Annotated in this window: 69 protein-coding genes and 1 other annotated feature (1 of these 70 only partly in view); of the genes, 3 read left to right on the top strand and 66 right to left on the bottom strand. The window is 44.0% G+C overall.

Annotation, left to right across the window (positions count from 1 at the left end; translation table 11 throughout):
* Positions 1–200: 200 nt before the first annotated feature.
* The 62 genes from rplQ to ACF3OH_RS01295 all read right to left on the bottom strand — a co-directional run bounded on the left by rplQ (position 201) and on the right by ACF3OH_RS01295 (position 50,670).
* Positions 201–581, bottom strand: a complete 381-nt coding sequence (gene rplQ / locus ACF3OH_RS01600; RefSeq protein WP_392455481.1) for a 50S ribosomal protein L17 — start codon at positions 579–581, stop codon at positions 201–203.
* Between the two features lie 53 nt (positions 582–634).
* The gene (locus tag ACF3OH_RS01595) at positions 635–1,579 is read right to left on the bottom strand and encodes a DNA-directed RNA polymerase subunit alpha (protein ID WP_204591532.1); all 945 of its coding nucleotides are present in this window, start codon (positions 1,577–1,579) and stop codon (positions 635–637) included.
* 103 nt (positions 1,580–1,682) lie between these two features.
* On the bottom strand, positions 1,683–2,072 hold the full coding sequence (gene rpsK, locus ACF3OH_RS01590) for a 30S ribosomal protein S11 (RefSeq protein WP_094942188.1): 390 nt from the start codon (positions 2,070–2,072) through the stop codon (positions 1,683–1,685).
* Between the two features lie 25 nt (positions 2,073–2,097).
* Positions 2,098–2,463: a 30S ribosomal protein S13 gene (gene rpsM / locus ACF3OH_RS01585; RefSeq protein WP_204591530.1), complete on the bottom strand. Its 366-nt coding sequence runs from the start codon at positions 2,461–2,463 to the stop codon at positions 2,098–2,100.
* Between the two features lie 18 nt (positions 2,464–2,481).
* Positions 2,482–2,595 carry a 50S ribosomal protein L36 gene (gene rpmJ, locus ACF3OH_RS01580; RefSeq protein ID WP_204591528.1) on the bottom strand — a complete coding sequence of 38 codons (114 nt, stop codon included), beginning with the start codon at positions 2,593–2,595 and terminating at the stop codon, positions 2,482–2,484.
* Between the two features lie 37 nt (positions 2,596–2,632).
* Positions 2,633–2,851, bottom strand: coding sequence for a translation initiation factor IF-1 (infA, locus tag ACF3OH_RS01575; RefSeq protein WP_016429904.1), 219 nt, complete (start codon positions 2,849–2,851; stop codon positions 2,633–2,635).
* A 306-nt stretch (positions 2,852–3,157) separates the two neighbouring features.
* Entirely contained in the window at positions 3,158–3,811 is a 654-nt protein-coding gene (locus tag ACF3OH_RS01570; RefSeq protein WP_204591526.1) for an adenylate kinase, read from the bottom strand.
* Between the two features lie 63 nt (positions 3,812–3,874).
* Positions 3,875–5,167 (bottom strand): preprotein translocase subunit SecY, encoded by a 1,293-nt coding sequence (gene secY / locus ACF3OH_RS01565; RefSeq protein ID WP_204591524.1) that lies wholly within the window; start codon positions 5,165–5,167, stop codon positions 3,875–3,877.
* Positions 5,167–5,607, bottom strand: coding sequence for a 50S ribosomal protein L15 (gene rplO / locus ACF3OH_RS01560; RefSeq protein WP_100354151.1), 441 nt, complete (start codon positions 5,605–5,607; stop codon positions 5,167–5,169). The genes secY and rplO overlap by 1 nt, the downstream gene beginning before the upstream one ends.
* Before the next feature lie 34 nt (positions 5,608–5,641).
* Positions 5,642–5,824, bottom strand: coding sequence for a 50S ribosomal protein L30 (gene rpmD, locus ACF3OH_RS01555; protein ID WP_204591523.1), 183 nt, complete (start codon positions 5,822–5,824; stop codon positions 5,642–5,644).
* A 14-nt stretch (positions 5,825–5,838) separates the two neighbouring features.
* The gene (gene rpsE / locus ACF3OH_RS01550; RefSeq protein ID WP_204591521.1) at positions 5,839–6,339 is read right to left on the bottom strand and encodes a 30S ribosomal protein S5; all 501 of its coding nucleotides are present in this window, start codon (positions 6,337–6,339) and stop codon (positions 5,839–5,841) included.
* Between the two features lie 21 nt (positions 6,340–6,360).
* On the bottom strand, positions 6,361–6,720 hold the full coding sequence (rplR, locus tag ACF3OH_RS01545) for a 50S ribosomal protein L18 (RefSeq protein ID WP_204591518.1): 360 nt from the start codon (positions 6,718–6,720) through the stop codon (positions 6,361–6,363).
* Positions 6,721–6,751: 31 nt separating this feature from the next.
* Entirely contained in the window at positions 6,752–7,291 is a 540-nt protein-coding gene (gene rplF / locus ACF3OH_RS01540; RefSeq protein WP_204591516.1) for a 50S ribosomal protein L6, read from the bottom strand.
* A 30-nt stretch (positions 7,292–7,321) separates the two neighbouring features.
* Positions 7,322–7,720 (bottom strand): 30S ribosomal protein S8, encoded by a 399-nt coding sequence (gene rpsH / locus ACF3OH_RS01535; protein WP_204591514.1) that lies wholly within the window; start codon positions 7,718–7,720, stop codon positions 7,322–7,324.
* 29 nt (positions 7,721–7,749) lie between these two features.
* A complete protein-coding gene (locus ACF3OH_RS01530; protein ID WP_094942199.1) occupies positions 7,750–7,935 on the bottom strand; it encodes a type Z 30S ribosomal protein S14 in 186 nt (61 codons plus the stop codon).
* Between the two features lie 19 nt (positions 7,936–7,954).
* The gene (gene rplE, locus ACF3OH_RS01525) at positions 7,955–8,494 is read right to left on the bottom strand and encodes a 50S ribosomal protein L5 (RefSeq protein WP_204591512.1); all 540 of its coding nucleotides are present in this window, start codon (positions 8,492–8,494) and stop codon (positions 7,955–7,957) included.
* Positions 8,495–8,520: 26 nt separating this feature from the next.
* Complete coding sequence (gene rplX, locus ACF3OH_RS01520) at positions 8,521–8,829, bottom strand: 50S ribosomal protein L24 (protein ID WP_204591510.1); 309 nt, start codon at positions 8,827–8,829, stop codon at positions 8,521–8,523.
* 35 nt (positions 8,830–8,864) lie between these two features.
* Entirely contained in the window at positions 8,865–9,233 is a 369-nt protein-coding gene (gene rplN, locus ACF3OH_RS01515; RefSeq protein WP_204591508.1) for a 50S ribosomal protein L14, read from the bottom strand.
* Between the two features lie 42 nt (positions 9,234–9,275).
* The gene (gene rpsQ / locus ACF3OH_RS01510; protein WP_204591506.1) at positions 9,276–9,539 is read right to left on the bottom strand and encodes a 30S ribosomal protein S17; all 264 of its coding nucleotides are present in this window, start codon (positions 9,537–9,539) and stop codon (positions 9,276–9,278) included.
* A gap of 18 nt (positions 9,540–9,557) precedes the next feature.
* Positions 9,558–9,758, bottom strand: coding sequence for a 50S ribosomal protein L29 (gene rpmC / locus ACF3OH_RS01505; RefSeq protein ID WP_053591325.1), 201 nt, complete (start codon positions 9,756–9,758; stop codon positions 9,558–9,560).
* Positions 9,748–10,182: a 50S ribosomal protein L16 gene (gene rplP, locus ACF3OH_RS01500; RefSeq protein WP_204591504.1), complete on the bottom strand. Its 435-nt coding sequence runs from the start codon at positions 10,180–10,182 to the stop codon at positions 9,748–9,750. Before rplP ends, rpmC begins: the two co-directional genes overlap by 11 nt.
* 1 nt (position 10,183) lies before the next feature.
* The gene (rpsC, locus tag ACF3OH_RS01495) at positions 10,184–10,840 is read right to left on the bottom strand and encodes a 30S ribosomal protein S3 (RefSeq protein ID WP_204591502.1); all 657 of its coding nucleotides are present in this window, start codon (positions 10,838–10,840) and stop codon (positions 10,184–10,186) included.
* A gap of 3 nt (positions 10,841–10,843) precedes the next feature.
* Positions 10,844–11,188 carry a 50S ribosomal protein L22 gene (gene rplV / locus ACF3OH_RS01490; protein ID WP_204591500.1) on the bottom strand — a complete coding sequence of 115 codons (345 nt, stop codon included), beginning with the start codon at positions 11,186–11,188 and terminating at the stop codon, positions 10,844–10,846.
* Positions 11,189–11,208: 20 nt separating this feature from the next.
* Positions 11,209–11,487, bottom strand: coding sequence for a 30S ribosomal protein S19 (gene rpsS / locus ACF3OH_RS01485; RefSeq protein WP_204591498.1), 279 nt, complete (start codon positions 11,485–11,487; stop codon positions 11,209–11,211).
* Between the two features lie 57 nt (positions 11,488–11,544).
* On the bottom strand, positions 11,545–12,375 hold the full coding sequence (gene rplB, locus ACF3OH_RS01480) for a 50S ribosomal protein L2 (RefSeq protein WP_204591495.1): 831 nt from the start codon (positions 12,373–12,375) through the stop codon (positions 11,545–11,547).
* A 38-nt stretch (positions 12,376–12,413) separates the two neighbouring features.
* On the bottom strand, positions 12,414–12,698 hold the full coding sequence (gene rplW / locus ACF3OH_RS01475; protein ID WP_204591494.1) for a 50S ribosomal protein L23: 285 nt from the start codon (positions 12,696–12,698) through the stop codon (positions 12,414–12,416).
* The gene (rplD, locus tag ACF3OH_RS01470; protein ID WP_204591492.1) at positions 12,698–13,321 is read right to left on the bottom strand and encodes a 50S ribosomal protein L4; all 624 of its coding nucleotides are present in this window, start codon (positions 13,319–13,321) and stop codon (positions 12,698–12,700) included. The genes rplW and rplD overlap by 1 nt, the downstream gene beginning before the upstream one ends.
* A 25-nt stretch (positions 13,322–13,346) precedes the next feature.
* Positions 13,347–13,976, bottom strand: a complete 630-nt coding sequence (gene rplC, locus ACF3OH_RS01465; RefSeq protein ID WP_392455479.1) for a 50S ribosomal protein L3 — start codon at positions 13,974–13,976, stop codon at positions 13,347–13,349.
* Between the two features lie 45 nt (positions 13,977–14,021).
* Positions 14,022–14,330, bottom strand: a complete 309-nt coding sequence (gene rpsJ, locus ACF3OH_RS01460) for a 30S ribosomal protein S10 (protein WP_093274779.1) — start codon at positions 14,328–14,330, stop codon at positions 14,022–14,024.
* A gap of 192 nt (positions 14,331–14,522) precedes the next feature.
* Positions 14,523–15,833, bottom strand: coding sequence for a Na+/H+ antiporter family protein (locus ACF3OH_RS01455; RefSeq protein WP_392455478.1), 1,311 nt, complete (start codon positions 15,831–15,833; stop codon positions 14,523–14,525).
* Between the two features lie 332 nt (positions 15,834–16,165).
* On the bottom strand, positions 16,166–17,026 hold the full coding sequence (locus ACF3OH_RS01450; RefSeq protein WP_204591486.1) for a PPK2 family polyphosphate kinase: 861 nt from the start codon (positions 17,024–17,026) through the stop codon (positions 16,166–16,168).
* A gap of 669 nt (positions 17,027–17,695) precedes the next feature.
* Positions 17,696–18,883, bottom strand: coding sequence for an elongation factor Tu (tuf, locus tag ACF3OH_RS01445; protein WP_204591485.1), 1,188 nt, complete (start codon positions 18,881–18,883; stop codon positions 17,696–17,698).
* A gap of 113 nt (positions 18,884–18,996) precedes the next feature.
* On the bottom strand, positions 18,997–21,075 hold the full coding sequence (fusA, locus tag ACF3OH_RS01440) for an elongation factor G (RefSeq protein WP_392455476.1): 2,079 nt from the start codon (positions 21,073–21,075) through the stop codon (positions 18,997–18,999).
* Between the two features lie 51 nt (positions 21,076–21,126).
* Positions 21,127–21,597 (bottom strand): 30S ribosomal protein S7, encoded by a 471-nt coding sequence (gene rpsG, locus ACF3OH_RS01435; RefSeq protein WP_094942216.1) that lies wholly within the window; start codon positions 21,595–21,597, stop codon positions 21,127–21,129.
* Positions 21,598–21,638: 41 nt separating this feature from the next.
* Positions 21,639–22,058: a 30S ribosomal protein S12 gene (gene rpsL, locus ACF3OH_RS01430; RefSeq protein ID WP_094942217.1), complete on the bottom strand. Its 420-nt coding sequence runs from the start codon at positions 22,056–22,058 to the stop codon at positions 21,639–21,641.
* 88 nt (positions 22,059–22,146) lie between these two features.
* Positions 22,147–22,407 carry a ribosomal L7Ae/L30e/S12e/Gadd45 family protein gene (locus tag ACF3OH_RS01425; RefSeq protein ID WP_392455474.1) on the bottom strand — a complete coding sequence of 87 codons (261 nt, stop codon included), beginning with the start codon at positions 22,405–22,407 and terminating at the stop codon, positions 22,147–22,149.
* 144 nt (positions 22,408–22,551) lie between these two features.
* The gene (gene rpoC / locus ACF3OH_RS01420; protein WP_204591481.1) at positions 22,552–26,154 is read right to left on the bottom strand and encodes a DNA-directed RNA polymerase subunit beta'; all 3,603 of its coding nucleotides are present in this window, start codon (positions 26,152–26,154) and stop codon (positions 22,552–22,554) included.
* 98 nt (positions 26,155–26,252) lie between these two features.
* Entirely contained in the window at positions 26,253–29,804 is a 3,552-nt protein-coding gene (gene rpoB / locus ACF3OH_RS01415) for a DNA-directed RNA polymerase subunit beta (RefSeq protein ID WP_204591479.1), read from the bottom strand.
* A 193-nt stretch (positions 29,805–29,997) separates the two neighbouring features.
* Complete coding sequence (locus tag ACF3OH_RS01410) at positions 29,998–30,597, bottom strand: class I SAM-dependent methyltransferase (protein WP_204591477.1); 600 nt, start codon at positions 30,595–30,597, stop codon at positions 29,998–30,000.
* Between the two features lie 82 nt (positions 30,598–30,679).
* On the bottom strand, positions 30,680–31,039 hold the full coding sequence (gene rplL / locus ACF3OH_RS01405) for a 50S ribosomal protein L7/L12 (protein WP_392455472.1): 360 nt from the start codon (positions 31,037–31,039) through the stop codon (positions 30,680–30,682).
* Positions 31,040–31,089: 50 nt separating this feature from the next.
* The gene (rplJ, locus tag ACF3OH_RS01400) at positions 31,090–31,590 is read right to left on the bottom strand and encodes a 50S ribosomal protein L10 (protein ID WP_204591473.1); all 501 of its coding nucleotides are present in this window, start codon (positions 31,588–31,590) and stop codon (positions 31,090–31,092) included.
* A 31-nt stretch (positions 31,591–31,621) separates the two neighbouring features.
* Positions 31,622–31,768: a sequence feature (ribosomal protein L10 leader region), on the bottom strand.
* A 43-nt stretch (positions 31,769–31,811) separates the two neighbouring features.
* Positions 31,812–32,507 (bottom strand): 50S ribosomal protein L1, encoded by a 696-nt coding sequence (gene rplA, locus ACF3OH_RS01395; RefSeq protein WP_204591471.1) that lies wholly within the window; start codon positions 32,505–32,507, stop codon positions 31,812–31,814.
* Positions 32,508–32,633: 126 nt separating this feature from the next.
* On the bottom strand, positions 32,634–33,059 hold the full coding sequence (gene rplK, locus ACF3OH_RS01390) for a 50S ribosomal protein L11 (RefSeq protein ID WP_165767464.1): 426 nt from the start codon (positions 33,057–33,059) through the stop codon (positions 32,634–32,636).
* Positions 33,060–33,231: 172 nt separating this feature from the next.
* A complete protein-coding gene (nusG, locus tag ACF3OH_RS01385) occupies positions 33,232–33,765 on the bottom strand; it encodes a transcription termination/antitermination protein NusG (protein ID WP_204591469.1) in 534 nt (177 codons plus the stop codon).
* 85 nt (positions 33,766–33,850) lie between these two features.
* A complete protein-coding gene (gene secE / locus ACF3OH_RS01380; RefSeq protein ID WP_204591467.1) occupies positions 33,851–34,036 on the bottom strand; it encodes a preprotein translocase subunit SecE in 186 nt (61 codons plus the stop codon).
* Between the two features lie 41 nt (positions 34,037–34,077).
* Positions 34,078–34,221, bottom strand: a complete 144-nt coding sequence (gene rpmG, locus ACF3OH_RS01375; protein WP_204591465.1) for a 50S ribosomal protein L33 — start codon at positions 34,219–34,221, stop codon at positions 34,078–34,080.
* A 78-nt stretch (positions 34,222–34,299) separates the two neighbouring features.
* Positions 34,300–34,944: an RNA polymerase sporulation sigma factor SigH gene (gene sigH / locus ACF3OH_RS01370; protein WP_204591463.1), complete on the bottom strand. Its 645-nt coding sequence runs from the start codon at positions 34,942–34,944 to the stop codon at positions 34,300–34,302.
* 63 nt (positions 34,945–35,007) lie between these two features.
* Positions 35,008–35,520: an NYN domain-containing protein gene (locus tag ACF3OH_RS01365; RefSeq protein WP_392455469.1), complete on the bottom strand. Its 513-nt coding sequence runs from the start codon at positions 35,518–35,520 to the stop codon at positions 35,008–35,010.
* A 1-nt stretch (position 35,521) separates the two neighbouring features.
* The gene (rlmB, locus tag ACF3OH_RS01360) at positions 35,522–36,283 is read right to left on the bottom strand and encodes a 23S rRNA (guanosine(2251)-2'-O)-methyltransferase RlmB (protein WP_204591460.1); all 762 of its coding nucleotides are present in this window, start codon (positions 36,281–36,283) and stop codon (positions 35,522–35,524) included.
* On the bottom strand, positions 36,280–36,696 hold the full coding sequence (locus ACF3OH_RS01355; RefSeq protein WP_392455467.1) for a Mini-ribonuclease 3: 417 nt from the start codon (positions 36,694–36,696) through the stop codon (positions 36,280–36,282). Before ACF3OH_RS01355 ends, rlmB begins: the two co-directional genes overlap by 4 nt.
* Position 36,697: 1 nt before the next feature.
* Positions 36,698–38,098: a cysteine--tRNA ligase gene (gene cysS / locus ACF3OH_RS01350; RefSeq protein ID WP_204591456.1), complete on the bottom strand. Its 1,401-nt coding sequence runs from the start codon at positions 38,096–38,098 to the stop codon at positions 36,698–36,700.
* Positions 38,095–38,754: a serine O-acetyltransferase gene (cysE, locus tag ACF3OH_RS01345; RefSeq protein ID WP_392455465.1), complete on the bottom strand. Its 660-nt coding sequence runs from the start codon at positions 38,752–38,754 to the stop codon at positions 38,095–38,097. The genes cysS and cysE overlap by 4 nt, the downstream gene beginning before the upstream one ends.
* A gap of 346 nt (positions 38,755–39,100) precedes the next feature.
* Positions 39,101–40,564 carry a glutamate--tRNA ligase gene (gene gltX / locus ACF3OH_RS01340; RefSeq protein WP_392455463.1) on the bottom strand — a complete coding sequence of 488 codons (1,464 nt, stop codon included), beginning with the start codon at positions 40,562–40,564 and terminating at the stop codon, positions 39,101–39,103.
* Between the two features lie 63 nt (positions 40,565–40,627).
* Positions 40,628–41,101: a 2-C-methyl-D-erythritol 2,4-cyclodiphosphate synthase gene (gene ispF, locus ACF3OH_RS01335; protein ID WP_392455461.1), complete on the bottom strand. Its 474-nt coding sequence runs from the start codon at positions 41,099–41,101 to the stop codon at positions 40,628–40,630.
* Entirely contained in the window at positions 41,101–41,790 is a 690-nt protein-coding gene (gene ispD / locus ACF3OH_RS01330) for a 2-C-methyl-D-erythritol 4-phosphate cytidylyltransferase (RefSeq protein WP_392455460.1), read from the bottom strand. The genes ispF and ispD overlap by 1 nt, the downstream gene beginning before the upstream one ends.
* A gap of 61 nt (positions 41,791–41,851) precedes the next feature.
* On the bottom strand, positions 41,852–42,931 hold the full coding sequence (locus ACF3OH_RS01325) for a PIN/TRAM domain-containing protein (protein WP_204591448.1): 1,080 nt from the start codon (positions 42,929–42,931) through the stop codon (positions 41,852–41,854).
* A gap of 304 nt (positions 42,932–43,235) precedes the next feature.
* Positions 43,236–44,606: a DNA repair protein RadA gene (radA, locus tag ACF3OH_RS01320; RefSeq protein WP_392455458.1), complete on the bottom strand. Its 1,371-nt coding sequence runs from the start codon at positions 44,604–44,606 to the stop codon at positions 43,236–43,238.
* 106 nt (positions 44,607–44,712) lie between these two features.
* Complete coding sequence (locus ACF3OH_RS01315; RefSeq protein WP_204591444.1) at positions 44,713–47,175, bottom strand: ATP-dependent Clp protease ATP-binding subunit; 2,463 nt, start codon at positions 47,173–47,175, stop codon at positions 44,713–44,715.
* The gene (locus ACF3OH_RS01310) at positions 47,165–48,250 is read right to left on the bottom strand and encodes a protein arginine kinase (RefSeq protein WP_392455456.1); all 1,086 of its coding nucleotides are present in this window, start codon (positions 48,248–48,250) and stop codon (positions 47,165–47,167) included. Before ACF3OH_RS01310 ends, ACF3OH_RS01315 begins: the two co-directional genes overlap by 11 nt.
* Positions 48,251–48,252: 2 nt before the next feature.
* Positions 48,253–48,774, bottom strand: a complete 522-nt coding sequence (locus ACF3OH_RS01305; RefSeq protein ID WP_204591440.1) for a UvrB/UvrC motif-containing protein — start codon at positions 48,772–48,774, stop codon at positions 48,253–48,255.
* Positions 48,774–49,247: a CtsR family transcriptional regulator gene (locus ACF3OH_RS01300; RefSeq protein ID WP_204591438.1), complete on the bottom strand. Its 474-nt coding sequence runs from the start codon at positions 49,245–49,247 to the stop codon at positions 48,774–48,776. Before ACF3OH_RS01300 ends, ACF3OH_RS01305 begins: the two co-directional genes overlap by 1 nt.
* A gap of 121 nt (positions 49,248–49,368) precedes the next feature.
* Entirely contained in the window at positions 49,369–50,670 is a 1,302-nt protein-coding gene (locus ACF3OH_RS01295) for an NCS2 family permease (protein ID WP_392455454.1), read from the bottom strand.
* A 206-nt stretch (positions 50,671–50,876) separates the two neighbouring features.
* On the opposite strand from ACF3OH_RS01295, the gene corA reads away from it, so the two are divergent.
* The 3 genes from corA to ACF3OH_RS01280 are packed head-to-tail and all read left to right on the top strand — an operon-like array spanning position 50,877 to position 53,302.
* Positions 50,877–51,842: a magnesium/cobalt transporter CorA gene (gene corA, locus ACF3OH_RS01290; RefSeq protein WP_392455452.1), complete on the top strand. Its 966-nt coding sequence runs from the start codon at positions 50,877–50,879 to the stop codon at positions 51,840–51,842.
* Positions 51,843–51,853: 11 nt separating this feature from the next.
* Entirely contained in the window at positions 51,854–52,561 is a 708-nt protein-coding gene (gene rluF, locus ACF3OH_RS01285) for a 23S rRNA pseudouridine(2604) synthase RluF (protein ID WP_392455450.1), read from the top strand.
* A 15-nt stretch (positions 52,562–52,576) separates the two neighbouring features.
* Positions 52,577–53,302 (top strand): DUF6904 family protein, encoded by a 726-nt coding sequence (locus ACF3OH_RS01280; protein ID WP_392455448.1) that lies wholly within the window; start codon positions 52,577–52,579, stop codon positions 53,300–53,302.
* Between the two features lie 35 nt (positions 53,303–53,337).
* Here the strand turns inward: ACF3OH_RS01280 and ACF3OH_RS01275 are convergent, their stop codons facing one another.
* The 4 genes from ACF3OH_RS01275 to adh form a co-directional block, all read right to left on the bottom strand.
* Positions 53,338–54,876: a Mur ligase family protein gene (locus ACF3OH_RS01275; protein ID WP_204591433.1), complete on the bottom strand. Its 1,539-nt coding sequence runs from the start codon at positions 54,874–54,876 to the stop codon at positions 53,338–53,340.
* A 4-nt stretch (positions 54,877–54,880) separates the two neighbouring features.
* A complete protein-coding gene (locus ACF3OH_RS01270; RefSeq protein WP_204591432.1) occupies positions 54,881–55,171 on the bottom strand; it encodes a DUF6509 family protein in 291 nt (96 codons plus the stop codon).
* A gap of 68 nt (positions 55,172–55,239) precedes the next feature.
* On the bottom strand, positions 55,240–55,599 hold the full coding sequence (locus tag ACF3OH_RS01265) for a DUF779 domain-containing protein (protein WP_204591430.1): 360 nt from the start codon (positions 55,597–55,599) through the stop codon (positions 55,240–55,242).
* A gap of 23 nt (positions 55,600–55,622) precedes the next feature.
* Positions 55,623–56,492, bottom strand: partial view of an aldehyde dehydrogenase gene (gene adh / locus ACF3OH_RS01260; protein WP_204591428.1) — the 3' portion only. Its footprint extends 651 nt past the window's final position; 870 of the gene's 1,521 nt are visible here — the last part of the coding sequence; its start codon lies off the right edge, out of view — the gene reads right to left on this strand; its stop codon occupies positions 55,623–55,625.

The following is a 56,492-nucleotide window of genomic DNA, read 5'->3' as shown; positions in this document are numbered from 1 at the left end:
AAAGCGCGCACCTCATCAGTGCGCTCTTCAGGGTTTAACAGGCCGCTTGCTCAAGGCAGTCTGCTCGATGAGGTGCGTAGAGCTAGACGAGACGCCGCCCCGGAGGACCCGCTCATCGTAACGCTCAGCCTTTTTAATTGTCGTATAAATCTTTTGAAAAAGAGAGAGTCTGGGTGAACCCTAAACCCTCTCTCATTGTCTTACACTAATTCGATCACTACTACTGGTGCGCCGTCTCCACGACGTGGACCAACTTTCATGATACGTGTGTAACCACCTTGACGATCTGCGTAGCGTGCTGCTACATCATCAAATAGTTTAGATAAAGCGTATACTGATGTTTCATTGCCTTCTTCATCTGTTTTCACAGCTGTTTCGTTGCGAATGTAAGCAGCAGCTTGACGGCGAGCATGAAGATCGCCACGCTTTCCTAATGTGATCATTTTTTCAACTACAGAACGTAATTCCTTCGCACGTGCTTCAGTTGTCTGAATACGCTCGTTGATGATTAGGTCCGTAGTTAAGTCACGTAACATCGCTTTACGCTGAGAACTTGTACGTCCAAGTTTGCGGTAACCCATGGATGTTTCCCTCCTTTAGTTCAATAATTATCTAGCTGAATCAAATTTAGCGCTTAGTCTTCTTTACGTAATCCTAAGCCAAGCTCATCTAACTTCGCTTTTACTTCTTCAAGTGACTTACGTCCAAGGTTACGTACTTTCATCATGTCGTCTTCTGACTTGTTCGCAAGTTCTAGAACCGTGTTGATTCCAGCGCGCTTCAAGCAGTTGTAAGAACGTACAGAAAGATCAAGCTCTTCAATTGTCATTTCCAAGACTTTTTCTTTTTGATCTTCTTCTTTTTCGACCATGATTTCAGCAGTTTTTGCCTCATCTGTCATGCCAACAAAGATGTTCAAGTGCTCCGTTAAGATTTTAGCTCCAAGCGAAATCGCCTCTTTTGGACCGGTGCTGCCATCTGTCCACACATCAAGCGATAACTTATCGTAGTTCGTCGATTGACCAACACGAGTATTTTCTACTTGAAAATTAACGCGTGAAACTGGAGTGTAAATAGAGTCGATCGGGATTACGCCGATAGGAAGATCCTCACGTTTGTTTTGATCAGCAGGAGTATAGCCACGGCCTCGGTTTGCATAAAGACGCATACGAAGGTGTCCGTTTTTGCCGATTGTTGCGATATAGAGTTCAGGGTTCAAAATTTCAACATCACTGTCATGCGTAATATCCGCAGCAGTTACTGACCCTTCACCTTTGACATCAATTTCGATGACTTTTTCTTCATCGGAATAGATTTTAAGTGCAAGTTTTTTCACGTTCATAATGATAGATGCAACATCTTCTACAACGCCCTCAATAGTTGAGAACTCGTGAAGTACACCATCAATTTGAATAGAAGTCACTGCAGCTCCTGGTAAAGAAGACAGAAGAATGCGGCGTAGTGAATTCCCCAAAGTATTTCCATACCCACGTTCTAGCGGCTCAACAACAAATTTGCCATATTTCGCATCTTCGCTGATTTCTATCGTTTCAATCTTTGGTTTTTCGATTTCCAGCATACTACTTTACCCTCCCTCAAAACATCGAATGTATAGGACTTGCCATCATGAATTCGATCGTTGCTGATTTTCATCAGTCCAATAAATGATGCAGTTTCACCTATTACACGCGACGGCGTTTTGGTGGACGGCAACCGTTATGTGGAACTGGAGTTACGTCTTTAATAGCAGTTACGTCTAGACCAGCAGCTTGAAGTGCACGAATTGCAGCTTCACGACCAGCACCAGGACCTTTTACTGTTACTTCTAACGTTTTCAAACCGTGTTCCATAGAACCCTTTGCAGCTGTTTCAGCAGCCATTTGTGCAGCGAATGGAGTAGATTTACGTGAACCACGGAATCCTAGTGCTCCAGCGCTTGACCATGAAAGGGCATTTCCTTGCATGTCAGTAATCGTAACGATTGTATTGTTAAATGTAGAACGGATGTGAGCAATACCAGACTCGATATTCTTTTTCACACGACGTTTACGAGTTTGTTGTTTACGTGCCATGTTGAGAAGAAACCTCCTTTACCGATTATTTTTTCTTGTTCGCTACAGTTTTACGAGGACCTTTACGCGTACGCGCATTGTTCTTCGTATTTTGTCCACGAACTGGTAGACCACGACGGTGACGGATACCACGGAATGAACCGATTTCCATTAGACGTTTGATGTTTAGAGAGATTTCACGACGAAGATCTCCTTCTACTTTAAACGCACCGACTGATTCACGAATTTTGTTTAGCTCATCTTCAGTTAGATCGCGTACACGAGTATCTTGAGATACGCCAGCAGCTTCTAAAACTTTCTGAGCTGTGTTTTTACCAATACCATAAATGTATGTTAATGAAATTACAACGCGCTTATCGCGAGGAATATCAACACCAGCAATACGTGCCATGAGTGCACCTCCTTCAAATTAACCTTGTCTTTGTTTGTGTTTAGGGTTTTCACAGATTACCATTACTTTACCGCGTCGGCGAATAATCTTACATTTTTCGCAGATCGGTTTTACAGATGGTCTCACTTTCATCTAACCTAACCTCCTTAATAGTCCGGAGTGCAAAAGATTATTTAAAACGGTACGTAATACGACCGCGAGTTAAATCATAAGGAGATAGTTCAATTGTGACTTTGTCTCCAGGAAGAATTCGAATAAAGTGCATCCGGATCTTTCCAGAAACGTGTGCCAAAATTGTGTGGCCATTTTCAAGTTCTACCTTGAACATAGCATTTGGCAAAGTCTCAACTACTGTTCCTTCGACTTCAATTACATCATCTTTCGCCATCAACCCAGTCTCCCTTCTTATACAAATCAAGCCGAAGCCCCATTCGATGTTGTCGTTGCTTCATACAGGTACGATCGTCTGCTGAGAGCATATGTCTGGAAAGCATGAGAGATGATCGAAAGACACTCGTAAGGCTTCGCATAAAGCAATCGATGCTTCCACGAAACCCATTATACCCCTTCCGATGGGCAGTTGTACACTTTCCCACCATCCGTTCGTATACCGGGCGCAATATGCTTTTGCAGCTCTCGAAAAAAACAATTTCTTGTTGCATACCACCCGGGCGTCCGAAGACTAGAACCGGGGTTACTTGCGGTGGTTTGTTAATAGAGCATCGATATCAGCAAACACCTTTGTAATATGCTGCTGACCATCAATATTTGTCAACACGCCTTTGTCGCTATAAAAATCGAGCAATGGCTGTGTTTGCTTCATATTTACTTCCAGACGGTTGGTGACCGTTTCTGGATTATCATCCGCACGTTGATACAATTCGCCACCATCTTTATCACATTTGCCTTCCTCTTGTGGAGGATTAAAGACTAAGTGATAAGCAGTGCCACACTCTTTACAAATGCGACGACCAGTTAAACGTTTAATCAACTCTTCTTGCTCCACTTGAATGTTGATGACATGTTCCACTGATTTGTTCAAATCAGCAAGTGTCGCATCCAAAGCTTCTGCTTGAGGAACTGTGCGTGGGAAACCATCTAACAAGAATCCTTTTTCACAATCCGGTTGGCTTAAGCGTTCACGAACGATACCAATCGTTACTTCATCAGGTACCAAAGCACCTTGATCCATAAACGATTTTGCTTCAAGACCTAATGCCGTTTGGTTTTTAATAGCCGCACGGAACATATCGCCTGTAGAAATATGAGGGATTTCGTACTTCTCAACAATTTTATCTGCTTGCGTACCTTTACCGGCACCTGGCAAACCCATTAAAACGATATTCATACGTTTTTTCCTCCCTCTCATCAATAGGTCGAAAGAGGAACACATTGTCCCCATTTCAACCTCTTACTTCATAAACCCTTTATAGTGACGCTTCACAAGTTGTGACTCTAGCTGTTTCATTGTCTCTAGTGCAACCCCTACAACGATGATCAAGCTTGTTCCACCGATTTGCGCTGCTTGTGGCAGACCTGCAAATTCAATGAATAACAAAGGCATGATTGAAATCACTGCTAAGAAAATTGCCCCAACAAATGTTAAGCGGTAAAGCACACTTGTTAAATAATCTTGCGTTTGGCTTCCTGGACGAATCCCCGGAATGTACGCTCCTTGCTTTTTCAAGTTGTCTGCCACGTTCTCTGGATTCACCTGAATGAATGCATAGAAGTATGTGAAGGCAACAATCAAACCAACGAACAATACCATACCGATCGGCTGTGTGTAATCAAGTACACGTGTCATCGTTTCAGTGAACGAGTTCGTTCCGAAGAACAGTGTAAGTGATTGCGGCGCCATTAAGAAAGCAGATGCGAAGATTACCGGGATAACTCCCGCCGCGTTAACTTTTAATGGTAAGTGTGTTTGCTGACCGCCAGTGGATGACGAGCCGGCTACACGTTTTGCATATTGAATTGGAATCTTACGAAGTGCTTGTTGGATGTAGATAACACCAACAGTTACAGCGATGATTGCCAATAAAATTAATGCGAGAATTGCAAGATTGATGAATAAGGCATCGCCCGCTCCTTCAATTTGCGTAGCGTAGATTTGGTTTACTGCTGTTGGGATGGCAGCTACGATACCCGCGAAGATGATAATAGAAATTCCATTACCCACTCCATGAGCTGTAATTTGCTCACCTAACCATAGCAAGAATGCTGTTCCAGCAGTCAATACGATTGCGATAACAACATATGTCATTACGCCGTCGTCTTGAATCAATTGGCCACTATACATTTGGTTGAACCCGTATGACATAGCGATTGCTTGAATAAACGCAAGTACGATTGTGAAATAACGAGTGAATTGTGCAAGTTTCCGTCTCCCGACTTCTCCTTGTTTTGCCCACTCTGTAAATTTCGGGACAACATCCATCTGTAGCAATTGCACAATGATAGATGCGGTGATGTATGGCATAATTCCCATCGCTAGGATAGAGAAGTTTACCAACGCGCCCCCACCGAAAATGTTTAGGAATCCAATAATCCCTAACTCATCAGAAGCACGCAGCACGTCTGCATCAACGTTTGGTACTGGTACGAACGTTCCCAAACGGAAGATGACGAGCATTGCTAACGTGAAAAGAATTTTATTTCGAATATCTCGCACACGCATAAAGTTAGAGATTGTTTGAAACATTAAATCACCTCGACAGATCCGCCTGCGTTCTCGATTGCTTCTTTAGCGGAAGCAGAGAACTTGTGAGCTTGAACAGAAAGCTTTTTATCAAGAGTTCCGTTACCAAGGATCTTGATTCCAGATCTTTCTTTGCTCACTACACCTGTTTCAATAAGAAGAGCAGGTGTAACTTCTGTGCCCTCTTCGAAACGGTTAAGCGCATCTAGGTTGACTACAGCATATTCTTTACGGTTAATGTTTGTAAATCCACGTTTTGGTAAACGACGGAACAATGGGTTTTGTCCACCCTCGAATCCTGGGCGTACTCCACCGCCAGAACGAGCGTTTTGCCCTTTGTGACCTTTACCTGATGTCTTACCGTTACCAGAACCTGTACCACGACCTACGCGGTTGCGTTCTTTACGTGAACCTTCAGCTGGTTTTAACTCATGTAGTTTCAACTGGTGGCACCTCCTTAATTGTAAAATCAGAGAATTACTTCTCGTTAACTGTGACTAGGTGAGCTACTTTCGTGATCATTCCACGAATTGCAGCATTGTCTTGATGTTCAACTGTTTGGTGCATCTTACGAAGACCAAGTGCCTCAGCAACTTTACGTTGGTTAGGCTTTGAACCAATCAAACTTTTAGTTAGGGTGATTTCTAATTTGTTTGTCATTGTCAATTCCCCCCTTATCCTAATAGTTCTTCCACTGATTTACCACGAAGCTTAGCAACATCTTCAGCACGCTTCAGTTGTGTTAAACCTTCAACAGTAGCGCGAACCATGTTGATTGGTGTGTTAGAACCTAGTGATTTAGAAAGAATGTCAGTGATACCAGCTAGCTCAAGTACAGCACGAACCGGTCCACCAGCGATAACTCCTGTACCAGGTGCAGCAGGTTTGATTAGGATCGAACCAGCGCCAAAGTGGCCAAGCACTTGGTGAGGTGTAGTTCCATCTACCATTGGTACTTCGATTAAGTTTTTCTTCGCGTCTTCAACAGCCTTGCGGATTGCGTCTGGCACTTCTTGTGCTTTACCAGTACCGAATCCAACATGTCCGTTTTTGTCACCAACAACGACTAATGCTGTAAAGCGGAAACGACGTCCACCTTTTACAACTTTAGCAACACGGTTGATTGTTACTACGCGTTCTTCGAATTCAAATTTGTTTGGGTCAATAGCACGCATGATGTATTTCCCTCCTTCTTCTTAAAATTCTAAGCCATTTTCACGTGCAGCATCAGCTAATGCTTTCACGCGTCCATGATATAAGTAACCTCCACGGTCAAATACAACAGAAGTAACGTTCTTTTCTACTGCGCGTTTAGCGATTGCTTCGCCAACTTTCGCTGCAGCTTCTACATTACCTGTAGCACCGTCAAAGTCTTTTTCCATTGTTGAAGCGCTAGCTAGTGTTACACCAGAAGCATCATCAATCAATTGTGCATAAATGTGTTGATTAGAACGGTATACGTTTAAGCGTGGACGCTCAGCAGTTCCCGTGATTTTTGTACGAACACGTGCATGACGTTTCTTACGAACTTGATTCTTATCTTGTTTCGTAATCACAGTGGTCACTCCTTTCTAATGCTTACGAGCATTATTTACCTGTTTTACCTTCTTTACGACGAACGGCTTCGCCTTCATAACGAATTCCTTTACCTTTATACGGCTCTGGAGGACGTACTTGACGGATGTTAGAAGCTAATGCTCCAACGCGTTCTTTGTTGATCCCTTTAACGATTACCTTCGTGTTAGAAGGAACTTCGATTTCAAGACCATCTTCAGGTGTGAATTCAACTGGGTGAGAGTAACCTACGTTAAGTACAAGTTTCTTACCTTGTAATTGTGCACGGTAACCTACCCCAACTAATTCAAGACTGCGTGTAAATCCTTCAGAAACACCAGTGACCATGTTAGCTAGTAACGCACGTGTTGTTCCGTGGACTGTACGATGTTCTTTCGACTCAGACGGACGCACTACTGAAAGTGTGTTGCCTTCTTGTTCGATTTTCATATCTTGGTTGAACGTACGAGTTAACTCACCTTTAGGACCTTTTACAGTGACAGTGTTGTCATCTGCAATTGTCAGGGTAACGTTAGCTGGTACTTCAATAACTTTTTTACCTACGCGAGACATGCTGTTGCACCTCCATTCATTTGTTACGGATTACCAAACGTAAGCGACGACTTCTCCGCCAACTTGTTTAGCACGAGCTTCTTTATCAGTTACAAGACCTTGTGAAGTTGAAATTAATGCGATCCCAAGACCGTTAAGTACTTTAGGAACATCGCTAGTTTTCGCGTAAACGCGAAGACCTGGTTTAGAAATACGTTTTAAGCCAGTGATAACACGTTCGTTATTTTGACCGTATTTCAAGAAGATACGGATGATACCTTGTTTGCTATCTTCTACATACTCTACATCACGGACGAAACCTTCACGCTTTAGGATTTCAGCGATTTCCTTCTTCAAGTTTGAAGCAGGCACTTCTAGTTTCTCGTGACGAACCATATTCGCATTACGAATGCGAGTCAGCATATCTGCAATTGGATCTGACATTGTCATTACATTTACCTCCTTCCCAGTTTAGGGGATTACCAGCTTGCTTTTTTAACGCCTGGAATTTGTCCTTTGTAAGCTAACTCACGGAAACAAATACGGCAAAGCTTGAATTTACGATATACAGAGTGCGGACGTCCACAACGCTCACAGCGTGTGTAGGCTTGCACTGGATGTTTTGGCGTACGTTTTTGTTTAGCGATCATTGATTTTTTAGCCACGATTTCGCCTCCCTATTATTTACTTTTGGAATGGCATACCGAATTGTGTCAATAACTCGCGAGCTTCTTCATCAGAGTTCGCAGTTGTTACAATTACGATGTCCATACCGCGGACTTTAGATACTTTATCATAATCGATTTCAGGGAAGATTAATTGCTCTTTAACACCTAGAGTGTAGTTACCGCGACCGTCGAATGCTTTTTTAGAAACACCGCGGAAGTCACGTACACGTGGAAGTGAGATTGAGATTAATTTATCCAAGAAGTCATACATACGCTCACCGCGTAATGTAACTTTCGCACCGATTGGCATACCTTCACGAAGACGGAAGCCGGCGATAGATTTTTTAGCTTTAGTGATAACTGGCTTTTGACCAGCGATTGTTTGCAACTCTTCAACAGCAGCATCAAGTGATTTAGTGTTTTGGACAGCGTCGCCCACACCCATGTTGATTACGATCTTGTCTACTTTTGGTACTTGCATAACAGATGTATATTCGAACTTGCTCATAAGAGCAGGAGTAACTTCGTTAACAAACTTTTCTTTTAGGCGGTTCATGTGTGTACCTCCCTTCTTCATTTTGCTTATTTAAGAATTTCACCAGATTTTTTGGCAACACGAACTTTTTTACCGTCTTCCACTTTGTACCCTACGCGAGTTGGTTCCCCTGTTTTAGGGTCAATCAACATAACATTCGATACGTGAATGGCAGCTTCTTGTTCTACAATTCCACCTTGTGGATTTGCTTGGTTTGGCTTAGTGTGCTTTTTGACGATGTTTACACCTTCAACTAGCACGCGGTCTTTCTTAGGAAACGCTGAAAGGATCACACCTGTTTTCCCTTTATCTTTCCCTGAGATTACCATGACTTTATCGCCTTTTTTTACATGCATTCTGTCGCACCTCCTTGATTGGCACTATCTCGTAATTAAAGAACTTCTGGAGCTAAAGATACGATTTTCATGAAATTGCTGTCACGTAGTTCACGTGCAACTGGTCCGAAAATACGAGTTCCACGAGGTCCTTTGTCGTCTTTGATGATGACACAAGCGTTCTCATCAAATTTGATGTACGTACCGTCTTTACGGCGAACTCCGCTTTTCGTGCGAACGATTACCGCTCTAACTACGTCACCCTTCTTAACAACGCCACCTGGTGTTGCTTTCTTAACTGTACATACGACGATATCGCCGATGTTAGCAGTCTTACGTCCAGTACCACCAAGAACTTTAATAGTTAAAACTTCACGTGCTCCTGAGTTGTCAGCAACTTTCATACGACTCTCTTGTTGGATCATTTAGGTTACCTCCTTCCGGAAATAAATAGTTCCGAATTATGATTAGATAATAACCGCTTTTTCTACAACTTCCAGTAAACGGAAACGTTTTGTAGCTGACAGCGGGCGAGTTTCCATGATGCGTACGATATCTCCTACTTGAGCTTCGTTCATTTCATCATGTGCTTTAAATTTCTTAGAATATTTTACACGCTTGCCGTATAGTTTGTGTGTCTTGTAAGTTTCAACTAAAACAGTTACAGTTTTGTCCATTTTGTCTGAAACAACACGGCCTGTATATACTTTGCGTTGGTTACGCTCAGTCATGCTTGAAAACCTCCTTTATCAGTTGTTTGCACTGATTTCTCTTTCGCGAATCACAGTTTTCATACGTGCAATCGCTTTGCGGACTTCACGAATGCGAGCTGTGTTTTCTAATTGACCAGTCGCCAATTGGAAGCGAAGGTTGAAAAGCTCTTCTTTCAGTGATTTTACCTTTTGTTCGATCTCAGCTGTAGTAAGTTCACGGATGTCATTAGCTTTCATTAGATTCACCACCAATTTCTTGACGTTTAACTACTTTACATTTTACAGGCAACTTGTGAGATGCAAGACGAAGTGCTTCGCGTGCTACCTCTTCAGATACTCCTGCAATTTCAAACATGATTTTTCCTGGCTTAACGACAGCAACCCAGCCTTCAGGTGCTCCCTTACCAGAACCCATACGTACCTCAAGAGGCTTTTTCGTATATGGTTTGTGCGGGAAAATTTTAATCCAAACTTTACCGCCACGTTTCATGTAACGTGTCATTGCAATACGTGCAGACTCAATCTGACGGCTTGTGATCCAGCTTGCTTCAGTTGACTGAAGGCCAAATTCACCAAATGTTACTTCTGTACCGCCTTTTGCTTGTCCGCGCATTTTTCCACGGTGTTGACGACGGTATTTAACGCGTTTAGGCATTAACATATTAGTTGCCTCCTTCCTCAGAGTTCTTCTTAGTCGGAAGGACTTCTCCACGATAGATCCATACTTTAACGCCTAGCTTCCCGTAAGTTGTGTCAGCTTCAGCGTGTGCGTAGTCGATATCTGCACGAAGTGTATGAAGTGGAACAGTACCTTCGCTGTAATGTTCAGCACGTGCGATGTCAGCTCCACCAAGACGACCAGAAACTTGTGTTTTGATCCCTTTAGCGCCAGAACGCATTGTGCGTTGAATAGCTTGTTTTTGTGCACGACGGAAAGATACACGGCCTTCAAGTTGGCGTGCAATTCCTTCAGCTACTAATTTCGCATCCAGATCCGCGCGTTTGATTTCAACGATGTTGATGTGTACACGCTTGCCAGTTAAGTCGTTTAAAGATTTACGTACAGCTTCAACTTCTGTACCACCTTTACCGATTACCATACCTGGTTTCGCAGTGTGAATTGTAATGTTAACACGTTTTGCAGCACGCTCGATTTCTACTTTAGAAACTGACGCGTCTTTTAGACGTGTGTCGATGAATTGACGAATTTTTAAATCTTCGTGTAAGAGTGTAGCGTAATCCTTCTCTGCGAACCATTTTGATTCCCAGTCACGAATGATACCTACGCGTAACCCTATTGGATGTACTTTTTGACCCACGAATTATCCCTCCTTCTTCTCAGATACCACTAAAGTGATGTGGCTAGTACGTTTGTTAATCGCACTCGCACGACCTTGTGCACGTGGACGGAAACGTTTTAATGTTGGACCTTCATCAACGAAGACCTCAGATACTACTAAGCTGTTAATATCTAAATCATAGTTGTGCTCAGCGTTTGCGATAGCTGATTTCAATAGCTTTTCAACAACCGGTGAAGCAGAACGTGGTGTGTGGTTTAAAATTGCAACAGCTTCGCCAACTTGCTTGCCTCGGATCAAATCAACGACTAATCGTACTTTACGAGGAGCAATGCGCACTGTTCTAGCAATAGCTTTAGCTTGTGCCATGTGGTGTTACCTCCTCTCAATTAGCGTCTTGTTTTCTTATCGTCAGCACCGTGACCTTTATAAGCACGTGTTGGTGCGAACTCGCCTAATTTGTGTCCAACCATATCTTCAGTTACGTATACAGGCACGTGTTTACGACCATCGTAGACTGCAATCGTTTGACCGATAAATGTTGGGAAAATTGTAGAGCGACGAGACCAAGTTTTGATGACAGACTTTTTCTCATTGTCCTTTTGAGCTTCCACTTTTTTCATTAAGTGATCGTCTACAAAAGGTCCTTTTTTCAAGCTACGACCCATTTTGGAACCTCCCTTAGTGATTCCACTACGGCTCCTACGAACCGCAGTTTAACCACTTTATTTTTTACGACGACGAATGATCATTTTGTCGGATTTGTTTTTCTTCTTACGTGTCTTCGCTCCTAGAGTTGGTTTACCCCATGGAGACATTGGAGACTTACGTCCGATTGGTGTACGACCTTCACCACCACCGTGTGGGTGATCGTTCGGGTTCATTACAGATCCACGTACAGTTGGGCGTTTACCTAACCAGCGTGAACGACCTGCTTTACCGATGTTTACTAGTTCGTGTTGTTCGTTTCCTACTTCACCGATTGTTGCACGGCAAACACCTAGGATAAGGCGAACTTCACCAGATTGAAGACGTACGATTACGTACTTACCTTCACGACCTAAAACTTGTGCAGATGTACCAGCAGAACGTACTAGCTGTCCACCTTTACCAGGTTTCATTTCGATGTTGTGGATTGTAGAACCCATTGGGATGTTTTCAAGTGGTAACGCGTTACCTACTTTAATATCCGATTCTGGTCCAGATACGATTTCCATACCTACTACTAATCCTTTTGGTGCTAAGATGTAACGTTTTTCTCCATCAACATAGTTGATTAAAGCGATATTCGCTGAGCGGTTTGGATCATACTCGATTGTAGCAACGCGGCCTGGAATGCCATCTTTGTTGCGTTTGAAATCGATGATACGGTATTGACGCTTGTGACCGCCACCGTGATGACGAACAGTAATTTTACCTTGGTTGTTACGGCCGCCTTTACGCTTCACAGGAGCAAGCAATGATTTCTCAGGCTTGTTAGTTGTGATTTCAGCATAATCAAGACTAGTCATGTTACGACGTCCGTTTGTGGTCGGTTTATACTTTCTAATCGCCATGTTTTTCCCTCCTTCATGGTTTTAACTCTTCTATAAGATTAGATCTCGAATAATTCGATTTCTTTGCTATCGACTGTTAAAGTAACGATTGCTTTACGACGTTTGTTTGTGAATCCGCCGAAACGGCCAACGCGCTTGAATTTACCTTTGTAGTTCATGATGTTTACTTTCGCAACTTCAACACCAAAGATTTCTTCTACTGCGCTTTTCACGTTTGTTTTTGTAGCGCGAGTGTCCACTTCGAAAGTGTACTTTTTCTCGCCCATTAGTTCAGAAGAACGCTCGGTAATGACCGGACGTTTAATAATATCACGTGCTTCCATTATCCAAGCACCTCCTCCACTTTTTCTACAGCTGCTTTTGTCATGATTAACTGATCGTGACCCACTAGGTCAAGAACGTTAATTCCAGAAGCAGAAACAACTGTGATGCCTGCGATGTTACGTGCAGATAATGCAACGTTCTCATCTAGGTCAGCTGTTACAACAAGAGCTTTTTTCGCGATTGAAAGATCTTTCAATACTTGAACGAAGTCTTTTGTTTTTGGTGCATCAAATGATAATGCATCCACTACTAGCAAGCTTTCTTCGCGAACCTTAGAAGATAACGCTGAAAGAAGAGCTAAGCGACGAACTTTCTTCGGTAGTTTGTAGCTGTAGCTACGTGGAACTGGACCGAATACGATACCACCACCACGCCATTGTGGAGAGCGGATAGAACCTTGACGAGCACGGCCTGTACCTTTTTGGCGCCATGGCTTACGTCCACCACCTGCAACCTCAGAGCGACCTTTCACTTTGTGGTTACCTTGGCGTAGAGAAGCACGTTGTGCAATGATAGCTTCAAAAAGTACCGCTTCGTTTGGTTCGATTCCGAACACGCTATCGTTTAATTCGATCTCGCCTACTTCAGAACCTGTTACGTTTAAAACTTTAACTTTTGCCATTCCTGTTTCCTCCTTTCTTCAAAGATTATTTCGATTTAATAGCCGCTTTCACAACTACTAATGATTTACGAGAACCAGGAACATTACCTTTTACTAATAGTAGGTTACGCTCAGCATCAATCTTAACCACTTCTAGGTTTTGGATTGTTACTGTGTGTCCACCCATTTGACCAGGTAATTTCTTTTGTTTGAATACACGGTTCGGAGCAACTGGACCCATTGAACCCGGACGACGGTGGTAACGAGAACCGTGAGACATTGGGCCGCGAGATTGTCCGTGGCGTTTAATTACACCCTGGAAACCTTTACCTTTTGAAACACCTGTTACATCGATTACATCGCCTTCAGCGAAACTTTCTACATTGACTACTTGACCAACCTCGTAATCAGCAGTATTAAGTCCGCGGAACTCGCGGATGAAGCGCTTAGGAGCAGTGTCCGCTTTTGCTACGTGTCCTTTAGCTGGTTTGTTAGAAAGCTTTTCGCGCTTATCTTCAAAACCTAACTGAATTGATTCGTAGCCATCCGTGTCAACAGTTTTCTTTTGAAGCACTACGTTTGGTGTTGCTTCGATAACTGTTACTGGGATAAGATCACCGTTCTCAGCAAATACTTGCGTCATACCGATTTTTCTACCTAAGATTCCTTTGGTCATTCGTCACACCTCCTGTTAATTGTTTGTTAGTTTATTTTTTACCTATTAAAGTTTGATTTCGATATCAACGCCAGATGGTAAATCAAGCTTCATTAACGCGTCAACAGTTTGTGGTGTTGGGTTAACGATATCGATCAGACGTTTATGCGTACGCATTTCGAATTGCTCACGAGAATCTTTGTACTTGTGAACAGCACGCAAGATTGTGTACGTCGACTTCTCAGTTGGAAGTGGGATCGGACCTGATACACTAGCACCTGAACGTTTCGCAGTTTCTACGATTTTCTCAGCAGACTGATCTAGAATTCTGTGATCATACGCTTTTAAACGGATACGAATTTTTTGTTTTGCCATTACTTTCCCTCCTTTTCGCCTATTTACTAGACATTCTCCACGAAAATTTTCCAACGCACGCGCCATGGCAAAGCGGCCGGGTGTGTCGGTAACCTCTCGCTTCATCGCAGTCAAAGACCAACATTCAACATTATAACGAAAAAAAAAAGAATCCGCAAGTGTTTTAGCGAATTCTTTTTTAAATTCTTTTTGTTATAAAATCATTGCTGCAATCCACCCAAAAATTATGAGGGGAATGTTGTAGTGAATGAACGTCGGCACCGTCGTATCCCAGATATGATTGTGCTGACCGTCCGCATTCAATCCTGATGTCGGGCCAAGCGTCGAGTCAGACGCTGGCGAGCCGGCATCTCCAAGTGCGCCCGCTGTTCCGATCAGTGCGATGATTGCCATCGGACTAAATCCTACTTGCATCGCAAACGGAACAAACAATGTGGCGATGATTGGGATCGTTGCAAACGATGAACCAATTCCAAGTGTCACTAACAGACCAACGACAAGCATTAGTAAGGCAGCGAGTCCTTGATTGTTGCCAATGACGTTTGTTGTCCCTTCTACTAATGTTTCCACATCTCCTGTAGCTTTCATAACTTCCGCAAAGCCATTAGCTGCTAACATGACGAATCCGATGAACGCCATCATCTGCATTCCTTCTATTAGAACACGATCTGATTCAGACCAACGAACGGCACGTGTAGCAAACAGTACAGCAATACCTGCGAGCGCTCCGATAATCATGCTTTCTGTGAGTAGCTGACCTGCGAGTGCTGCAGCGAGCGCTAAAATTGTAAACACAATCGTAAGTGGCGTCACATTGGCACGTGCTACTTCAATCTCAGCAGACTGGTGATATGCCCGTTCTTTTCGGTACGTAACGAATACTGCGATGAACAATCCAACGATAAGTCCTGCTGTCGGGATCAACATCGCAGTCGGAATATCTGACTGATCAATTGCCATTCCAGCGAGCTCCATCTGTTCCGCAATGATTCCGTGGAAGATGGCTCCGAATCCGTATGGTAATAAGATATACGGTGCCGTTAAACCAAATGTCAAAATAGCTGCAACTAAACGACGATCCAAATTCATTTTGTTAAAAAGGGGGAGTAATGGTGGAATCAACAATGGAATAAACGCGATATGAATCGGGATGACGTTTTGCGAAGCGATGGACATGAGTAGAATCGCTGCAAGTAAAAACCATTTGATTGAAGCAAAGCTTCCTGACTTTGATTGTTTAGTTGAATCTATCAATTTGTCGACGAGCCAGAGTGGCAACCCCGTGCGCGAGATAGCAACTGCGAATCCTCCCAGTAACGCATAACTCAGTGCAATCGTCGCACCGTTTCCAAGACCCTCCGTAATTGCTGTTAGTGTAGCTTCTATAGAAAGACCTGCAATCAGGCCTCCAGACAATGCGCCTATTAATAAAGCGACGACTACATTCACGCGTAGTAAACTTAGTACTAGCATGATGAGTACCGCTATCAGTACTGCATTCATTCAAATTCCTCATTTCTAATTTCATTGTTTCTGCGTGAATACTTTACTCTGCTAAACAAGTAGAGCGTTAAAGTTAACAAGTGTTATAATAGCATGCGCTTTTTGGAGTGTCAACATGTGTGATCAAGGCCGGAAGGTGTTTCATGATTGCTAGTGGGAGCGATTTAGTTTCCATAATATGAGGAACCGGTGAATCAGTGAAACTAGGCTTTGAAACTCCCGACACAATTGCCAAACAACCGCGAATAACCTTCGAATCTCCCGACACAATTGCCGAACTCAGCTAGCTCCCCCCACTTGAATTGAATAGAAAAACCGCCTGATTCGGCGGCTCATTCATTTTCTAGCTTTTTAATTTCCTTTTTCAAGCGTTTTAAATCTTCACCTGTATATGTTGGGTATTTCGGATCTAACTTTTCCATCAGTTCAATCATGATCTCTGTTACCAGACGGCGACTATGCCACTCGTCATCTGCTGGCAAGACGTACCATGGGCAATAACTCGTCGACGTATGATTTAACATTTCTTCAAACACCTTTTGGTAGTCATCCCAGTATTCTCGTTCTTCAATATCTGAGAACGAAAACTCCCAGTGCTTTTCCCGATTTTTCATGCGCTCAAGCAATCTGTCTTTTTGTTCATCTTTCGACATATGAAAGAAGAACTTCACAATGTGGATCCCATTTTCATAGAGATATTTTTCATAATCATTGATTTGGCGATAGCGCAGTTTCCAAATAGAACGTTTGTCTGCATGATCTGGAATATTCCCGTCTTCCAGCGTGTTATGAATCCGCGGTGCGATTACTTCCTCATAGTGTGAGCGATTTAGGATCCCGATTTGTCCCCGATCCGGCAGTCCCACTTGGATGCGTCTTAAATAATCTTGTTTCATCTCTTCATCTGTTGGTTTACTAAGTGTCGTCGTTTTCAGGCCTTGAGCACTCAAGTTGGAAAAGATATAGCTAATTGCTTCATCTTTCCCTGCTGCATCCATTGCTTGCAAAACAACCAAGATCCCGTGTTTCTCTTCCGCATGAAGTCTGTGATGCAGATCTTTCATTTGTGTTACCAGGTCTGGAATGATGTGCTCACGTATATGATCGTTCTCTTCTTTCTTCCCTTCAGAAGTTGGATAGTCTTTGAGGCGAATGGACTTTGTGCTCGGCACTTTATATGTACTAACTTTCATGGATGTGGCCTCCTCTTTATATATAGGAAACTTTACCCGCGGTTGAAATTGCGCAAACCTAATGAGGGGAAGGGCTTGCTAGGAAGGGCTTTTGATACTTAAGGGCTTACTAGTAAGAACTTGAGTAATTTAGAGGTTTTGATGAGAAGAGAATTGAAGTTAGTTTCCATAATTCGAGGAACGTCAGAATAAACTCCGCTAACATCACAATCAGCCGAGTTAACGTAATAATCAACTTAGTAGTGTGATAAAGTCAGCGGCGATTTTTGAATTTCACTAAAGTTGAGTGGAATGGAGGGGTTGACTCCAGTGGGATTACAGTCTGCCGTGAGATCCCGCAGGAGTATGCGACGAGGAAGCTCACGCAGCGCCCGCGGAAAGCAACCCCGCAGTGGAACTCAACGTCTTAAATGGTTTTTCGACTCCGGGTGAAATCAAGTTGCGCCTTCTAGAAATCCCGCGAAAACTGAAATCTAGTTTCGACTTCGAATCAAATCGGGTTCCATGCGTTAGAAATACATTCGAAAATCAATCGCACCCCTAGAGACAAAGAGAGTCTCTAGGGGCACGATTGATTCCCGAAGCATTTCTGGACGAACGCCTTCCACACCTACAAATAAAACCCTCCCCAGCGTCCCGGGGAGGGTTCAAAATCAGCAAAAGCTGAAATTATTTAGTGATAGTCGCAACTACACCAGCACCAACAGTACGTCCACCCTCACGGATAGAGAACTTAGTACCTTCTTCAAGCGCGATTGGAGCGATTAGAGAAACAGTCATTTCGATGTTGTCTCCAGGCATAACCATTTCAACGCCTTCTGGTAAGTTACATACGCCAGTTACGTCAGTTGTACGGAAGTAGAACTGTGGGCGGTAGTTTGAGAAGAATGGAGTGTGACGTCCACCCTCTTCTTTTGATAATACATAAACTTCAGCTTTGAACTCAGTGTGTGGAGTGATTGAGCCTGGTTTAGCTAATACTTGTCCACGTTGGATATCTTCACGAGAAACCCCACGAAGAAGTGCACCGATGTTGTCTCCAGCTTCTGCATAGTCAAGAAGTTTACGGAACATTTCTACACCAGTTACAGTAGTAGATTTTGGCTCTTCAACGATACCGATGATGTCTACAACGTCACCGACTTTAACTTGTCCACGCTCAACACGGCCAGTAGCAACTGTTCCACGACCAGTGATTGAGAATACGTCCTCAACTGGCATCATGAAAGGCTTGTCAGTTTGGCGCTCAGGTGTTGGGATGTAAGAATCTACAGCGTCCATAAGTTCGATGATTTTTTCTTCCCACTCAGCTTCGCCTTCTAGAGCTTTAAGAGCAGAACCTTTGATTACTGGAATGTCATCGCCTGGGAAGTCGTATTCTGATAATAGATCACGAATTTCCATTTCAACTAATTCTAGTAACTCTTCGTCATCAACCATGTCACATTTGTTCATGAATACAACTAGGTAAGGAACACCTACTTGACGTGAAAGAAGAATGTGCTCACGAGTTTGTGGCATTGGGCCATCAGCAGCAGATACTACTAAGATACCGCCGTCCATTTGTGCAGCACCAGTGATCATGTTTTTAACATAGTCAGCGTGACCTGGGCAGTCAACGTGTGCATAGTGGCGAGCTTCAGTTTCGTACTCAACGTGAGATGTGTTGATTGTGATACCGCGCTCTTTTTCTTCTGGAGCGTTGTCGATTTGATCGTATGAACGAGCCTCACCGCCAAGACGCTTAGAAAGAACTGTAGCGATAGCAGCTGTTAAAGTAGTTTTACCGTGGTCAACGTGACCGATAGTACCGATGTTAGCATGTGTTTTGGAACGATCGAATTTTTCTTTAGCCATTAGAGTAAATCCTCCTCAGTAATTGTTTGTTTTATGATAAAAGCAGAAGGGGCAAGCCCCTTTGCTTTCATACACTACAAGATAGTTATACTTGAAACGAAGGTGAATTTCAATTATTCACCTTTATTTTTTTTGATGATTTCTTCAGCGATTGACTTAGGAACTTCTTCATAGTGATCAAATGTCATTGAGAATGTTCCGCGTCCCTGTGTATTAGAACGTAGTGATGTTGCATATCCAAACATTTCAGCAAGTGGAACCATTGCACGAACTACTTGTGCGTTTCCGCGAGCTTCCATACCTTCAACGCGTCCACGACGTGACGTGATGTCACCCATGATATCGCCTAGGTATTCTTCTGGAATTACAACTTCTACTTTCATAACAGGCTCTAGAAGAGCTGGGTTAACTTTAGATACTGCGTTTTTAAGAGCCATTGAAGCAGCAATTTTGAACGCCATCTCATTCGAGTCAACATCGTGGTATGAACCATCGAATAATTTTGCTTTTAAGTCGATGATTGGGTAACCCGCTAACATACCATTGTCTAGAGAGTCACGTAGACCCGCTTCGATTGCTGGAATGTATTCACGTGGTACAACACCACCAACGATAGCGTTAACGAATTCAAAGCCTTTACCTTCTTCGTTTGGAGAGAACTCGATCCAAACGTGACCGAATTGACCACGACCACCAGATTGACGGACGAATTTACCTTCTACTTCAGCAGTAGCACGGATAGTCTCACGGTAAGATACTTGAGGAGCACCTACGTTAGCTTCAACTTTGAATTCACGTTTCATACGGTCAACTAGGATATCAAGGTGAAGTTCACCCATACCTGAGATGATCGTTTGGCCAGTTTCCTGGTCCGTGTGTGCACGGAACGTTGGATCCTCGTCTTGAAGTTTTTGTAGAGCTTGACCCATTTTATCTTGGTCAGCTTTTGATTTTGGTTCTACAGATAATGAGATAACTGGCTCTGGGAAGTCCATAGACTCAAGGATAACTAGGCTCTTTTCATCACATAGTGTATCTCCAGTTGTTGTATCTTTAAGACCAACAGCCGCAGCGATATCTCCTGCATATACTTTTGAAATCTCTTCACGAGAGTTGGCGTGCATTTGTAGGATACGACCTACGCGCTCACGCTTCCCTTTAGTAGAGTTCTGAACGTATGATCCAGAATCTAATGTACCTGAGTACACACGGAAGAATGTTAATTTACCAACGTAAGGATCCGTCATGACTTTGAATGCAAGTGCTGAGAACGGAGCTTCATCTGAAGGTTCACGTACTAGCTCTTCTTCTGTGTCTGGGTCGATCCCTTTCATTGGAGCTACATCAAGTGGCGATGGCAGGTATGCGATAACCGCATCCAACATCTTTTGAACACCTTTGTTTTTGAACGCAGTACCACAAACTACTGGGTAGAAGTCTACGTTTACAGTACCTTTACGGATACCTTCAACTAGTTCTTCGTTTGTGATTTCTTCGCCGCCAAGGTATTTTTCCATTAGCTCTTCGTCAAGCTCAGCTACTGCTTCGATTAACTTTTCGCGGTACTCTTCAGCTTGCGCTTTGTACTCTTCTGGAATTTCCACTTCTTGAATATCCGTACCAAGGTCGTTTCCGTACATCGTAGCAGTCATTGCCACTAAGTCAATGATTCCACGGAAGTCGTCTTCTGCACCGATTGGTAACTGGATTGGGTGAGCGTTTGCTTCCAAACGATCATGTAATGTTTTAACAGAGTACAAGAAGTCTGCACCTGTTTTATCCATTTTGTTGATGAAAACGATACGTGGTACGCCGTAAGTTGTAGCTTGACGCCATACTGTTTCCGTTTGTGGTTCTACACCTGATTGTGCATCAAGTACAGTTACCGCACCATCAAGTACACGTAGTGAACGTTCAACTTCAACCGTGAAGTCTACGTGTCCTGGTGTATCGATGATGTTTACGCGGTGCTCTTTCCATGCAGCTGTTGTAGCAGCTGATGTGATTGTAATTCCGCGCTCTTGCTCTTGCTCCATCCAGTCCATCTGTGAAGCACCTTCGTGCGTTTCACCAATTTTGTGGATACGGCCAGTGTAATAAAGGATACGCTCAGTCGTTGTTGTTTTACCAGCATCGATGTGCGCCATGATTCCGATATTACGAGTTTTCTGTAATGAAAATTCGCGAGCCATTTAAGTTGTCTCCTTCCACTTCGGATTAGAGTGTATAGATTCGGGTGAATCCTACCAGCGATAGTGAGCGAATGCTTTGTTCGCTTCCGCCATTTTGTGCATATCTTCGCGCTTCTTAACTGAAGCACCAGTGTTGTTAGATGCATCTAGGATTTCATTCGCTAAACGCTCTTCCATAGTTTTCTCTCCACGTAGGCGAGAGTAGTTTACAAGGTAACGAAGACCAAGAGTAGAACGACGGTCTGGGCGAACCTCAACCGGTACTTGGTAGTTCGCTCCACCAACACGGCGTGCGCGTACTTCTAGTACTGGCATTACGTTGTTAAGTGCAGCTTCGAATACTTCTAGTGGATCTTTACCAGAACGCTCTTTTACTAATTCGAACGCTCCATAAAGGATCTTTTGAGAAGTACCTCTTTTACCATCAATCATCATTTTGTTAATTAAGCGTGTTACTAGCTTTGAATTGTAAATTGGATCTGGTAACACGTCACGTTTGGAAACAGGACCTTTACGAGGCATGTGTTTTCCTCCTTTCAAAGATTGGTACGATTTGAATTAAATTATTTTTTTTCTTTTGGACGCTTAGTACCGTAAAGTGAACGGCTTTGCATACGACCATTAACACCAGCAGTATCAAGTGCACCACGAACGATGTGGTAGCGTACCCCTGGTAAATCTTTTACTCGTCCGCCACGGATAAGTACAACACTGTGCTCTTGAAGGTTGTGACCTTCACCTGGAATGTAAGCAGTTACTTCCAGTGTGTTTGTTAAACGCACACGAGCATATTTACGAAGAGCCGAGTTCGGTTTCTTCGGTGTCATCGTACCAACACGCGTACAAACTCCACGCTTTTGAGGCGAGTTTAAGTTTGTCGTTGATTTTTTAAAGCTGTTGTAGCCTTTTCCTAGTGCTGGTGATTTTGACTTAGTGACGTTGGATTTACGAGGCTTACGGACCAATTGGTTAATTGTAGGCATCGATTTGTCCTCCCTTCATTTCTAGTTAATTTAAGACCACACATCCAGGTGGTTCATTTTTAGGTAAAAAACAAAGGCTTTGTGAATTTCACAAAAACCGTGAGTCAGCAATTGCTACGACAGAAGCGTGAACCCGAAGGCCAGCCACTTTACCAAGCTGTTGTTTTGACGGAACATTCGTTACCGGAATGTTGAACTCTCGCGCAACTTCCAGAACGGGTGCAATCACATGGTGATCAACATCCATCGCGACAATAATTTCGGACAAGTGTCCATTTCGCGCAGCTTTTACTGCTTGCTTTGTACCGATGATCGTTTTCTGTGCTTGCTTCACTTTTTCATAAGACATTTGCATATCCTCCAAAGCGGTCAAGTCATGGAACTATCAACCTTAAACATATTATCATCTCTACAGATTCATGTCAACACGAATCCATAAAAATATCACGGACTCTCTCCACTTCGGAGGAGCCCGCGATTTATCGACTAGAACTTATTCAGCGCCAATCGTTTCTAAATCTTCTTCAAGTTCGTCTTTAGCTAAGCGCAATTGACGGTAACGTTGCATACCTGTACCAGCTGGGACAAGCTTCCCGATAATAACGTTCTCTTTAAGACCCAGCAACTCGTCACGTTTCCCTTTGATTGCTGCATCTGTAAGGACACGAGTTGTCTCCTGGAACGATGCTGCAGATAAGAAGGATTCTGTTTCAAGTGATGCTTTTGTGATCCCCAGGATGACTGGACGGCAAGTAGCCGGAAGTTTTCCTTCAAGAACAGCGTCACGGTTTGCTTCAGCGAATTGGTGAACGTCCAGAAGTGATCCTGGAAGTAGTTCCGTTTCACCAGCCTCGATGACACGCACTTTACGAAGCATTTGGCGAACCATTACTTCGATGTGTTTGTCGCCGATTTCTACCCCTTGCATACGGTAAACCTTCTGAACTTCTTTCAGCAAGTAAAGTTGAACTGTGTTGACATCTTTGACGCGAAGAAGTTCTTTCGGATCGATTGAACCTTCTGTCATAACTTGTCCACGCTCAACCGTGTCGCCTTCAGACACTTTCAGACGGGCATTGTATGGTGCCAAGTACTTACGTGTTTCCACGTCGCCTTTGACTGTAATTTCTTTCTGGCCTTCACGAATCTCATCGACCTTCTCGATTGTACCGTTGACTTCTGAGATGACCGCTTGTCCTTTTGGATTACGGGCTTCAAAGATTTCTTGGATACGTGGAAGACCTTGTGTGATATCGTCTCCTGCTACCCCACCTGTGTGGAATGTACGCATTGTTAACTGAGTACCTGGCTCTCCAATTGACTGGGCAGCGATGATACCAACTGCTTCTCCCACTTCAACTGTGTCGCCTGTTGCAAGGTTAAGACCATAACATTTCTTACATACACCATGTTTTGTATTACATGTGAAAGCAGAACGGATTGTTAACTTCTCTAGTCCAGCGTCTAAGATTTCGCGTGCGATATCCGTTGTAATTAATCCGTCTTTTTCTAAGATGACAGCGCCCGTTTCTGGGTGGAATACTGTTTTCTTCGTGTGACGGCCAACGATACGTTCGCTGAAGTCCTCGATAACCTCTGAACCTTCCATTAATGATCCAATTTCAAGACCACGATCTGTTCCACAATCGTCTTCACGAACGATGACGTCTTGTGCTACGTCTACTAGACGACGCGTCAAGTAACCTGAGTCAGCTGTCTTCAGGGCTGTATCGGCAAGACCTTTACGAGCACCGTGAGTAGAGATGAAGTATTCAAGTACCGTTAAACCTTCACGGAAGGAAGATTTGATCGGTAACTCGATGATACGACCAGCCGGGTTGGCCATCAGACCGCGCATACCTGCAAGCTGCGTGAAGTTGGACGCGTTACCACGTGCTCCAGAGTCTTGCATCATGAAGATTGGGTTTAAGTGATCAAGAGACTGCATTAACTTGTCTTGCATAACTTCTTTTGCTTTACTCCACTGGCTGATGACACTTGCATAACGCTCATCTTCCGTAATAAGACCACGACGGAATTGCTTCGTTACTTTGTCCACTTTGCCTTGTGCTTCCTCAAGGATTTCTCCTTTGTCTGGAAGTACCACGATATCTGAAATACCGATTGTGATACCAGCACGCGTTGAGTATTTAAAGCCTAATGCTTTCATGCGATCCAACATTTTTGATGTTTCTGTAATGTGGAATTGCTTGAACACTTCAGCAATAACATTTCCAAGGATTTTCTTCTTGAACGGAGAAACAATTTCCATGTCCTCTAGATGTTTTTTCACATCTGTGTTCGTTGGAACGAAGTATTTTCCTGGTGTTTCAACTTGTAGGTTAAAGTCAGTTGGTTCGTTGATGTATGGGAATTCCTCAGGAAGGATCTCATTGAAAATCACTTTACCGACTGTCGTTAATAACAACATTTTGTTTTGCTCTTCAGTAAACGTTTGGTTGTTTAGAGAAGAAGCTGCAATCGCGATACGAGAGTGCAAATGCACGTGACCGTTCGTGTATGCAAGTAAAACTTCATCTGGTCCGTAGAAGATAGAACCTTCACCTGTTGCACCTTTACGCTCAAGAGTTAAGTAGTAGTTTCCTAGTACCATATCCTGAGATGGTGTAACAACTGGTTTTCCGTCTTTCGGGTTCAAGATGTTTTGAGCGGCAAGCATAAGAAGACGCGCTTCTGCTTGTGCTTCTGCAGAAAGTGGAACGTGAACCGCCATTTGGTCACCATCGAAGTCAGCGTTGTAAGCTGTACATACAAGTGGGTGTAGACGGATGGCACGGCCTTCAACTAGTGTTGGCTCGAATGCCTGGATTCCTAATCGGTGAAGCGTAGGTGCTCGGTTAAGAAGGACCGGATGCTCACGGATAACGTCTTCTAATACATCCCAAACTTCAGAATGTAGACGCTCGATTTTGCGTTTCGCAGATTTAATATTATGGGCAAGACCGCGTTCTACCAATTCTTTCATAACGAACGGTTTGAACAACTCGATCGCCATTTCTTTTGGTAGACCACATTGGTACATTTTTAAGTTAGGACCTACAACGATAACCGAACGACCAGAATAGTCAACACGTTTACCAAGTAAGTTTTGACGGAAACGTCCTTGCTTCCCTTTTAGCATGTGTGATAGTGACTTCAATGGACGGTTACCTGGTCCAGTAACTGGACGGCCACGACGACCATTATCAATCAATGCATCCACTGCTTCTTGGAGCATGCGCTTCTCATTTTGAACGATGATGCTTGGAGCACCAAGGTCAAGAAGACGCTTTAGACGGTTGTTCCGGTTGATGACACGGCGGTACAAATCATTCAAGTCAGACGTCGCAAAACGTCCACCATCTAATTGAACCATCGGACGTAATTCTGGTGGAATGACCGGAAGAACATCAAGAATCATCCAATCTGGTTTGTTTCCAGAGTTACGGAATGACTCAACTACTTCAAGACGTTTAATCGCACGTGTGCGACGTTGTCCTTGTGCAGTTTTCAATTCTTCTTTTAGCGTATCCGTTTCTTTTTCAAGATCGATTTCTTCGAGCAAGCGCTTGATAGCTTCTGCACCCATCGCTGCTAAGAATTTCGTTCCATATTTTTCACGGTATGCGCGGTATTCCTTCTCAGAAAGAAGTTGTTTCTTTTCAAGCGGTGTATCCGCAGGATCTACCACGACATAAGAAGCAAAGTAAATGACTTCTTCTAAAGAGCGTGGAGACATATCAAGAATCAAGCCCATACGACTTGGAATTCCTTTAAAGTACCAAATATGTGAAACAGGAGCAGCTAGCTCGATGTGACCCATACGCTCACGACGTACTTTTGCACGTGTGACTTCTACTCCACAGCGGTCACAGACGACGCCTTTATAACGGACGCGCTTGTATTTTCCACAGTGACACTCCCAATCCTTTGTAGGACCGAAGATACGTTCACAGAATAACCCGTCTTTCTCAGGTTTTAGTGTACGGTAGTTGATTGTTTCTGGTTTTTTAACTTCTCCATAAGACCATGAACGAATCTTGTCTGGTGAAGCTAATCCAATTTTCATATATTCGAAGTTATTAACGTCTATCAAGGAGCCTACCTCCCTCTAGTGTTGTCTTTAAAAGACTTCAAGCAGCTCTGCTTTAAGATAGGCGGGAAGGACGAACCTTCCCGCAGTATAGAAATTACTTATTCAACTGTCTCAGCAGTTTCCTCTGAAACTGGTGGTAAGATGCCTAATGACTCAGCTGATGGCAGGTCTTCGTCTTCTTCAAGATCGCGAAGCTCTACTTCTTCATCATTGATTGTCATCATTTTAACGTCCATACCTAGTGACTGAAGCTCTTTAATTAATACTTTGAATGATTCTGGAACACCTGGTTCTGGAACGCTTTCGCCTTTAACGATGGCTTCGTATGTTTTCACACGACCTACAACGTCATCGGATTTCACTGTCAAGATTTCTTGAAGTGTATAAGCAGCACCATAAGCTTCAAGTGCCCAAACCTCCATCTCCCCGAAACGCTGACCACCGAACTGGGCTTTACCGCCAAGTGGTTGTTGCGTAACAAGTGAGTAAGGTCCTGTAGAACGTGCGTGAAGCTTGTCATCAACCATGTGCGCAAGTTTGATCATGTACATGATTCCGACAGATACACGGTTGTCGAATGGTTCCCCTGAGCGACCATCATAAAGGACAGTTTTCCCGTCACGATTCATCCCAGCTTCTTCCATCGTTTCCCATACATCTTCTTCATTCGCTCCATCAAATACAGGAGATGCCATGTGAACACCTAACGTACGAGCAGCCATACCTAAGTGAAGCTCAAGTACCTGACCGATGTTCATACGAGATGGTACACCAAGTGGGTTCAACATGATATCAACTGGCGTTCCGTCTGGAAGGAAAGGCATATCTTCTTCCGGCAAGATGCGCGAGATAACACCCTTGTTTCCGTGACGTCCAGCCATTTTATCCCCTACAGAGATTTTACGTTTTTGTACGATGTACGCACGAACGAGTTGGTTTACACCCGGTGGAAGCTCATCTCCGTCTTCACGGTTGAATACTTTCACGTCTAGGATGATACCGCCAGCGCCGTGTGGTACACGTAGAGACGTGTCACGAACTTCACGTGCTTTTTCACCGAAGATTGCGTGTAGTAGACGCTCTTCTGCAGTAAGTTCTGTAACCCCTTTAGGTGTTACTTTTCCTACTAAGATATCGCCATCACGAACTTCAGCACCGATACGGATGATTCCACGATCGTCTAGGTTACGAAGTGCTTCTTCCCCGACGTTTGGAATATCACGTGTAATTTCTTCCGGCCCAAGCTTTGTATCACGAGACTCTGACTCATACTCTTCAATATGGACAGATGTGTAAACGTCGTCTTTCACAAGACGCTCGCTCATGATTACAGCATCCTCGTAGTTGTAGCCGTCCCATGTCATGAAGGCAACAAGAACGTTACGCCCAAGCGCTAACTCTCCAGCTTCCATTGATGGTCCGTCTGCGAGGATATCATTTGGATTCACTACATCGCCAACACGTACGATTGGGCGTTGGTTGTAGCTTGTCCCTTGGTTTGAACGGATGAATTTTTGTAGCTTGTATACTGTTAAATCGCCTTTTACTTCTTTGCCATCGACTTCTTCGATGCGGCGAACGCGAATTTCTTTTGCTTCGACGTGCTCAACGATTCCGTGATACTTGGCAACAACTGCTGCGCCTGAATCACGTGCGTTGACGTGCTCCATACCTGTTCCGACAAACGGTGCTTCTGGGTTTAATAGAGGCACGGCTTGACGTTGCATGTTTGCTCCCATTAGGGCACGGTTGGAGTCATCGTTTTCTAAGAATGGGATACATGCTGTCGCAGCCGATACAACTTGCTTTGGAGATACGTCCATGTAGTCGATTTGCTCGCGGCGGAATACCGTGTTATCTCCACGGAAACGTCCTACGACTTCTTCGTTTGCAAAGCTACCGTCTTCAGTTAGAATCGAGTTTGCTTGTGCCACTACATAGTTGTCTTCTTCATCTGCTGTTAAGTAATCGATGCGGCTAGTCACTTGACCTGTCTCAGGATCTACACGACGATATGGTGTTTCAATAAACCCAAACTTGTTCACTTTCGCGAAACTTGAAAGGGAGTTGATTAGACCGATGTTTGGCCCCTCAGGTGTTTCAATCGGACACATACGACCATAGTGAGAGTAGTGAACGTCACGTACTTCAAATCCAGCACGCTCACGTGTTAAACCACCAGGTCCAAGTGCAGATAGACGACGCTTATGCGTTAGCTCTGCAAGTGGGTTTGTTTGGTCCATGAACTGAGATAATTGCGAGCTACCGAAGAACTCTTTAATCGACGCGATAACAGGACGGATGTTGATCAGCTGTTGCGGCACGATAGATTGTGTATCATTGATTGACATACGCTCACGTACAACACGCTCCATACGAGAAAGACCGATACGGAACTGATTCTGAAGAAGTTCTCCGACTGAACGCAGACGACGATTTCCTAGGTGATCGATATCATCTGTGTTTCCAACGTTGTATAAAAGGTTAAAGAAGTAACTGATAGAAGAAATAATATCAGCAGGTGTGATATTTTTGATTTCTTCTTCTACGTACGCGTTGCTGATTACCGTAATTTCTTTTTGGTTCTCATCGTTTGGTGCGTAGATTTTCACAGCTTGGATTACGATGTCATCTTCAAGTACGCCACCCACTTGTGAAAGTGTTTTGAAGCCAATCCCACTTTCAAGGTTTGGAATCAAACGGTCTAGTACTCGACGGTCGATCATTGTTCCCTCTTCTACAAGGATTTCTCCTGTTTCTGGGTCAACAAGTGTTTCAGCAATCGTTTGGTTGAAGAGACGGTTTTTGATGTGAAGCTTTTTATTCATCTTGTAGCGACCTACATTTGCAAGATCATAACGCTTCGCATCGAAGAAACGAGAATATAAAAGGCTCTTCGCGCTATCTACTGTTGGCGGCTCGCCTGGACGAAGACGCTCGTAAATTTCTAGAAGTGCTTTTTCTGTTGTTTCTGTGTTATCTTTTTCGAGTGTATTGCGTAAATATTCGTTGTCACCAAGAAGCTCAATGATTTCTTGGTCTGTACCGAAACCTAATGCACGCAGTAACACGGTAACTGGTAGTTTACGTGTACGGTCGATACGGACATATACAACGTCTTTTGCATCGATTTCATACTCAAGCCATGCACCACGGTTTGGAATTACTGTAGCACCAAAGCCTTTTTTACCGTTTTTATCTGTTTTATCGTGGAAATATACACTTGGGGAACGAACTAACTGAGAAACGATTACACGTTCAGCACCATTGATGATGAATGTGCCTGTTTCTGTCATAAGTGGGAAGTCACCCATAAATACATCTTGTTCTTTTACTTCGTCTGTCTCTCTGTTGTGGAGACGTACTTTTACACGAAGTGGTGCTGCATATGTTGCATCACGCTCTTTTGATTCGTCTACTGAGTACTTAGGTTCACCAAGCTTGTAGTCGACGAATTCAAGGGATAAGTTCCCTGTAAAATCTTCGATCGGTGAAATATCTTTAAACATTTCACGCAATCCTTCTTCTAAAAACCACTCATAAGATGCCGTCTGAATCTCAATCAGATTCGGAAGATCGAGCACCTCACTGATACGCGCAAAACTTCTGCGCTGGCGGTGTTGTCCGTACTGAACTAGTTGACCTGTCAACTTATTCACCCCTCAAGAAACGATTTTCTTTCTATGCTGCCTAGGCAGCGATAAAGACAAAAAGAAAACGAGTTCTAAGTTAGAGCTCATTTTCGATTACATAAAAATTGACGGAGCGTGCTGTAAAAATGGGCATACTCCTACAAAATAATATTTTTGCATTTTATTATAATATCACAGCGAATTTGTCAAGTCAATATTTCTTGGCCTTTAAAATCCAATATCCCTTGACTTTTTCCACAACTTCTACTTCTGAGTAGAGCTGTTCGAGAAATTCTTTTGTCGATGGGGCACCTTGTTTCTTTTGAATCACGATCCAAAGTTCGCCACCGTCTAAAAGACGTTCATACGCTTGTTGATAGAATCGGAAAATAGTTTCTTTCCCTGCACGAATCGGAGGATTGGTAATGACCGCAGCTAGTCCTGTCGGTACATTCTCCATTCCGTCACTTACGGCAATTCGCACATTTTGAACCCCGTTGCGGTCTGCATTTTTTCCAGCAAGCTCCACAGCTCGCTCATTGACATCCACCATATGGACGATCCGTTCTGGAAACGCTTTGGCGAGCGTCAACCCGATCGGGCCGTATCCACACCCTACGTCTGCAAAGTCTCCGTCGATCTGAGGTGCCTGAAATGCCTCCATGAGAACACGGGAGCCAAAATCTACTCCACTTTTGCTGAATACTCCACGATCCGTCTCTAGTGTGAACGTGTGGCCACGCCCTACATGCTGGATCTTTGAGGGATTACTTTCAACGTCTGGACGATTCGAATAATAGTGGTTGCTCATGACATTCCCCTCCTTCGTAAAACGTAAAAAGAAGAAAAGCCCGTCACTAATTGACGGGCTTTTCACTGTAGGAAGAAAGTGATTACTTAACTTCTACGTTAGCGCCTACTTCTTCAAGTTGAGCTTTGATTGCTTCAGCATCTTCTTTAGATACGCCTTCTTTAAGTGCTTTTGGTGCGTTGTCTACTACTTCTTTAGCTTCTTTCAAGCCAAGACCAGTGATTTCACGTACCACTTTGATTACTTTGATTTTTTGATCGCCAGCAGAAGCTAGGATTACATCAAATTCAGTTTGCTCTTCAGCAGCAGCAGCGCCACCAACAGCAGCAGCTACAGGAGCAGCAGCAGTTACACCAAATTCTTCTTCGATTGCTTTTACTAGGTCGTTAAGTTCAAGAACTGTCATTTCTTTGATTGCTTCTAAGATTTGCTCGTTTTTCATTTTAATTTCCTCCTATTTGGATATAAGTTTATGAAGCTACGAGGCTGCTATTAAGCGCCTTGCTCTTCTTTTTGTTCTGCAACAGCTTTTGTTGCAAGCGCGAAGTTGCGCATTGGAGCTTGAAGTACAGAAAGTAGCATAGAAAGTAGGCCTTCGCGTGATGGAAGTTCTGCAAGAGCTTTAACGTCTGCTGCAGATGCAACCGTACCTTCGATAATACCCGCTTTGATTTCAAGCGCTTCGTTCGTTTTTGCGAAATCGTTGATGATTTTCGCAGGAGCTACTACATCTTCAGTTGAAAATGCAACAGCGTTTGGACCTGTTAAGTGCTCGTTGATTGCTTCGAATCCAACAGATTCAGTCGCACGACGTGTTAAAGAGTTTTTGAATACTTTGAACTCAACGCCAGCTTCACGAAGTTGTTTACGAAGTTCAGTTACTTGCGCAACGTTCAAACCACGGTAGTCAACAACTACTACTGATGCAGCAGATTGGAACTTCTCAGCGATCTCTTGAACTTGCACTTTTTTTGTTTCGATTGCTTTGCTCATAGTGGCACCTCCTATTAGAATTGCCATTTATACCGACAAAAGAAAAGCCCCCGGGTCTAAAAAGACACGAAGGCAGGAAAAGTCATCATCAAAAAGAATCTGAATTTTGCTTGTCCTCGGCAGGAACATTAAGCGCATGACACGCACCTGCTGTCTTCGGTACAAATGATTAAGTTACAACAAGAGACATCTTAACAGATGCCTCTCAGAGTTGTCAATACTTATTTTGCTGCAGCAGCAGCGTCGATTTTTACAGCAGGACCCATAGTTGTTGTTACAACTACAGACTTCATGTAAACACCTTTCGCAGCTGAAGGCTTAGCTTTTTGAATTACATCAAATACAGTTTTGAAGTTTTCTGCTAACTTGTCGTTGTCGAAAGAAGCTTTACCGATTGGAGCGTGGATGATTCCAGCTTTGTCTGCACGGTATTCTACTTTACCAGCTTTGATTTCGTTAACAGCTTTTGTTACGTCAAATGTAACTGTACCTGTTTTCGGGTTCGGCATTAAACCTTTTGGTCCTAATACACGTCCGATTTTACCAACTTCACCCATCATGTCAGGAGTCGCTACGATTACATCGAAGTCAAACCATCCTTGTTGGATTTTGTTGATGTAGTCAGCATCGCCTACGAAGTCAGCGCCAGCAGCTTCTGCTTCTTTTGCTTTTTCGCCTTTAGCGAATACTAATACACGTTGAGTTTTACCAGTTCCGTTTGGAAGCACTACTGCTCCACGGATTTGCTGGTCGTTTTTACGAGTGTCGATTCCAAGACGGAATGCCACTTCAACTGTTGCATCGAAGTTTACAGTGCTTGTTTCTTTCGCAAGCGCGATTGCCTCGTCAACAGAATATAATTTCGTACGGTCGACTAATTTCGCCGCATCTTGTAGTTTTTTACCTTGTTTAGCCATTTTAAAATGTCCTCCTTATAGTGGTCTTAGCGGAATAAACCTCCCACAATTAAGGGCTGTAGCTATTCATGTTATGAACAACTACAACCCCCAAAACAAACGCGTCATAAAAACGTAAGCACAGTATTAGTCTTCGATCGTAATACCCATGCTACGTGCAGTACCTTCAACCATCAACATAGCTGCTTCAACAGATGCTGCATTTAAATCTGGCATTTTTTGTTCTGCGATTTCGCGAACTTTATCACGTTTCACCACTGCCACTTTTACGCGGTTTGGTTCACCTGATCCAGATTGAATACCAGCTGCTACTTTAAGTAGAACTGCTGCCGGTGGAGTTTTTGTAATGAATGTAAATGAACGGTCTTCAAATACAGAAATTTCAACCGGAATGATTAGTCCTGCTTGATCAGCAGTACGTGCGTTGAACTCCTTACAGAATCCCATGATGTTCACACCTGCTTGACCTAGTGCTGGTCCAACTGGTGGAGCTGGATTAGCTTTACCTGCAGGGATTTGTAGTTTAACAACTTTAATCACTTTTTTAGCCACGAGACACACCTCCTTAAGTCCGTGATGTGGTAATAGGGTCGCCCCTCCCACTCAATATCTGTCTCTCAGCGATTACGCTGCTTACAGTAATAAAATTTGTTAGGCAGACTTTTTCAGCCTGACCTTTGAAATGATACTATAATTTCCAACGTTCTGCAAGTAGCAATCGGAATTATATTTTTTGAACTTGCTCGTAATCAAGTTCCATATTCGTTTCACGACCGAACATGTCGACGGAAACTGTGATCTTGCCTTTCGCACCATCGATTGCTTCCACTTTGCCTTGGAAGTGTGCAAACGGCCCTTCAAGCACTTCAACTAGCTCGCCGATATCAAAGTCCATTTCGACTTTGCGCTCGGACATACCCATTTGTTTCAGGATGAAATCAACTTCTTCTGGAAGAAGTGGTGTTGGTTTTGTTCCTCCACCTGATGACCCAATAAACCCTGTTACACCTGGTGTGTTACGTACCACATACCAAGCGTCATCCGTCATGATCAATTCAACCAAAACGTAGCCTGGGAATGTTTTACGCATCACTGTGCGCTTTTTACCATCTTTATAATCTGTCTCTTGCTCTTCTGGAATGATGACGCGGAAAATCTTGTCTTGCATTCCCATCGTCTCAACGCGTTTTTCAAGGTTTGCTTTTACTTTGTTCTCATACCCAGAATACGTGTGGACGACATACCAATTCTTCTCCATCGGTGTGGAATCCTCCTTTTTTCTCTCCAAATGAAAAAACCCGTTTTAGGACGGGCTATTCGTTCACATATCAATTTGCTGTGATTTACAGGTCAAGATACCAACGGAACAACTCAGTAATTCCTAAATCGATAACAGCAAAAAATAAAGCTACAACTACAACCGTGGACAATACAATAATTGTGTAACGTGTAAGTTCCTTGCGGCGTGGCCAGCTGACCTTACGCATCTCAGAAACGACGTTTTTAAAGAAATTACCTACATTAGCCATTCGAGCTAAAACCTCCATGCGTGGGATCTTGCGATGTATGTTTACAGTGTTTGCTTATGAAGTGTATGTGCATTGCAATGCGCACAAAATTTCTTGCGTTCAACACGCGTTGATGTGGTTTTGGCAGGCACCGTATAATTACGACTGCCACACTGTGTACAACTTAAACTCATTTTTTGCGACATAACCATCACCTCTCGGCGTGTAAAGTCTTTTACAAGCGTACCACCTGATATTTCCTCTGTCAACAGCGCGTCAAGTACTCAACTCATAACACTTACTTCTGCATAACGTTCCAATTTTCTTTTGACACGTTGCAAAGCATTATCAATCGATTTGACATGCCGGTTTAACTGTTCCGAGATTTCCTGGTACGACTGACCCTCGATGTAGAGCATGAGCACTTGCTGCTCCAAATCACTCAACATCTCCCCCATCTTCTCTTCAATGAAATCAAAACTCTCTTGGCTAATCACCAATTGTTCCGGGTCATCGATCACCGTGCTGGCAATGGTATCAAGCAGTGTCCGTTCAGAATCTTCGTCAAAATAAACGGGTTTATCAAGGGAGACGTACGAGTTCAACGGGATGTGCTTTTGACGCGTCGCCGTCTTGATCGCCGTAATAATTTGACGTGTGATACAAAGTTCCGCAAAGGCTCGGAAAGACGTTAATTTTTCCTCACGAAAATCACGAATGGCTTTATAAAGGCCAATCATGCCTTCTTGCAAAATATCCTCCCGGTCCGCTCCTATCAAAAAATAGGATTTGGCTTTCATGCGGACGAGTGGCTTGTATTTGGTGATCAGAAAATCCAGTGCTTCGGTATTGCCGGCATGGATGAGCTCGAGAACGGCGTCATCTGCCAGTTGTGAGAAGGGGGCATGCCCATGTGCTGTCTTATCCATGAAGTCACCTCGGATGCGCTTGTTACCTTTAGTATACAGAAGATGGTAAGCGCCTTCAATGTATCATTTCAATCCTCGGCGCCATTTTTCGAAAATTTCTGCAACTTCTGTCGTCAAAGGAATCTTTGAATGGGCATTGGAAGACTGAATAGACCGAACTTCTTTTGTGATTTGTTTCTCCACAAGTTCCATTTCGATTTCAAGCTCCCGCGCGGACTTGCGGAGCGCTCCTTGCGCAAAGATGACCCATTGTTCGATAGAGTCGGACGTAGCTACGACCACTTCTGTCCGTCGGTTGATGAGTTGGGCAGCAAGCTTCTCTATCCGCTCATCCGCAGTTTCATTCTCACGTGTATAAATAATTTGTAATTTGTATTTGTTTTCCTTCGACTCGATCCCTGGGACGAGGTGGGCATCAAATACAATGATGACCTCACATCCCATAAAGGCTTGATATTCTGCCATGTGTTCAATCAACCGGTCCCTGGCATCTAAGAGCTTGCTATCTTTTAACACGCGCAGCTCTTGCCAAGCACCGATGATATTATAGCCGTCTACAAGAAGGATCTGCTTCATGTTAATTACCTAGTGGCTGACGATTTCGATACACTTCGTACATCAAGAGTGAAGCTGCTACGGACGCGTTTAAACTTGTCACGTGGCCAATCATCGGCAAATGGTACAGGAAGTCACACTTGTCACGTAACAAGCGGCCCATCCCTTTCCCTTCGCCTCCAATGATGACAGCCAGTGGAAGTGTTGCATCCATACGACGGTAATCTGTCGAGCCTTTTGCATCAGTTCCTGCGATCCAAACACCCTTCTTCTTTAACTCATCAATGGTTTGCGCTAAGTTTGTAGCGCGATGAACAGGTACGTGTTCAATTGCGCCAGTTGACGCTTTTGCAACGACCGCTGTCAATCCAACTGCACGGCGCTTTGGAATGATGATTCCGTGAACACCCACTGCATCCGCTGTTCGTAAAATCGACCCCAGATTATGAGGATCTTCTAGCTCGTCTAAAATTAAGATGAATGGGTCTTCTTTGCGACTTTCTGCTAGGGCCAAAATATCATCAAGCTCTGCGTATGTGTATGCAGCAACTGATGCGACGACTCCTTGGTGAACCGAATCTGTCAGTTGGTCGAGTTTTTTCTTCGGAACGAACTGGACGACGATGCCCGATTCCTTTGCGAGTTTGATAATTTCCGTGACGCCGGTTTTTTGCGTTCCTTCGCCAATCCAAATTTTGTTCATTTCTCGTCCGGCCTTTAATGATTCGAGGACGGGGTTTTTCCCGGCAATAATCTCTCCGGTCTGTTCATGTTTTTCAGTCATTTTGTGGCCTCCTTTCGGCTATCAATTGCGGTGATCGCATAGGTTAAAAGTTGTTCGACACGGTCATGGTCTCCTCGCAGATAAAGGCTACCTAGGACCGCCTCAAACCCTGTACTTGCTCGGTATGTTTGGACATCTGTGTTTTTCGGGACCGTTCCAGACTTCGCATTGCGGCCACGGCGATACGTCGCAAGTTCGTCTTCTGTCAGGAAGTTGTTTTCCATCATGTCATGCACAATAGCGCTCTGGGCTTTTGCAGATACATAGTTCGTAGCTTCTCGGTGTAAGGCATTTGGGCGAATCATCCCGTTCACAAGAAGGTGCTCACGAACCGCCCGTTCAAGAACAGCATCTCCCATATAGGCGAGCGCGAGGGCATTCAGTTGTTTCACATCAGCTGGACGTAACGACATGTCAGCCTCGCTTCCAACGAACACCTTGTGCTGTATCTTCGAGCAAGATGTTCATTTCTTTTAATTGGTCACGAATTTCATCCGCACGTGCAAAATTGCGGTCTTTTCGTGCTTGATTGCGTTCTTCAATCAACGCATCGATTTCTTCGTCTAACAGTTCTTTTTCTGAAGATACGTTCAATCCAAGAACGGCCATAAACTTCTCTAGCGTCGCCGCGTATGCCGTTAACACAGCAACCGATGTCTGGTTCTGCTTCAAATAGACGTTTGCTTGTTTCGCGATTTCAAATAATGTCGCAATCGCGTTTGCTGTATTGAAATCGTCATCCATCGCATCTTCATACGCTTTAATCTGCTCGTTCAACTGGAATGTCCACATGTCATCTTGATCTCCAAGGTCTGCCGAGTGTTCTAAGCGGTGAACGACATTTGCATAGGCCGTGCGGATGCGGTCAAGTCCCGCTTCTGCTTGTTCCACAAGTTCACCAGAATAATTGATTGGGTTGCGGTAGTGCACACTCAACATGAAGAAGCGAAGCACTTGTGGATCGATATGCTTACGAATATCGTTCACGAGCACAAAGTTCCCCAAAGACTTCGACATTTTTTCGTTGTCGATGTTGATATAGCCATTGTGCATCCAGTAGCGTGCGAACTCTTTGTCGTTGTGTGCTTCAGACTGAGCGATTTCATTTTCATGGTGCGGGAATGTCAGGTCTTGGCCACCTGCATGAATATCGATTGTGTCGCCAAGGATATCGCGTGCCATTACTGAACATTCAATGTGCCAACCAGGGCGTCCTGCTCCCCACGGACTTTCCCATGAGATTTCCCCTGGCTTTGCTGCTTTCCATAAAGCGAAATCAAGCGCATCTTCTTTCTTCTCGCCGACTTCAATTCGTGCCCCACTCTTCAAGTCGTTAATATCTTGGTGCGACAATTTGCCGTAACCATCAAATTTACGCGTTCGGTAGTAAACGTCTCCCTGTGATTCATAAGCATAGCCTTTGTCAATTAAGACCTTGATAAAGTCGATAATCTGATCCATATGCTCAGTTACGCGGGGATGATCGTCTGCCCGGTTGCACCCAAGCGCCTCGATATCAGCAAAGTAAGCTTCAATAAAGCGTTCTGTCAGGTCCGATACATCTTCTCCGAGTTCATTCGCTGCTTTGATGATTTTATCGTCGACATCCGTAAAGTTTGAAACGAAGTGCACATCATATCCGCGATAGCTCAAATAGTTTCGCACTGTATCGTAGACGATGACAGGACGAGCGTTTCCGATATGGATGTAGTTGTAAACCGTTGGGCCACAGACGTACATCTTGACCTTTCCTTCTTCTAACGGGACGAATGTTTCTTTTTCACGCGTTAGTGTATTAAAAATTCGGATGCTCATTGTCCTCTCTCCTCTCGTAATTGCGCACTTAGGCGATCTAACTCACGTTGTAATTTTTCGATACAGTCCTCCATCTGCTGACAGCGTTCGTCTACAGGGTCCGGAATGTTTTGGTGATTCAAGTTTTGCTTCACACGTACACCATCTAGCACGACGACTTTTCCTGGGATTCCAACGACCGTCGCGTTTGCAGGGACGTCTTTTAATACGACAGACCCTGCCCCGACTTTGCTATTGTCTCCAAGTGTGATGGATCCAAGTACTTTTGCGCCAGTTGCCACTAGGACGTTATTTCCAAGTGTCGGGTGACGTTTGCCTTTTTCTTTACCGGTTCCTCCGAGCGTGACGCCTTGGAACAAAATGCAGTCGTCGCCAATTTCACATGTCTCACCGATGACGACACCCATGCCGTGATCGATGAAGAAACGGCGACCGATTTTTGCCCCCGGATGAATCTCGATTCCCGTGAAGAAGCGGCTAATTTGAGAAACAGCACGCGCCAAGAAAAATAGTTTATTTTTAAACAGAGCATGTGCGATTCGGTGCGCCCAGATCGCGTGAAGGCCGGAGTAGGTCAACACGACTTCAAAGACGCTGCGGGCTGCAGGATCTTGCTCGAAGACGGTGGCGATGTCTTCTTTTATATGCTTGAACATAGGAGTTCCTCCTTGAGTTAATGATGAATAATGAAGATTTTAAATACGCGTAAAAAAACGCCCCCACCTAGTCAGGTCGACTAGACAGAGGCGCAGTATGCACGGTTCCACTCTGATGAGAAATCCCGAAAAAAGATTTCACTTCTCCTACCCGATAACGAGGGCGAATCGTCTGGCCTACTGATTGTTCAGCACAGCGCTCAGAGGTGCATTTCAAAGATGCATGGGCTCAGGTCACTTGCAGCCGGTGGTGACCCTCTCTACGGGAGCTTACGTCTTTTACTTCTCCTCATCAAAGCTTTCATATGTGGTTCTAATTTTACTCACCTAGTCCAGAAAGTCAATCTTATTGATTTGCGAATTTTTCCACGCGCTTAAGAACTTTCTCTTTACCAAGAAGGGCGATCGCATTCGGAAGATCCGGACCATGTGTTTGCCCTGTAGCAACTACACGAATCGGCATGAATAAGCCTTTTCCTTTAGCGCCCGTCTCTTTTTGTACAGCCTTAATTGCTGCTTTAATTCCATCTGCCTCTAGCGTGTCCATTGTCTCAAGTTGTGCTTTGAAGGCTGTCATAACAGCAGGCACTTGCTCTTCATTAAGAACTGCCATTGCCTCATCATCATAGTTTAACTCGTCGGCAAAGAACAACTCCGATAGTTCCACGATTTCAGCACCAAAGCTCATTTGTTCTTGATACAAGGCAATCAACTGGTTTGCCCAGTCCGCTTGCTCCGCTGACAATTCAGCAGGAAGCTTACCTGCTTGTTGCAAGTGCGGGATGGCCATTGCAGCGACTTCTTCTGCAGATAGTTTTTTCATATATTGATTGTTCATCCATGTCAGTTTATTCGTATCAAACATCGATGGTGACTTTGAAAGGCGCTTTTCATCAAATAATTCGATGAGCTGATCTTTTGAGAAGATTTCTTCTTCCCCTTCAGGTGACCACCCAAGAAGTGCGAAGAAGTTGAACATCGCTTCAGGAAGGTAGCCTAAGTTTTTATATTGTGTGATGAATTGAATGATGGACTCATCACGTTTTGAAAGTTTTTTACGGCTCTCATTAATAATCAACGTCATGTGGCCATATTTTGGCGCTTCCATACCAAGTGCATGGAATACCATGATTTGTTTTGGCGTGTTTGAAAGATGCTCTTCCCCACGAAGAACATGGCTGATCTTCATGAAGTGATCATCTAATACTACCGCATAGTTGTATGTTGGGATGCCGTTTGCTTTAACAAGTACCCAATCCCCCACATCTTTGGATTCGAACGTGACTGTACCACGGACCATATCTTCGATTGTGTAAGTTACATCCGCTGGTACACGCATGCGAATTGTATAAGCTTCTCCAGCCGCTTCTTTTGCAGCTACTTCTTCTGCAGAAAGGTTACGACATTTCCCACTATACATAGGAGCAGCAATTCCTGCTTCTTTTTGGCGCTCGCGCTCTGCTTCGAGTTCTTCTGATGAACAGAAGCATTTGTAAGCATGGCCTTCTGAAAGCATCTTTTCAGCATGTTCTTTGTAGATATCTAAACGTTCCATTTGACGATACGGACCGTAGTCGCCGCCAATGTCTACAGACTCATCGTACTCGATTCCTAACCAGCGCAAGTTATCGAGTTGTGACAATTCGCCACCTTCGATGTTGCGTTCGATGTCTGTGTCCTCAATTCGGACGATAAATTTCCCGCCGTGGTGGCGCGCAAATAAATAGTTAAAAAGTGCTGTACGGGCACCGCCGATATGCAATTGACCAGTCGGACTCGGTGCGTAACGTACGCGTACTTCGTTTGTCATGGGGTGTTCCTCCTCTAAAATTCACTTGTACCATTCTATCATTCGAGCCGAGATAGAGAAAGTTTATTTTTGTACGAGTAAAATCGTTGCTAGTGCAGCGATCCCTTCTTCACGACCTGGGAATCCTAGCTTCTCTGTCGTCGTTGCTTTGACGTTGATTTGAGACTCATCTGCTTCTAATAGTTCTGCAATACGGGCACGCATCGCAGGAATGTGTGGAGCCATTTTTGGACGTTGTGCAATAATCGTGCAATCCACATTGCCAAGAACGTAGCCTTTTTCTTTTACAATGTTCCAGCAGTGTGTGAGCAGTTTCGCTGAATCTGCGTCTTTAAATGCTGGGTCCGTGTCTGGGAAGTGACGGCCAATGTCTCCTTCTCCGATTGCTCCAAGTGCCGCATCTGTAATCGTATGTAGCAGAACATCTGCATCCGAATGGCCGACAAGACCTCTTTCGTGGGGAACTGTGATTCCTCCAATAATTAATGGGCGCCCTTCTTCAAAAGCATGTACATCAAATCCTTGTCCAATACGCATTACTTTGTCTCCTCTCTTCGTCTTAAAATTCCTTCTCCAAGCACCAGGTCTTCTGGTGTCGTCATTTTTTGATTGTCATACGAACTCTCCACAACATAAACTGGAATGCCCGCTCGTTCTGCAAGCATCCCTTCATCGGTCCCTAAAAAACCCTGTTCATCTGCTTGACGCGCCGCTTTCATTAGCAATTCATACTGAAACGCTTGGGGCGTCTGAACAGACCACAAAGTTTCACGGTCAATCGTCTCTTGCACTTGGCCATCTACCACTCGTTTCATCGTATCTTTTGCTTTTACTGCGGCGATTGCACCGCCGCTCGCTGTTGCTTTTTCAACGAGTGCATGAATCGTCTCTTGCAAGATGAAGGGGCGTGCCGCGTCGTGGACGAGTACGATTTCTGCACCACTTGCTGCTTGAAGTGCTGCATAAACACTGTGTTGACGTTCATCTCCACCTTGTACGAGCTTTGTCACCTTTGTCAGTTGATATTGTGTAATCAACTTTTCAATATCTTGTCGTTCTTGTTCGTTAATCGCAAGAACAATTTCTTCACACCACGGATCTAGTTGAAATACTTCCAATGTGTGTGCAAGTATCGGTTTGCCATTCAGCTTTAGAAATAGTTTATTATACGCTGCTCCCATCCGCTTTCCACTTCCGGCAGCCGGCAGTACGACTGTATAGTTCATAGTGAAACACCTTTCTAAACAGACGGAATCCCGGTACACGAACGTGCCCGAGATCCTGAACTTATTTTTCAAGTGGCTTTGCAAAAATCATGCGTCCTGCAGATGTCTGAAGAACACTTGTCACTTCCACTTGGATCGCTTGATTGATATACGATTTTCCACCTTCAACAACAATCATCGTACCATCATCTAAGTAAGCCACGCCTTGATTTTGCTCTTTCCCGTCTTTGATGATCACAACTTGCATGACTTCACCTGGAATAACAACAGGTTTTACAGCATTGGCAAGATCGTTGATGTTGAGCACCGGTACATTATGTAACTCACATACCTTATTCAGGTTAAAATCATTGGTCATGACTATTCCTTTTTTCTTCTTCGCTAATCGCACCAGTTTCAAGTCTACTTCATGCACGTCCTCAAAATCGTCTTCCACGATTTCGATAGGTGTCGTCCGTTCTGCTTGCAGACGCTTCAATACATCGAGTCCTCGGCGACCACGCGTCCGTTTTAGTGTATCTGAAGAATCGGCAATATGTTGCAGCTCGGTTAACACGAACTGGGGCACGACGAGCGTCCCTTCCAAAAAGCCTGTGTCCGATATATCTGCAATGCGCCCGTCGATAATAACACTCGTATCGAGTAACTTATAATTCGGCGCATCTGCAACTGCCACTTCTTCTTCAGCTCGCTTTTTCACCGTCCCACGAGAACCAGAGAAAATCGACATCATCTCTTCACGCTTTTTAAATCCAACCTGAAAACCTAGGTACCCTAGAACCAGGGACAATACGACTGGAACGACGGATCCAATGGCAGGTAACTCGAGTGTGTCGATGGCAGTTCCTAATAAAAATGCCACTACAAGACCGAGCACAAGACCAATTGTTCCAAATACCAAGTCCCACACCGGAGTGTTCAAGAGTCGTTCTTCCATGAATCGGATAAATGTTACGAGATAATCTGTAATGAACAATGCGGCCACATATAATAAAATGGCTCCTACTAAAATGGATACGTACGGATTGGCAATCCACGGGTTGTCGGATAAATTCATTGCTTCGTATAAGTGCGGTAAGAAAAATAACCCGAGTGTACCACCAATCAACACAAATGCGATTTGAATGATCCATTTAAGCATACTTCCACCTCCTCATTTCGTTGTCTTTTCATTATACGCTTTCCTTGAAACGGACGTCCATGCAGAGCCTTAAAGAGTATTTAATCCTGGGAAGTGAAGTTAGTCTCTAACATATTGTTTTCATTTTCAATCGACAAGAGGAGGTAGTGAGTTCCTTGGGAATCAGAGTATAGCGGAGACCCCGCAGTGGAGGCGAGAAGTGCAAGCTTCTCGTATGCCAAGAGGAGGCTCCGGTATGCTCCCCTGGGAACTCACTGCCGGATCGCCAGAGATTGAACCTACTAAAAAATTGCGTTCTCCACATCTAATTAAACGCTAATTTCATAGCCTCATTCACAGTCTCTACCCCAATCACACTGATACCTGCCGGATAATCCCAACCTCCTAAATTACTCGCCGGCACAATCGCACGTTTAAAGCCAAGCTTTGCCGCTTCCTGCACGCGTTGTTCGATGCGCGACACACGACGAATCTCTCCAGTAAGACCCACTTCTCCAATAAAGACGTCCGTTGGTTGGGCACCCATATCGCGGAAACTTGAGACGACACTCACTAAGACAGCAAGGTCAATCGATGGTTCATCAAGCTTTACTCCGCCTGCGACTTTAATATACGCATCTTGCGATTGTAACAGCATGCCCATTCGCTTTTCTAGAACAGCCATTAATAGAGAAACGCGGTTTTGATCGACACCTGTTGCCATACGCTTTGGATAGTTGAAACTCGACTGGGTGACCAGCGCCTGGATTTCAACCAAAATCGGTCGGGTACCTTCCATTGACGCGACAATTGCCGAACCAGGCGCACCGTGCGAGCGTTCCTGTAAGAATAGTTCCGACGGGTTCAACACTTCTTTTAACCCAGCTTGTACCATTTCGAAAATGGCAATTTCATTCGTAGATCCAAAACGATTTTTTTGGGAGCGTAAAATGCGATACGTATGATGACGTTCTCCTTCAAAATACAATACGGTATCCACCATATGTTCAAGAAGACGCGGCCCTGCAATCTGCCCTTCTTTCGTCACGTGACCAACCAAGAAGATGGCAATATTTTTCGTTTTCGCAATACGCATCATTTCTGCCGTACATTCACGCACTTGAGACACACTACCAGGTGCACTCGTGACATCTGGATGATGGACAGTTTGAATCGAGTCGATGATGACAAACTTCGGTTCTACTTGTTCAATCGTTTCATTGATCAGTTCAAGGTTTGTCTCTGCATACAGATACAACTCGCTCGATGCGACCCCGAGTCGTTCCGCACGTAATTTAGTTTGGCGAACGGATTCCTCTCCGGAAATGTAGAGTGTGCGCATATTTTTATTCGCGAGGAGCGAAGATACTTGAAGGAGTAACGTAGACTTGCCGATCCCCGGGTCTCCACCGATAAGGACTAAGGAGCCTGGGACAATCCCACCACCTAGCACACGGTTCAGTTCTTCAAGTGACGTATCCACTCGTGGTTCTTCTTGTGTTTCCACCGAAACAATCGGCGTCGCTTTCATACTCGGTCCATCAGATGTTACAAAAGAACGTTTCGGCCCTTTGCTGACGACCTCCACTTCTTCCACCATCGTATTCCAGTGGCCGCACCCTGGACATTTTCCCATCCATTTTGGTGATTCATAGCCACAATCATTACACATAAATTTTGTTTTTCTCTTTGCCATAAAGTCCTCCTTAGGAACGGGTGTTCTAGTTCTCAGTATACCGTACTTTCTTCTATACGAAAAATAGCACCCCATTCCTGCAAAGAAACGGGGTGCTAACGTGCTTCTATTCCGTTACAGTTTCAGCTTGAGCTTTTTCTGTACGAACGACAAATTCATCATTTTCAACATCAAAGATGATGTATTGACCTGTCAGCACTTCGCCTTTTAGAATTTCTTCTGATAAACGATCTTCAACGTGCTTTTGTAACGCACGGCGTAATGGACGTGCTCCGTAGTCTGGGTCATACCCTTCTTTAGCAATTTTATCTTTTGCTGCTTCTGTAAGTTCCAGCTCGATATCTTGCTCTTTTAGGCGTTTCGTTAACTGATTCGCCATAAGTGTGACAATTTCTTTCAAGTGTTCGCGCTCTAATGAGTGGAACACAATCATCTCATCGAGACGGTTCAAGAACTCTGGGCGGAATGCTTTTTTCAACTCTTCAAGCATTTTTGACTTCATGTCTTTATAGTCTTTAGAAGAACCTGCTTCTTGAAGATTGAAACCAACGTACTTGTTGTACTTCACAGCGTCTGCTCCGACGTTTGAAGTCATGATGACCACTGTATTACGGAAGTCGACTGTACGTCCTTTCGAATCTGTCAAACGCCCATCTTCTAACACTTGAAGCAAGATGTTAAATACATCTGGGTGCGCTTTTTCAATTTCATCTAATAAGATGACAGAGTAAGGTTTGCGACGCACTTTCTCCGTCAATTGACCCCCCTCATCAAAGCCAACATACCCTGGAGGTGAACCGACTAAGCGAGATGTCGAGTGTTTCTCCATGTACTCAGACATATCGATACGAATCATCGAATCTTCGTCTCCAAACATTACTTCAGCGAGTGCACGCGCAAGTTCTGTTTTACCAACACCAGTTGGCCCTAAGAAAATAAATGAACCGATTGGACGTTTTGGATCTTTAAGTCCAGCACGTGCTCGACGAATCGCACGAGAAATGGCATCGACTGCTTCCGATTGTCCGATGACGCGTTTGTGCAATGTATCTTCGAGTTTCAACAGTTTGTCTGACTCCGTTTGCGCCAGTTTTGAGACCGGTACACCTGACCACATCGAAACGACAGTTGCGATATCTTCGACAGTCACTTCTGTTTCTGCTTTCCCTTGCTTTTCTTTCCAGTTGTCTTTCAATTTCTCAAGTTCTTCTTTTAACTTTTGTTCTTTATCGCGGAACGATGCAGCCTTTTCAAACTCTTGGCTTTGTACGGCTGCGTTTTTCTCAGAACGTAAGCTTTCAAGTTGTTGTTCCATCTCTTTTAAGTTCGGCGGTGTCGTGTATGAGCGTAGGCGTACTTTCGACCCTGCTTCATCAATCAGATCAATTGCTTTATCCGGTAGGAAACGGTCCGAAATATAGCGGTCTGACATTTTAACTGCCGCTTCTACCGCTGCATCTGTGATTTTCACACGGTGATGCGCTTCGTAACGGTCGCGCAGACCATAGATGATTTGAATCGCTTCTTCAACAGATGGTTCGTCCACTTGGATTGGCTGGAAACGACGTTCTAAAGCCGCATCTTTTTCAATGTATTTGCGGTACTCATCAAGTGTTGTCGCACCGATACATTGCAGTTCACCACGTGCTAGTGCTGGTTTTAGAATGTTAGATGCGTCAATCGCACCTTCTGCTCCCCCTGCACCAATCAATGTGTGAAGTTCATCAATGAACAAGATGATGTTGCCTGCTTGGCGAATTTCATCCATTACTTTTTTCAAGCGATCTTCAAATTCTCCGCGGTATTTCGTACCTGCTACAACCGTCCCCATATCCAGTGTCATAACGCGTTTGTCACGCAAGATTTCAGGCACTTCGTTGTGTACGATTTGCTGCGCAAGTCCTTCTGCGATTGCGGTCTTACCAACACCAGGCTCTCCAATAAGCACTGGGTTGTTCTTTGTACGACGCGCTAAGATTTCAATCACACGCGTAATTTCTTTGCTACGACCAATCACTGGATCCAATGTGCCTTCACGTGCAATCTGTGTAAGGTCACGCGCAAGACCGTCAAGCGTTGGCGTGCTTGCAGTTGCGGCAGACGATGTCGAAGATGAATTGTTTGCTTGTTCACTGCTACCGAGTAAGTGAAGCACTTGTTGACGTGCTTTGTTTAAGCTGATACCCGCGTTACTTAGAACGCGAGCCGCTACACCTTCCCCTTCACGAATCAGTGCAAGTAGCAAGTGTTCTGTCCCAATATAAGAATGACCAAGTTTACGTGATTCGTCGACTGAGAGTTCAATGACTTTTTTAGCACGTGGTGTATAGTGCACAATCGGACCAACATCTTTTTCGCCCGTTCCGACTAATTCTTCAATGCCTTCTTCAATCGCTTTTGGATCGACGTTACTAGCCTCTAACGCTTTCGCCGCAATGCCGTTCCCTTCACGAATCAGACCTAACAAAATATGTTCAGTGCCAATTGCTTCATGCTTTAAACGAATCGCTTCTTCTTGAGCGAGTTGAAGTACTTTTTGTGAGCGCTGTGTAAAACGATTAAACATCATATGAGTTCTCTCCTTTTTCTTCTATAGTCAACCGTTCCCTAATCATTTTTGCCCGAAACACATCGCGGTCTTTCGGGGACAATGTAGAACCGGCATAGTGCTGTAAAAATCCAGGCTGCATAAATACCATACATTCATTCAAAATCGTTTTGTTGACGTTTCGAATGATAGCTAAGTCGATTGCTAACCGGACGTCGGATAGACATTGTGCTGCTTCTTCTGTCGTCAACATCCGGGCGTAGCGCAGTGTGCCTAGTGAGCGAAACAACTTATCCTCTAGTGTTATGCGTGAATGGGAAAGCAGTGCTTCGCGCGCTTCCCGTTCTTTTTCAATCAATTGGGTCGTCAAGCCTTTCAGTTCTTGTAAAATCTCGACTTCCGCTTTACCTAGTGTTACTTGGTTGGATACTTGGTAGACATTCCCGAGAGCTTCACTGCCTTCTCCATAAATGCCTCGCACAACCATGCCAAGACGGTTGATGATAGGTGCGATACGAGCCATTTGTTTCGTAGCGGTCAAGGCCGGCAAGTGCATCATGACGGACGCACGGAGACCTGTTCCTGTATTGGTCGGGCATGTCGTTAAATAACCATACTTCTCATCAAACGCATAGCGAACATTGCGGTCAAGTGTCCGGTCGATTTCCCGCGCTTGTTTGTACGCCTCTTCTAATTGAAGACCAGGGAGTATGCACTGTATGCGCAAATGATCTTCTTCGTTGATCATGATGCTAAGAGATTCATCTTCAGAAATGACAGCTGCCGCTTCATGCTCAGATTCAATTAAGCTTGGGCTGATTAAATGTTTTTCAATCAAGACTTGTTTATCGAGTGCATCTAATTGCTTCATCTGATAAGACGTAAACTCGTGCGATAAGTTTTCCTGGTCAAGCAAAATGCCTGAGACAGTCTGTTCGATTTTATGCGCCTCGTCCTCAGTAAATGCCAGAGGAAACTTAAAACCTTCTATATTTCGAGCCAATCGGATTCGCGTGCTCATGACAATATCCGCATATTCTCCTGAGCTTTCCATCCAACTGGTCACTTGATTTTTTAAAAAGCGATTCATATCCACTGTCAATCGCCTCCTTTTGAGAGTTTCGCCTCAAGCTCTCTTGCTTGGTCACGGAGAGTGGCGGCTGTTTCAAACTCTTCTTCAGCGATTGCTTGTTGCATACGAGACCGAATGTCTTCAATGCGACGCTTTAAATCGCGCGTCTCTTCATATGCTTCTGGAACTTGGCCGATGTGTTCAGCATTGCCGTTGTGTAGTCGCTTCATGACAGGGGGTAAGGCATTGCCAAATGTCTCATAACATTCTGCACAGCCAAATTTCCCGCGATGCACAAAGCGTTCATAGGTCCAGCCACAATTCGGACAGCTCCACTGACTTTTTTCACGACTAGCTTGTGTTTTTGTTTGTTCAGGTGTAAACAAGTTCGTGAGCAGTTGATGAACCGTTAATGGATCTTGCTGGTTTTGAAAAGGGTGTAACTGACTTGCACAGACATCACAGAGATGTCGCGTGAATGGTTCTCCGTTCTGCGTAACCGTCATTTTGACATGTGCAGGACGTTGTTTACAGTTTTCACAAATCATCAGCGACCCTCCTTTTCGTGAAGTAACGTAAGAAGCATCGCTTGAGCGACCCGCCCTCTCAATTGATCACGTAGTGGCAACGGAACTGACAAGGTAGACCGTGCACACGCCGCAACAATTAGTTTTGCTTCTCGTTTTGAAATCATGTCTAAGTCAAGCAGGCGGTAGACCATGTCTTCCACCATGGATTCAGATGCCCCGTTTTCAAGAGCATCTAACATATCCCGAATGACATCTGTCTGTTCGGTCGCCTCTAAGCGGAAGATACGTATATACCCACCTCCACCTCGCTTACTTTCAACTATATAGCCACGATCTACAGTGAACCGTGTATTAATTACATAATTAATTTGCGAGGGGACGCATTGAAATTTCTCCGCGACTTCATTGCGTTTTATTTCAATCTGCCCTTGATTAGTAGATTCGATAATACTTTTCAAATACCCTTCAATAATATCTGAGATATTTTTCATGGTGTCACCTCCTACTGACTTTGACTATCTTTGACTTTATTATACGAATTCACTTTGTAGCGTGCAATTGTTTTGACTCCAAATAAAAAAGCATGCCGAGAAATCGGCATGCTTCTCTATATTAATGGGGAAGATAAATCAGCTGGAACAAGAACAAGACAGCGAAGATATAAAGGAGTGGATGTACTTCTTTATAGCGGCCTTGCACTATTTTTAGAATCGGATAGATGATAAACCCAAGTTCGATTCCTGTTGCAATACTCGACGTGAGCGGCATTGCCAAAATTACAATGAATGCAGGAAATGCCTCATCAAACGCATCCCAATCAATATGCTTCACAGCCCCAATCATTAATGACCCAATGATAATCAAAGCTGGTGCTGTGATCGCCGCCACTCCAGAAAGAGCCGCAACAAATGGACCGAGAAACGCAGCGATGATAAAGAGAATTCCTACAGTCAATGTAGTCAGACCTGTACGTCCGCCAACAGCTACTCCTGAAGAAGACTCAATGTAGGCAGTCGTTGGGCTCGTCCCGAACATAGAACCTACCGTCGTCGCAACAGAATCGGCAAGGAGTGCTTGACGAGCGCGTGGAAGGCGTTCTCCCTTCATGAGCCCGGCTTGTTTGGCAACGCCGACCATTGTTCCGGTTGTATCAAACAAGGTCACTAATACAAAGGACACGACAATCCCAAGCATGCCGAATTGAATGACGTCTAAAAAAGCTGTGACGGGATTCCAAACAAGAATGCCCTCTGGTAAGGAAGGGATTTCAAAGAATCCATCGAACTTCAATTGACCGCTAAAGAAGGCAACGACCCCTGTCGCTACCATCCCGTAAAAGATGGCACCGTACACATTGCGCACCATCAAAATTAGTGTCACAAGTAGACCAAACAACGTGAGCAGAGCAGCTGGGCTTGTTAAATCCCCGAGTTTCACTAAGTTCGTTTCATGCGCTTCAACGATTGTAGACATGCGCAGTCCAATAAATGATATGAACAATCCGATTCCCGCCGTGATACCGTGCTTCAAGTTGGATGGAATGCTAATAATCAACTTTTCACGTAAAGACGTTAATGACAAAATGACAAAGATAATACCGGCGATGAACACTGCAGAGAAAGCCGTTAAATAATCGATTTGTCCATTCGAGGAAATAACGACTGTATAGGTGAAGAAAGCATTTAATCCCATTCCTGGAGCGATGGCAATCGGATAATTCGCAAATAGCGCCATCCATAACGTACCAACGACGGCGGCTATGATAGTGGCTAAGAAAACTTGATCAAACGGAACGCCTGCTTCCGCCAAAATAACGGGGTTGACGATGACTATATAAACCATTGTAAGAAAAGTGGTAATTCCAGCTACAACTTCTGTTTTAACAGTTGTGCCATGTTGCTGTAAACGAAACATATGAACTCTCCTAAATACGAACATTTTTGAAATACTTAACAATATTATTCGCTTTTATATTAAATTGCAACCCTTTTTCAAAAGAAACACGAAAAAACCATCTCCTAATTAGAAGATGGTTCGTGTTTTGCTATCATTTTGTTGACGAGAAATACTTTTGACTTCCGCTAGAAGCGGGTATGATAGAACAAGCAGGAGGTGGTTTTATGATTCGCACAGTAGGAGTCACAACAGATCACGAACTGATTCAAAACTTTTCTTTGGATCAATTACAAGATAATTTGTTCGAGTGGTATTGGGTCGATATTAGCAACCCTTCCATTGACGAGCAAAATCTATTACGAGACTTTTTTCAATTTCACCCGCTCGCAATAGAGGACTGCCTGCATGATTTGCAGCGACCTAAACTCGATAATTATGACCGTCATACCTTTTTTGTGCTACATACATATAACGAAAAGACGATGGAAGCAGAAGAGTTAGACGTCTTTGTTGGAGGAAATTTTGTCGTAACGTTCCATTATGAAGAAATGCATGAACTTGACGAGGCACTTGACCGTCTTATTCATAGTACGAAGTCTTGGAAAAGAGGCGCTATGCACGCTCTGTATCAAATCATCGATAAAGTAGTGGATCATTACTTCCCCATCATCTACAAAATTGAGGATTATTTAAATATTGTCGAGGATGACATGTCTAGGCATCATGACCAGTTTTCTATGAACCGAGTCTTTGAAATTCGCAGTGATTTATTGCACCTGAGACGAACAATCAATCCAATGCGAGATTTACTTTATAGAATGCTTGCATCTTCACGCTTGAATTTTTCGCAGGAAGAGCGCACCTATTTCGAAGATATTTACGATCACCTTATCAAACTATCTGAAATGATCGATTCCAATCGAGATTTGACAGCGGATATACGGGATAGTCATATGTCGATGAACGCTAGCCGAATGAACCGAATCATGATGACACTTACAATTGTATCCATCGTCTTCATCCCGCTCACATTCGTCGCAGGGGTTTACGGGATGAACTTTACAAATATGCCGGAACTTAATTGGTCGTTCGGCTATTACGGGGTATTGTTATTCATGTTTATGATTGCAGGTGGAATGCTCACCTGGTTTACTTATAAAGGCTGGTTTAAATTATTCAAAAATCAATAAGGAGGTACGCCATGCGTATCAATAAATATTTAGCTGAAGCAGGAATTGTTTCTCGCAGAGGGGCCGATCAGTGGATTTTAGATGGCCGTGTAATGATCAATGGCAAGCCTGCAGAACTAGGAAGTCGAATAGAGGATGGCGATGAAGTAAAGGTCGACGGGAAAATGATTTCTCAAGAACAAGAGCTCGTCTATCTAGCTTTAAACAAGCCTATAGGAATTACGAGTACGACAGAGCGCCATATCGAAGGAAACATCATTGATTTCGTCAATCATGAAAAGCGTATTTTTCACGTAGGACGGCTCGATAAAGATTCGGATGGCTTAATTCTTTTGACGAATGACGGCGACATCGTCAATGAAATTCTTCGCTCTGAAAATGAGCATGATAAAGAGTACATCGTGACAGTGAATGAACGTCTGACGGAAACATTTTTAGAAAAAATGGCAACGGGCGTGAAGATTTTAGATACCGTCACAAAGCCAGCAAAAGTGAAAAAACTTGGGCCGTATACATTTTCCATCATTCTGACCCAAGGGCTCAACCGACAAATCCGCCGCATGTGTTCCGCGCTCGGGTTCACTATTAAACGATTACAACGCGTGCGTATCATGAACATCGAACTTGGAAGCTTACCCATCGGTAAATGGCGTAATTTAACGGAAGACGAAAAGCAGGAACTGTTCAAACTGCTCAACTATCAACCGAAACGTTCATAAAGGGAGAGATGCAGGATGTTAACGATTCAATCTACACCTTATGCAACAGGCGCAACCATCAGCGGAGACATTTGGGATTTCGACGCTTTCCTTACGGCGGCTTTCGATCTAATTGGAGACACTAATAAATTCTACGATTATCAAAGTACACATGATCGCCTTACCGCGGCATTAATCAAATTAGCTGCGGCACGTAAAGGGAAAGAAGAAGTGATAGTTGTCTCTAATGGAGCAACTCGTGATCAACTAAAAGAAAAAGGAATGATCACTCCAGAGCGCAACGTATACTTTGGCTATAAAATGTTATGGCCAGAACTTCTATTCACAGCATTCGGGTTAAATGATTTTGTCTTGTTGCGCAGCAAGAACTTCAAGCACCCACATCTTCATCTCTACACGATGGAAGTCCGCTTATTTCAAGCAAAAGTCATCGAAGCCTTAGAAATCGCGATGCCAGACGAGGATTTTTCCGATGTGAAGCAAGCGCTTTTGTCACCCGAACGTTCAACAGAAGATTATGCAACCCAGTACGTCGATATGTTGGCTTTGTCTTATTTAAATGTACCGAAAGAAGAACGCAAAGTCTTGCTGCCGAAAATCGCACGCAGCATCATCGTTGGTGGGAATGATTATGAAGTCTTTAAACAAAAAGTTGTTGCAGAAGCAAATAAAACAAAGAGCGCTGTGCACAACATCAAATTAACAGCGGATTATCCAGATTATGACGATATTGAGTGGTAAAAAAAGACCTGAAGCCATCGCTTCAGGTCTTTTCGTTATACCCCCGCCACACGTGTAGCGAGCGGTTTGAATAACTTTTCTTTATCTAATTCTGGATGCATTGAAGAAAGTTCTTCTAAAGCATACTTTGCACCATAGTCCATCCCTTGGCACCCTGCTAGCAAAACAACATCGTTGTCTTCTGCTTGGTGCAGCCCTTGTCGAACTGCTTCTGGGAGCTCATCGAACAAATGAACTTTGATTCCCGCAGCTTCCATGACATCAAGGAATACAGCTTTCTCCTCCTCTGCCACAACATCTTTTGCCGTGACATCGGATTTACTGCTGGTTGCAATGACTTCTGTCAGCCCAAGCTTAGGTGCCCAGCGAACAATTGCCTCCGCATTTTCACGATTCACTGTAACACCTCGATCTCCGCGAATCGCATACACAAGCTTCAAGTTTTTGTAGTCCATCTTTTCAAGCGTACTAAGGGTAATATCGATATTTCCGCTGTTTGCAAAGTGGTCATCAAAGATTTTGAAGCTCTCTTCAAAAATCATCTCGAAACGACGTTCAACCCCTGCAAAGTTTTTCATCGCACGTTGAATCGTCTCAATTGGGGCATCACATAATAATCCAATCGCAATTGACACTAGCGAGTTATAAACAGAATGATAGCCTGGTGTTCCTAACGATACTCTAAAATCACCTTGTGGAATTGTACCTTGCGGTGTTTCAAGCGTGTCTGCAATCGACACTGTGAACTCTGCACGCCCTGTTGATAAATCAAGGTCTACACAACGAATATCCGCTTCTTCACTTTCCACACCGATTGTCACTACAAAAGCATCTGTCTGATCTTGCAAAGCTGCAGAATAAGAATCATCTAAATTCAAAATCGCTACTTTATCAACGCCTGCACGTGTGACAAGCTTTGATTTATGCATCACATAGTTCTCAAATGAAGAATGCAGGTCGATATGTTCACGGCTGATGTTATTGAATGTCACAATATCAAAATCAACACTGCCAACTCGGTCTAGTTCGAGTGCTGAAGAAGATACTTCCATTACGACGTGTTGGATGTCTGATTCCACCATTTCAGAAAAATAGCGTTGTAGATCCAGAGATTCTGGTGTGGTTAATTCTGAAGGCTCCGCCTTGTCACCAATCTTGACAACAACTGTCCCAATGAGACCAGTTTGAAGCCCATGCTCTTCTAAAATAGCATTGGCCATGAATGACGTGGACGTCTTTCCGTTTGTAGCTGTGATTCCGATTGTTTTCATATGCTGTGTCGGGTGAGAGTAGTATGCATCGGCAAGCGCCGCCAAACTGCTGCGCGCATCCTTCACGCGGTATTGAGGGACATCTACCCCATCAATAAATTCTTCCACAACTAGCGCTACAGCACCCGCCTCAACTGCTGATTTGGCAAATGTATGACCATCTGCCTTTACTCCGCGCATACAAACAAATACATCTCCAGGCTTCACATTACGGGAGTTGTAAGCAAGCCCTGTAATTTCGATATCTTGTTCATTTCGTTTTTGCTCAATTCCGATTACAGGCAAAATATGTGAAAACTTCATTTCGTCACCCCTCTTTGTAGTGCTCTTGGCAAAACGCCAGGAGTGTCTCTAACTCTTCTTGCTCCAGCTCAAAATCTAGCACTTTCGCGGTTGTCCGGTCAATAAAATGTGCTTGAGCAATTCGCTGTCCTTTTGAATCGTCTGCAAAGATGACACGTACATCAATGGAGTCGGTCTCTTCAAATAGTTCATCCTCCTCGTCATATACGAGGCCAATTAAAAATTCATAGCGGTCTCCTTCTACAATTCCAGTTGGGTCATGTAGTTTTTCCACTTCAAATGATTCGATTTGCATGGTCATCCTCCTTGTCCATGCCTCCATTATACAAAAAAAACTCCTCCCATAAAGGAGGAGCCATTCGATTAGGTATTTTGGAGCTCTTTATTCTCTTCTGCCGTGAATGCCCGGGACCTTGTGAGGAATCGTTTACCTTCCACACCTTCTAGTGAAAACATCCCACCTCGTCCATCCACCACATCAATAATCAATTGCGTATGTTTCCAGTACTCAAATTGATTTTTATGGATATAGAACTTGGCACCTCCGATTTCACCGAGATAAATGTCCTGGTCTCCAATCAATAAGTCCCCTTCTGGGTAGCACATTGGAGAAGATCCATCACAACACCCTCCAGACTGATGAAACATTACAGGGCCGTGCTTGTCAGTGAGCAGCGCAATCAAATCAAGGGCGGCTTCTGTCGCTACAACGCGTTCTGTCATCGTCTTCACCTCCTACTAGGAGATCAGAAGAATCCTAGTTTGTTTTCATCATACGATACAAGTAGGTTCTTTGTCTGTTGATAGTGACTGAGCATCATCAAGTGATTCTCGCGTCCGATACCAGACATCTTGTATCCTCCAAATGCTGCGTGTGCAGGATACGCATGGTAACAGTTCGTCCATACACGACCTGCTTGGATGCCACGGCCGAAACGGTATGCTGTGTTCATATCACGTGTCCACACACCAGAACCTAGGCCATATAATGTATCATTTGCAATCTCAAGAGCTTCTTCTTTTGTTTTGAAAGTCGTAACCGATACAACCGGTCCGAAAATTTCTTCTTGGAAGATTCGCATCTTATTATGTCCTTTGAAAACAGTCGGCTTGATGTAGTAGCCTTCTGCAAAGTCGCCACCTAAATCGTTGCGCTCTCCACCCGCTAAACATTCTGCGCCTTCTTGCTTCCCGATATCTAGGTACGACAAGATTTTTTCCATTTGCTCTGTTGATGCTTGTGCACCCATCATTGTGTTCGGATCAAGTGGATTTCCTGTAGCAATCGCTTCTACACGCTTCAGAACTTTTTCCATAAATTTATCGTAGATTGATTCTTGGATAAGCGCTCGGGATGGACAAGTACACACTTCTCCTTGATTCAGTGCGAAGAGAACAAATCCTTCAACTGCTTTATCCAGGAAAGCATCGTCTTTGTCCATGATGTCCTCGAAGAAGATATTTGGCGATTTCCCACCAAGCTCAAGTGTTACAGGAATCAAGTTTTGAGAAGCATACTGCATGATCAAGCGACCTGTAGTCGTCTCACCTGTGAAAGCGATTTTTGCAATACGCGGGCTTGAAGCAAGTGGTTTCCCAGCTTCTAATCCAAATCC

This window comes from Chryseomicrobium aureum (assembly GCF_043182735.1).
Lineage (GTDB): Bacteria > Bacillota > Bacilli > Bacillales_A > Planococcaceae > Chryseomicrobium > Chryseomicrobium aureum.
The sequence above is the reverse complement of the archived record's forward strand: the minus strand, read 5'-3'. Positions and strand labels throughout refer to the sequence as shown.

Coding starts and splice junctions, on each gene's coding strand:
- rpsH (WP_204591514.1), bottom strand. CDS start 7,720: ATGACAATGTCAGATCCAATTGCAGATATGCTGACTCGCATTCGTAAT.
- ACF3OH_RS01450 (WP_204591486.1), bottom strand. CDS start 17,026: ATGAAAGTTAGTACATATAAAGTGCCGAGCACAAAGTCCATTCGCCTC.
- ACF3OH_RS01270 (WP_204591432.1), bottom strand. CDS start 55,171: ATGCAAATCGAATCATTTGAAGTGGAAAAACTACATGACCCAACTGGA.
- rplE (WP_204591512.1), bottom strand. CDS start 8,494: ATGAACCGCCTAAAAGAAAAGTTTGTTAACGAAGTTACTCCTGCTCTT.
- rpmC (WP_053591325.1), bottom strand. CDS start 9,758: ATGAAAGCTAATGACATCCGTGAACTTACTACAGCTGAGATCGAACAA.
- secY (WP_204591524.1), bottom strand. CDS start 5,167: ATGTTTCAAACAATCTCTAACTTTATGCGTGTGCGAGATATTCGAAAT.
- rplA (WP_204591471.1), bottom strand. CDS start 32,507: ATGGCTAAACAAGGTAAAAAACTACAAGATGCGGCGAAATTAGTCGAC.
- rlmB (WP_204591460.1), bottom strand. CDS start 36,283: ATGACTGAAAAACATGAACAGACCGGAGAGATTATTGCCGGGAAAAAC.
- rplQ (WP_392455481.1), bottom strand. CDS start 581: ATGGGTTACCGCAAACTTGGACGTACAAGTTCTCAGCGTAAAGCGATG.
- rplV (WP_204591500.1), bottom strand. CDS start 11,188: ATGGCACAAGCTAAAGCTATTGCTAGAACAGTGCGCATTGCTCCTCGT.
- rplX (WP_204591510.1), bottom strand. CDS start 8,829: ATGCATGTAAAAAAAGGCGATAAAGTCATGGTAATCTCAGGGAAAGAT.
- rluF (WP_392455450.1), top strand. CDS start 51,854: ATGCGTATCAATAAATATTTAGCTGAAGCAGGAATTGTTTCTCGCAGA.
- rplB (WP_204591495.1), bottom strand. CDS start 12,375: ATGGCGATTAGAAAGTATAAACCGACCACAAACGGACGTCGTAACATG.
- ACF3OH_RS01295 (WP_392455454.1), bottom strand. CDS start 50,670: ATGTTTCGTTTACAGCAACATGGCACAACTGTTAAAACAGAAGTTGTA.
- rpmG (WP_204591465.1), bottom strand. CDS start 34,221: ATGTCGCAAAAAATGAGTTTAAGTTGTACACAGTGTGGCAGTCGTAAT.
- rplP (WP_204591504.1), bottom strand. CDS start 10,182: ATGTTAATGCCTAAACGCGTTAAATACCGTCGTCAACACCGTGGAAAA.
- fusA (WP_392455476.1), bottom strand. CDS start 21,075: ATGGCTCGCGAATTTTCATTACAGAAAACTCGTAATATCGGAATCATG.
- rplC (WP_392455479.1), bottom strand. CDS start 13,976: ATGACCAAAGGAATCTTAGGTAGAAAAATCGGTATGACGCAAGTATTT.
- gltX (WP_392455463.1), bottom strand. CDS start 40,564: ATGACAAACGAAGTACGCGTACGTTACGCACCGAGTCCGACTGGTCAA.
- rplJ (WP_204591473.1), bottom strand. CDS start 31,590: ATGAGCAAAGCAATCGAAACAAAAAAAGTGCAAGTTCAAGAGATCGCT.
- rpsS (WP_204591498.1), bottom strand. CDS start 11,487: ATGGGTCGTAGCTTGAAAAAAGGACCTTTTGTAGACGATCACTTAATG.
- rplN (WP_204591508.1), bottom strand. CDS start 9,233: ATGATCCAACAAGAGAGTCGTATGAAAGTTGCTGACAACTCAGGAGCA.
- secE (WP_204591467.1), bottom strand. CDS start 34,036: ATGGCTAATGTAGGTAATTTCTTTAAAAACGTCGTTTCTGAGATGCGT.
- rpsM (WP_204591530.1), bottom strand. CDS start 2,463: ATGGCACGTATTGCTGGTGTTGATATTCCTCGCGATAAGCGCGTTGTA.
- rpsJ (WP_093274779.1), bottom strand. CDS start 14,330: ATGGCAAAACAAAAAATTCGTATCCGTTTAAAAGCGTATGATCACAGA.
- rplW (WP_204591494.1), bottom strand. CDS start 12,698: ATGGAAGCACGTGATATTATTAAACGTCCGGTCATTACCGAGCGTTCT.
- rpmJ (WP_204591528.1), bottom strand. CDS start 2,595: ATGAAAGTGAGACCATCTGTAAAACCGATCTGCGAAAAATGTAAGATT.
- rpsL (WP_094942217.1), bottom strand. CDS start 22,058: ATGCCTACAATTAACCAATTGGTCCGTAAGCCTCGTAAATCCAACGTC.
- corA (WP_392455452.1), top strand. CDS start 50,877: ATGATTCGCACAGTAGGAGTCACAACAGATCACGAACTGATTCAAAAC.
- ACF3OH_RS01325 (WP_204591448.1), bottom strand. CDS start 42,931: ATGCTTAAATGGATCATTCAAATCGCATTTGTGTTGATTGGTGGTACA.
- ACF3OH_RS01570 (WP_204591526.1), bottom strand. CDS start 3,811: ATGAATATCGTTTTAATGGGTTTGCCAGGTGCCGGTAAAGGTACGCAA.
- rplF (WP_204591516.1), bottom strand. CDS start 7,291: ATGTCTCGCGTAGGTAAAAAAGTTATTGAAGTACCAGCTAACGTTACC.
- ACF3OH_RS01410 (WP_204591477.1), bottom strand. CDS start 30,597: ATGAGCAACCACTATTATTCGAATCGTCCAGACGTTGAAAGTAATCCC.
- radA (WP_392455458.1), bottom strand. CDS start 44,606: ATGGCAAAGAGAAAAACAAAATTTATGTGTAATGATTGTGGCTATGAA.
- ACF3OH_RS01455 (WP_392455478.1), bottom strand. CDS start 15,833: ATGAATGCAGTACTGATAGCGGTACTCATCATGCTAGTACTAAGTTTA.
- ACF3OH_RS01275 (WP_204591433.1), bottom strand. CDS start 54,876: ATGAAGTTTTCACATATTTTGCCTGTAATCGGAATTGAGCAAAAACGA.
- rplD (WP_204591492.1), bottom strand. CDS start 13,321: ATGGCAAAAGTTAAAGTTTTAAACGTAACAGGTTCTGAAGTAGGCGAG.
- rplL (WP_392455472.1), bottom strand. CDS start 31,039: ATGAAAAACGAGCAAATCTTAGAAGCAATCAAAGAAATGACAGTTCTT.
- ispF (WP_392455461.1), bottom strand. CDS start 41,101: ATGCGTATTGGACAAGGATTTGATGTACATGCTTTTGAAGAAGGGCGC.
- ACF3OH_RS01265 (WP_204591430.1), bottom strand. CDS start 55,599: ATGACAGAACGCGTTGTAGCGACAGAAGCCGCCCTTGATTTGATTGCG.
- nusG (WP_204591469.1), bottom strand. CDS start 33,765: ATGGAGAAGAATTGGTATGTCGTCCACACGTATTCTGGGTATGAGAAC.
- ACF3OH_RS01305 (WP_204591440.1), bottom strand. CDS start 48,774: ATGATTTGTGAAAACTGTAAACAACGTCCTGCACATGTCAAAATGACG.
- ACF3OH_RS01280 (WP_392455448.1), top strand. CDS start 52,577: ATGTTAACGATTCAATCTACACCTTATGCAACAGGCGCAACCATCAGC.
- ACF3OH_RS01315 (WP_204591444.1), bottom strand. CDS start 47,175: ATGATGTTTAATCGTTTTACACAGCGCTCACAAAAAGTACTTCAACTC.
- rpsG (WP_094942216.1), bottom strand. CDS start 21,597: ATGCCTCGTAAAGGTCCTGTTTCCAAACGTGACGTGTTACCAGATCCA.
- cysE (WP_392455465.1), bottom strand. CDS start 38,754: ATGTTCAAGCATATAAAAGAAGACATCGCCACCGTCTTCGAGCAAGAT.
- rpmD (WP_204591523.1), bottom strand. CDS start 5,824: ATGACAAACAAATTAGAAATCACCCTAACTAAAAGTTTGATTGGTTCA.
- ispD (WP_392455460.1), bottom strand. CDS start 41,790: ATGAACTATACAGTCGTACTGCCGGCTGCCGGAAGTGGAAAGCGGATG.
- ACF3OH_RS01355 (WP_392455467.1), bottom strand. CDS start 36,696: ATGTCGTTACGTCCAGCTGATGTGAAACAACTGAATGCCCTCGCGCTC.
- infA (WP_016429904.1), bottom strand. CDS start 2,851: ATGGCGAAAGATGATGTAATTGAAGTCGAAGGAACAGTAGTTGAGACT.
- ACF3OH_RS01595 (WP_204591532.1), bottom strand. CDS start 1,579: ATGCTGGAAATCGAAAAACCAAAGATTGAAACGATAGAAATCAGCGAA.
- rpsQ (WP_204591506.1), bottom strand. CDS start 9,539: ATGACTGAGCGTAACCAACGCAAAGTATATACAGGCCGTGTTGTTTCA.
- cysS (WP_204591456.1), bottom strand. CDS start 38,098: ATGAGCATCCGAATTTTTAATACACTAACGCGTGAAAAAGAAACATTC.
- tuf (WP_204591485.1), bottom strand. CDS start 18,883: ATGGCTAAAGAAAAATTCGATCGTTCCAAAACACATGCTAACATCGGT.
- ACF3OH_RS01425 (WP_392455474.1), bottom strand. CDS start 22,407: ATGTCTTATGAAAAAGTGAAGCAAGCACAGAAAACGATCATCGGTACA.
- rpsE (WP_204591521.1), bottom strand. CDS start 6,339: ATGCGTGCTATTGACCCAAACAAATTTGAATTCGAAGAACGCGTAGTA.
- ACF3OH_RS01365 (WP_392455469.1), bottom strand. CDS start 35,520: ATGAAGCAGATCCTTCTTGTAGACGGCTATAATATCATCGGTGCTTGG.
- rpsK (WP_094942188.1), bottom strand. CDS start 2,072: ATGGCACGTAAACAACAAACTCGTAAACGTCGTGTGAAAAAGAATATC.
- sigH (WP_204591463.1), bottom strand. CDS start 34,944: ATGGATAAGACAGCACATGGGCATGCCCCCTTCTCACAACTGGCAGAT.
- ACF3OH_RS01300 (WP_204591438.1), bottom strand. CDS start 49,247: ATGAAAAATATCTCAGATATTATTGAAGGGTATTTGAAAAGTATTATC.